Source organism: Micromonospora sp. SYSU B005 (assembly GCF_055362685.1).
In genome coordinates, this window is sequence record NZ_JAXCFU010000014.1 from 1 (window position 1) to 57,080 (window position 57,080).

Below are 57,080 nucleotides of genomic sequence, written 5' to 3' on the forward strand. Positions count from 1 at the left end.
ACGAAGAGTCACCCAAGTGATCATCGATGCCGAACCCTAACGGCAACCAACCGAACCGATCACCACACACATAGAAGCGTCTTGGAGTTGTGGCACCTCTGATACCAGCGTGAAGCCGGCATTCCGGGCGCCACAACTCCAAGACGACGGAGGCGGAGTGGGGCGTTTCGTCCTACCCGGGCGGCTGCGCTGCCCAGGATGGGGCCATGGGGGAAGACGTGGGCAAGCGGGTCGACCGGGTGGTGCTCGGGCCCGCGTGGCCGGCGTGCTGGCCGAGGTGGCCTGGGGCGTGTTCGCCCGGGGCTCGCTGGCCCGGTTCGGCGAGTCCGGCCTGGCCTGGACCGTGAGCACGTTCGGCTGGTTCTTCGTGGTCGCGGCGGACGCCTTCCTGGTGTTGGCGGTGGTCGTGGCCGCCTCCCGGTTCGGCCGGATCCGGCTCGGGGCCGACGACGACGAGCCGGAGTTCGACACGCTGGCCTGGATCGCCATGATGTTCAGCGCCGGCATGGGCATCGGCCTGGTGTTCTTCGCCGTCGCCGAACCGATCCAGCACTACGCGACGCCGCCGCCCGCGTCCGGCGTCGAGCCGCAGACCGGTGCTGCCGCGGCGACGGCCATGCAGTACACGCTCTTCCACTGGACGCTGCATCCGTGGGGCATCTACGCGATCGCGGCGCTGGCGCTGGCGTACTCGACGTTCCGCAAGGGGCGTGGTAACCGGATCTCGTCCGCGTTCGCGCCGCTGCTCGGGGACCGGACCGAGGGCCCGCTCGGTCGGGCGATCGACCTGCTCGCCGTCTTCGCCACCGTGTTCGGCTCCGCGACCAGCCTCGGTCTGGGCGCGCTCCAGGTGGCGGCCGGCCTGGATCTGGTGGCCGGCGGCCGGACAGCCGGGCCGTCGAGCTGACGATCATCGGCGCGCTCACACTCGCGTTCGTCGTCTCCGCGTTCTCCGGCCTGCACCGGGGCGTGAAGTGGCTGTCCACCACGAACGTGCTGATCGCGGTCGTGCTGATGCTGTTCGTGTTCGTGGTCGGTCCGACCGTCTACACGCTGGAGGTGCTGCCGGCCTCGGTCGGTGACTACCTGAGCGGCCTGGTGCGCATGTCCACGCGTACCGGGGCGTTCTCCGATCCTGCCTGGCTGGGCTCGTGGACGATCTTCTACTGGGCGTGGTGGATCTCCTGGGCGCCGTTCGTGGGCACGTTCATCGCCCGCATCTCGCGCGGCCGCACGGTCCGCCAGTTCCTGATCGGGGTGCTGCTGATACCCAGCGGCGCGAGCACCGTCTGGTTCGCGGTGATGGGCGGGACCGCCCTGCGTACGCAGACCACCGGCACCCGCGATCTGGTGGCGGACGTGGACGCCGGGTCCGAGCAGGCGCTGTTCGGGCTGCTCGACGCGCTGCCGCTGGCCACGCTGACGAGCGTGCTCGCCATGGTGCTGATCGGTCTCTACTTCGTCACCAGCGCGGACTCGGCGTCGCTGGTGCTCGGCTCGCTCAGCTCGCGGGGCGCGTTGCGGCCACATCGCGGGGTGGTGGTGCTCTGGGGCGTGCTGATCGGCGCGGTCGCGGCGGCGTTGCTGCTGGCCGGCGGCCTGGCCGCGCTGCAACAGGCGACCATCCTGGTCGCGTTGCCGTTCGTCGTGGTGATGTTGGGCCTGGCCGTCGCGGTGCTCCGGGAGATGGCCGCCGATCCGATGCTGCGCGCCGGGCCCCGGCCCCGCCGCTCCGGCCTGGCCGCCGCGGTGAACGCGGCCCGGTCGTACGAGGAGGAGGAACCGGCCCCCGTCACGCGCTGGTTCCACCGCCCACGCTCCTGAGTGGGGGTACCTCTGTTTGTAGTATGAGTGCTACATTCCGAGGCATGACTGCGGTCGAACTTCCCGGGGCCGTCGCGTCCCCCCGACCGCCCGACGAGGATCTCGTCCTCGACGTGCGGGATCTGCGTATGCGCTACGGCGCCGTCGACGTGCTGCACGGCGTCGACCTGACCGCCCGGCGGGGCGAGGTGGTGGCGCTGCTCGGGCCCAACGGCGCGGGCAAGACCACCACCATCGAGATCCTCGAAGGCTTCCGGCTGCCCTCGGCCGGCACGGTGCGCGTGCTCGGCACCGACCCGGCGCGCGGTGACGAGCGGTGGCGCGCACGACTGGGCGTGGTGCTGCAGTCCTGGCGCGACCACGGCAAGTGGCGGGTACGGGAGCTGCTCGCCCACCTCGGCGACTTCTACGCGCCGTACGCCACCGATCGGATCGCGCGCCCGTGGCCGGTGGACGAGCTGCTGGAGACGGTGGGCCTGGCCGCGCACGCCGGCAGCCGGGTGTCCCGGCTCTCCGGTGGTCAGCGTCGCCGGCTCGACGTCGCTGTCGGCATCGTGGGCCGGCCGGAACTGCTGTTCCTGGACGAGCCCACCGTCGGCTTCGACCCGGCCGCCCGGCGCGAGTTCCACGAGCTGGTGCACCGCCTGGCCGACCTGGACGAGACCACCATCGTGCTGACCACGCACGACCTGGCCGAGGCGGAGAAGCTGGCCGACCGCATCCTCATCCTGGCCGGCGGCCGGATCATCGCCGAGGGGTCGCCCGACCAGCTCGCCCGGCGTGTCGCGGGGGACGCCGAGGTGCGCTGGACCCGGGACGGCGAGCGGTACGTGCACGCCACCGCCGACGCCACCGCGTTCCTGCGCGACCTGCTCCGTGAGCACGGCGACCGGATACGCGAGCTGGAGGTGCGCCGGGCCAGCCTGGAGGACGCGTACCTGGCGCTGGTGCACGAGGAGGAGACCGGCATCCGTACCGGCCGGGCCGAGCGGGTGTGGCAGCAGGAGGCGAACCGATGAACCCGACCACCAACGCGCTACGGGCCGGTCTGCGGCGCGGCGTGATCGAGCTGCGCGCCACGTTCACCAACGGCCAGGATCTCTGGACCTACTTCTTCCCCACAGTGGTGCTGCTGATCGCCGTGTTCTGGATGCGCGGCTCGACGGTGCCCGGCACCGACTTCTCGCTCGGCGCCCGTACGCTGCCCAGCGCGCTCGGCATGGGCCTGCTCTTCGGCGGCCTGCTCGGGCTGGCCAACCAGCTCGTCATCGACCGGGAGGACGGCACGCTGCTGCGCGCCAAGGCGATCCCGGACGGCATGCTCGGCTACCTGGTCGGCAAGATCGTGCTGGTCTCGGCGGTCGCACTGATCGGCGTGGTCATCCAGCTCACGCCGGGGCTGTTCTTCCTCGACGGGCTGCGGCTCGGCGACCCCGGCGCCTGGCTCACGCTGGCCTGGGTGGTGCCGCTCGGGCTGGTGGCGACGCTGCCGCTGGGCGCGGTGATCGGCTCGCTGGTGGAGAACCCCCGCAACATGGGCCTGGTGGTGATGCCGATCTTCGGTCTCATCGCGCTGTCCGGCATCTTCTACCCGATCAACGGCCTGCCCGGCTGGCTCCAGGGCGTCGCCCAGGTGTTCCCGCTCTACTGGCTAGGCTTGGGCATGCGCTCGGCGCTGCTCCCCGGCGACCTCGCGGCCGTCGAACTCGGCGGCTCCTGGCGGCACCTGGAGACGGTCGGCGTGCTCGGCGCCTGGGCGGTGCTCGGGCTCGTGCTGGCCCCGGTGGTGCTGCGCCGGATGGCCCGCCGGGAGTCCGGCTCGCGGGTCGCGGCCCGGCGGGAGCGGGCCATGCAGCGGGTCGGATGAGAGGGCGTCGATGAGCGAGACCGTGCACAACCGCATCGCGGTGCTGCGCGCCGAACGGGGCATCTCCCGCCGGCAACTGGCCGACGCGCTCGGTGTGCACTACCAGACCGTCGGTTACCTGGAGCGCGGCGAGTTCCGGCCCAGCCTGCACCTGGCGCTGCGCATCGCCGCGTACTTCGAGGTGCCGGTCGAGGTGGTCTTCTCGATCGAGCCGTTCCCGCGTATCGGCGACCCCGCGGCGGCCCGCTCGGCCTGAGCCGGCGGGGACGGGCGTGGCCGGCCACACGCCCGTCCCCCCGGCCGCCGGAACGTCGGTCCGGCAGGGCAGGATGTACGCCGAGGGGGTGGCGGTCATGGCGGGGCGGATCCGGGACGAGGACATCGCGCTGGTCCGCGAGCGCACCGCCATCGCGGACGTCATCTCCGAGGTGGTGACGCTCAAGTCGGCCGGCGGCGGCAACCTCAAGGGGCTCTGCCCGTTCCACGACGAGAAGAGCCCGTCGTTCAACGTCTCGCCCGCCCGCAACGTGTTCTACTGCTTCGGCTGCGGGGTCGGCGGCGACGCGATCAAGTTCCTGATGGACGCCGAGCACCTCAGCTTCGTCGAGTCCGTCGAGCGGCTGGCCGCCCGCGCCGGCATCCAGTTGCGCTACGTCGAGGACGACAGGTCGGCGCCGCGTCCCCGCCCGCAGCAGGGGCAGCGGCAGCGCCTGGTGGCCGCGCACGCCGCCGCCGTCGACTTCTACCGGGCCCAGCTCACCACCGCCGGCGCGCGCCCGGCCCGCGAGTTCCTCGCCGGGCGCGGCTTCGACCGGGCCGCCGCCGAGCGGTACGGCTGCGGCTTCGCCCCCGACGGGTGGGACCTGCTCACCAAGCACCTGCGTCAGCAGGGCTTCACCCACGACGAGCTGGTCACCGCCGGGCTGTCCCGCCCGGCCCGCTCCGGTTCGCTGATCGACAGGTTCCGCCGCCGCCTGATGTGGCCGATCCGGGACATCACCGGCGACGTGATCGGCTTCGGCGCCCGCAAGCTGTTCGACGACGACGACGGCCCGAAATACCTGAACACCCCCGAGACGCCGATCTACAAGAAGTCGCACGTGCTCTACGGCATCGACCAGGCCAAGCGGGAGATCGCCAAGCAGGGCAAGGTGGTGGTGGTCGAGGGCTACACCGACGTGATGGCCTGCCACCTGGCCGACGTGCCGACGGCGGTGGCTACCTGCGGCACCGCGTTCGGCGGCGACCACATCTCGGTGCTGCGCCGGGTGCTGTTCGACAGCGACGAGCGGGCCGGTGAGATCATCTTCACCTTCGACGGCGACGCGGCCGGGCAGAAGGCCGCGCTGCGCGCCTTCGAGGACGACCAGCGCTTCGTCGGGCGTACCTTCATCGCGGTCAGCCCCGACAACATGGACCCGTGCGATCTGCGCCTGGCAAAGGGCGACCTGGCCGTACGCGACCTGGTGGCCCGCCGCGAGCCCCTGGTGGACTTCGCACTCCGGCACGTGATCAACCGGTTCGACCTGGACACCGTCGACGGCCGGGTCGAGGCCATGCGCCGCGCCGCGCCGCTGGTGGCGAAGATCAAGGACCGGGAGAAGCGCCCGGAGTACGTCCGCAAACTCGCCGGCGACCTCGGCATGGAGATCGAGCCGGTGCAGCGCGCGGTGCTGGCCGCCGCGAACGGGCAACCGGCCCCCGGTGGGCCCGCCGCGTCCGGGCGCCCCCGCCCGAACGCGCCCACTGTGGACAGCCCTCGCTCCATGGTGGAGCGGGAGGCGCTGAAGCTGGCGTTGCAGGAGCCGGTCCTGGCCGGCCCGATGTTCGACGCGGTCGAGGCGACCGACTACCAGCATCCGGTGCACCTCGCGGTACGCGCCGCCGTGGCAGCGGCAGGCGGGGCGTCCGGCGCCACCGGCGGCGCGGTCTGGATCGAGCGGGTCCGCGATGCCTGCGACGACCTGGCCGGGCAGGCGTTGATCGGCGAGCTGGCGGTGGAACCGCTGCGTATCGACGGCGAGCCCGACCCGCGGTACGTCTCGATCACCATGGCTCGGCTCCAGTGGAGTTCGGTCACCGGCCGCATCCGTGACCTGAAGTCGAAGATCCAGCGAGTCAACCCGGTGAGCAACAAGGACGAGTACTTCGCCCTGTTCGGGGAACTGCTCTCGCTGGAACAGCACGCACGGGCACTGCGCGAGCAGGCCGCCGGAGGTTTGTGATGGGTCTGTTCAACCGCCGGCCGAAACTGCCCTCGGCGGACCGGCCGCCGCTGGTCGCCGACGAGCGGGTGCTCGCCTGGGCCGCCGCCGGCACCGGCGAGGGCGGCAACGACGGCGTGCTGGTCGCCAGCAACCGCGGGCTCTGGCTGCCCGGCCGGGTGGACCGCCTCGGCTGGCACGACATCCTCAAGGCGGTCTGGTCCGGCCGGGAACTCACCGTCACGCCGGCCGAGCCGGTCGCCGAGCGCGACGGCTACCTGGTGGTCGCGGACGGCCTCCCCGAGACGTACCTGCTCGTCGACCCGGGTGACCTGCCGCACCAGGTCCGGGCCCGGGTCACCGGCTCGGTGGCGTACACCTCGCACCACGAGGTGCCCGGCGGCTCCGGGCGGATCGCGGCCCGGCGGGTGCCCGGGGTCGACGGCCTGACCTGGACGGTCCGCTACGACCCGGGGACGCCGACCGACGACGAGGCGGTGACCGACGAGACCGCCCGGCTGGTCGCGGCGGCGCGGGCCGCCACCACCCCCGCCGACGCCTGAGGCCTACACCTTGAGGACGTCGACGTCGTAGAGCGGGATGGAGGCGTCGCGGGTGGCCAGGGTCAGGTTCTCCGTGATCGCCTGCGCCACCAGCATCCGGTCGAAGGGATCCCGGTGATGCGGCGGCAGGCGGCCCGCGGTGATGGCGTGGTCGTGGGTCACCGGGAGTTCACGGAAACCCATGTCCCGCACCCGTTCCGCGAGGTCGGGAGGACCGGAGAGCTTCCCCGCCTGCTGCCTGACGGTGATCTCCCAGAGGCTGACCGGGGAGAGGAAGACATCGGGGTCGTGGCGTAGCCGGTCGAGGAACTCGACACCGAGAGTGGCGTCGCCGGTGATGGCCCAGAGCGCGACGTGGGTGTCCAGCAGCAGGGTCATGCGCCGATTCCGAAGTCGGCGGCGATCTCGGCGTTGGTCTGTGGCGAGTCCCAGTCACCGGAGAGGTCCACCTGCCCGGCGAGGGAGCCGACCGCCGTGCGGTCGGTTCGGCGCACGAGCGGCACGACCTTCGCCACGGGGGTGCCCGCCCGGTCGATGATGATCTCTTCGCCGCGTTCCACCCGCTCGATGATGCGCGACAGGTGGGTCTTGGCGTCATGCATGTTGTAGTGCGCAGCCTCAGCAGACACAGCGCGACCTCCTCAGTTAGCTAAGCACTTAGTTTTTAGGCGTGTGGGGCGCCCGGCGGCGGCCGGATAATCCGGTCGAGTGGCTGCGGCCCGGCTGTTAGCGTCGCGGGATGTTCGCCACCGACCGGGTCCGCCTGCGTACCCCCACCCCCGACGACGCACCGGACCTGTTCCGCCTGCACGCCGATCCGGAACTGCACCTGATCACCGACGACGGGCCGTTCCTGCCGCACCACGTGGGGCAGGTCCGGGCCCGGCTGGAGAAGCGCGCCGGCGAGCAGCCGGACGCGGGCGCCGCGGTGTCGCTGCTGGCCGAGACCGTCGCCGACGGCACGTTCCTCGGCACCGGCGTGCTGTGGGGGATCGACACGTTCAGCAGGCTCGCCCACCTCGGCATCACGCTGCTCCCCGAGGCGCGCGGCCAGGGCTACGGCACCGAGGTGATCCGGCTGCTCTGCCGGTACGGCTTCCGCAACCGCAACCTGCGCCGCCTGGAGATCGAGACGCTCGCCGCCAACACGGCCATGCGGCGTACCGCCGAGCGATGCGGTTTCGTCCACGAAGGCACCCAGCGGGAGCGCGGGTACGACGGCGACGGCTTCGGGGACATGGTGATCTACGGCCTGCTGCGGCGCGACTGGACGCCGTGAGCAGGCGCCTCCCCGCCCCGGCGCGGTCGAGGCGGCGCGGTCCCGCCCTCAGCCGGTGCGGTAGAACCGCTGCGCGCCGGGATGCAACGGGATCGGGCGGGTCGACGCGGCACTGGACCGGTTGAAGTTCGCCGCCTCCGGGTGCACCTGGATCAGTTCGCCCTGCCAGGTGAACAGCACCCGGGTCAGGTCGTACGCCAGCTGGTCCGGCATGTCCGCCCCCACCAGGATCACGTTCGCCACCGTGATGGTCGGCGTCGGCTCGGGTGTCCCGTACACCTCCTTCGGCAGCGTCGCCGTGGTGTAGACGGCGCCGAAGCGGGCGCTCAACGGCTCGATCAGCTCGTCGATCGGCAGCAGCCGGAACGTGCCCGGTGCGGACGAGAGCAGATCCTTGACACCGGGGGTGGGCAGACCGCCGGAGAAGAACATGGCGTCCAGGCCCTTCGCCCGCATCCGCTTGACCGTCTCCGGCAGCGACAGGTTGAACCGCTGGATGTCCCGGTTCGGGTCCATGCCACCGGCGGTGAGCAGGCGCCCGGCGATGATGTCGGTGCCGGACTTCGGCGAACCGGTGGAGATGCGCTTGCCGCGCAGGTCGGCGAAGCTGCGGATCTTGCCGTCGGCGCGGACGATCACGTGCGTGTAGTTGCTGTAGACCCGGGCCAGCGCGCGTACCGGCTGCGGCTGCTTGTCGAACGCCCCGCGCCCGTCGACCGCGTCCGCCGCCGTGTCGGCCAGGCTGAACGCGATCTCCATGTCGCCGCTCGCCACCCGGGTGATGTTCTCCACCGACGCGCCGGTCGGCTCGGCCCGCGCCTCGTACCCGGGCAGGTGGCGGGTGATCAGGTCGGCGTACCCGCCGCCGAGCTGGTAGTAGACGCCTGTGGTGTTGCCGGTGGCCAGGAAGATCCGCCCGCCGTGCCACGCCTCGGGCGCGGAGTCCTCGGCCGCGCACCCGGCCACCAGCACCGCCGACATCAGCGCGGCGGTCAGCCGCAGCACGCGGCCGGTCATCGGCGGACCGCCGGTTCCAGCGCCTCCGCCACCCGCTGCACCAGCGTCGCCGTCTCGTAGCCGATCTGGCCCAGGTCGCAGCCGGGCGCGGCCAGCACGCCGAGCAGCGCCCGCTCACCCACCGCCATCACCAGCATCACCCCGCCGTCCATGTCCACGATCTGCTGGCGTACCCGGCCGGCCGACATCAGCCGGGCCGCGCCCACGGTCAGGCTCGCCAGCCCGCTGATCACCGCCGCGAGCTGGTCGACCTGGTCGGGGGAGAGGTCCGGCGAGGACGCCAGCCGCAACCCGTCCTCGGAGACCGCGAGCGCGTGCGAGACGTCCGGCACCTGCTCGGCGAAGTTCGCCAGCAGCCAGTCCAGTCCGGTGGTGGACGGTGAGGTCATGGTCTTCTCCCGTTGGGTGTGGTGTTCGGGGCACGGCGGGTCGCGCTGGCCACCCCCTCGGCGAGGGCGGACAGCCGGGCACGTACCACTTCGGGGTCGAGCAGGTCGGTGGCCGGCGGCGGCGCGGTGGTGTCCGGCATCGGCTCGGGCAGGTGGCCGCCCACCTGCCGCCGGGGCAGCCCGGCGGCGGTGGTCGGGACGGGCGTCGGCGGCACGCTCACCGGGCGGATCCGGGCGGTGCTCGGCGCCAGCAACGCGCCACCCGGCGTGCGGACCGCGGCGACGCCGCGCGCCGGCCCGACGGTCGTGGCGCTGGTGACGAGGCTGCGGCCGGCGGCCGGCCCGGACTTGAACCAGGCCGCGGCGCGCGGCCGCCGCTCGGCGGCAGGCCGGGACGCCACCGACTCGACCCGGGTCAGGACCGATTCCGGTACGTCGACCTGCGCCACAGTGCCGGTACCGGGGTTGTGCAACTGCACCCGGATCCCGTGCCGGGCGGCCAGGTGGGCCACCACGTGCAGGCCCATGCTGCCCGCCGCCGCGCTGGACAGCGTGGCCGGCGCGGCCAGCCGCTCGTTGATCTCGGTCAGCCGGCTCTCGCTGACGCCGATGCCCTGGTCGCGGACGCGCAGCACCAGCCCGTCGACCGTGCGCCGGCCGTCGACGAGCACCCGGGCCTCCGGTGGCGAGTAGACGGTGGCGTTCTCCAGCAGCTCGGCCAGCAGGTGCACTAGGTTGCCGGCCGCCGTGCCGTGCACCGCGGCGGTCGGCACGTCGATCTCCACCCGCGGGTAGTCCTCGATCTCGGACGCCGCCGCCCGCACCACGTCGTCCAGCAGCAACGCGCCCTCGTGCCCCCGGCCGGGCTCACCACCGGCGAGCACCAGCAGGTTCTCCCCGTTGCGGCGCAACCGGGCGGCGAGGTGGTCCAGCGCGAACAGCCGGGCCAGCGCGTCCGGGTCGGTCTCCTCGCGCTCGAAGTCGTCGAGCAGCCGCAGCTGCCGGGTGATGAGCGTCCGGATGCGCCGGGCCAGCGCCTCCGCCATCCGGGTCACGTCCAGCCGCAACTCGGCCTGCTGACCGGCCAGCCGCAACGCGGCCCGGTTCACCGTGTCGAACGCCTCGGCGACCTGCGCCACCTCGTCCCGGCCGCGTCTGATCCCGTCGGTCATCCGGGTCGCCGGGCCCTCCGCCGGGGTCCGCTCGCCCGCCGCGATCGCGGTGATCCGTTCCGGCAGTTCCCGGTTCGCCATGGTCAGCGCGGCCACCCGCAGCCGGCGCAACCGGCGGCTCGTACGGACCGCCAGCAGCACGGCGGTGAGGAGCGAGCCGAGCGCGACCGTGCTCGTCGCGCCGGCGGTCAGCACCGCACGCAACCGGGCCGCCCCGGCCAGGTCCGCCGCGTCCCGGTCCAGCCCGTCGGACAGGTCCCGGCCGAGCAGGTTGTACCGGCGGATCGCGCCGCTCTGCGCCACGTACCAGGCGTCGCCGTCGCTCTTCAGCGCGTCCGGCGCGCCGTCGGTGTCGAGCACCGTGTCGCGCATCCGCCGGGCCGCTGTCACGTCCGTGCCGTCGACCTTGCGGTACCAGGCGGTTCTCGACGAGTCGGAGGCGATCCGCAGGAACTCGGCCTGCCGCTGCTCCCGGGCACCCCGCAACCGGCCCAGCCGGGCCAGCTCACCGCGTTCCAGCCCGCCCCGGACGAACACCGCCCGCAGCAGGTCGCGCTCCAGCGAGGACAGGTGCTCCTGGGCGGCCACCGCGGCCACCTCACGGGCCTGGTTGGCCAGATCGGCGTCGCGGAGCTGGCTCGGCAGCGCGTCCGCGACCGCGAGCAGCGACTCCACGAGCGACACGTACGCCGGGTCGGCGTCCTCGCCGGCCACCGCCTGCTCCCGGGTGGGCGCGAGCTTGTCCAGGCGCCGGCTGGCGTCGTTGAGCACGGGTGCCAGGTCGGGGGCGGCCCGGCGGGCGTCACCCTGCGCCGCGCGGTAGCGATCGACAGCGGTGTCCACCCGGCGTCGCTGCGCGTCCACGAGCGGGCGACCCGACGTACCGCCGCGCTGGCGCAACGCGGCCGTCTCGCCCAGCTCGCGTTCCAGCTCGTGCACCAGCCGTACGGTCGCGGTGGCGGTGCCGGCCAGCACGCGGGCCCGGTCGGCGTCGGCGGACGCGTCGAGCGCCGCGCCGGTCTGCGCCGCCCCCAGCACGACCAGGCCGGCGGTGGCCACCAGGATCGGGGCCAGCAGTTGGACGCGAACCGAGCGGAGGCGTCCGGTGCGGTCCGCGGAGCGGTGATGCCGGCGTACGCGAGCCGGGTGGGGCAGCGGCACGGGGGTCTCCGGGTCGGGTCGGTGGGCCGGGCCCGGACGCGACGTCCGGGCCCGGCCCGTTCAGGTCAGCTCGCGCCGAGGTCGCTCAGCGCCCGCTCCGCGCCACGGTGCAGCGGCACCGGGTCGGTCTTGCGGGCGTTGCCCAGCTCGATGCCCTTCGCCGCCGGGTTCGCCTGGGCCAGGGCGTCCTTGGAGTCGAACACCGTCCGGGTGATCGCGCAGGCCACGTCGGCGTCCAGGTCGTCCCGCACCAGCAGCACGTTCGGCACCACGATGGTGGGCACGTCGGCCGGGGTCCGGTAGATGTCCTTGCCGATGGTGCCCGCCTGGTACGCCGGGTTCAGCTCGGCCATCTTCGGCAGCAGCGGGCTGATGTCGACGAACTTCACCTTGTCGCCGGACGTGGTGAACAGGTCGGTGACCCCGCCGGTCGGTACGCCGCCGGACCAGAAGAAGCCGTCGATGCTGCCGTCCTTCATGCCGTCGACGGTCTTGGTGAGGTCCAGCCGCTGCGCCTGGATGTCCTTGGCCGGATCCAGCCCGGCGGCGGTGAGCAGGCGGTTGGCGATGACCTCGGTGCCGGACTTCGGCGACCCGGTGGAGATCTTCTTGCCCTTCATGTCGGCCACCGACGTGATCCCCGCGTCGGCGCGGACCACCACCTGCGTGTAGTTGTCGTAGATCCGGGCCAGCGCCTTCACCGGCTGCGGCGCGGTGAAGCTCCCCTTGCCCTGCACCGCGTTGACGGCGGTGTCGAACAGGGAGAACGCCACGTCGTACTGGCCGGCGACGAGCTGCTCCACGTTCTGCACCGAGGCGCCGGTCTCGGCGGCCGTCCCGGTGAGCTTCCCGTCGGTGGTCTTGCTCAGCTCACCGGCGAGCGCGTTGCCGACCACGTAGTAGACGCCCGTGGCGTTGCCGGTGGCGATGCCGACCCGGGTGTCCTTGGTGACCTTGCAGCTGACCTCGCGGGCGGCGTCGTCCTTCGCCGCGCCGTCCTGACGGCCCCCGCAGCCGGCGGCACCGGCGGCGACCAGGACAAGTGCCCCGACACCCGCCACTATCCTCGCGTCGATCCGTCCCACTCTCTCTCCTCCCCAAGGTCCACGGATTCTTCGACCGCCGGGCGGCCGGCGTGCCCGGCGGCGCCACGTCGGACGTACACGCCCGCGACCGCCAGCGCGGCGAGCGCCGCGCCGATCGCCATGGGCAGCGGTTCCAGCCAGAGCAGCACCAGCCCGGCGATCGCGCCGACGATCCGCTCCGGCACGCCGGCCGGGCCCACACCGGGTAGCCAGCCGCCGGCCGCGACCGCCAGCACCGCGACGCCGAGCGCCGACACCAGGCCGGCCGTCACGATCCGCCCGGGCCCGCCGATGCCGAGCAGCCCGAGGCCGGTCGGCGTGATGACGAAGGCCAGCGGGATCAGGTATGCCGGCAGCGCGTACCGCAGGGTCTGCCACATGGTCGGCACCAGCCGGCCGCCGGTGACCGCGGCGGCGGCGACAGCGGCGAGCGCGGTCGGCGGCGAGACCTCGGACAGCACCGCGAAGTAGAAGACGAACATGGCCGCTGCGGGCGCCTCGACGCCCAGGTTCAGCAGCGCCGGGCCGATGATCACCCAGCCGATGACGAACGACGCGGTGACCGGCACGGCGAGGCCGAGCAGGCTGAGCGCGACGGCGGCGAGCACCGCGGTCAGCGCCAGCACCACCGCCGGCTCCGAGCTGACCGCCTGCGCGCCGTCGATCAGCAGCGCGGCGGCCTGCGGCCCGAGACCGGTCTTCGTGGTGGTGGCGGTGATGATGCCGGCCGCGGCGCAGACGGCGCTCACCGCGAGCACCCCGCGTACGCCGTCGCGCAGCGCCGCCACCAGCCGGGCGGGCGTGAGCCGGTGCCGGCGGTCCAGGAAGGACAGCGCCGCCGCGATCACGGTGGCGATGACGACCGCCCGCATCGCCGACGCGCCGAGCGCCAGCACCACGATGATCACGAGAAGCGAGAGGAAGTGGTAGCCGAAGCGGGCCAGCAACCGCCACGCCGAGCCGGTGTCGATGACCACCGGGCGCACGCCGGAGCGCCGGGCGTCGATCTCCACGGAGAGCAGGATGCCCAGGTAGTAGAGGATCGTCGGCACCGTGGCCCAGCCGAGCACCTGGAGGTAGGACACGCCCAGGTACTCGGCGATGATGAACGCGGCGGCGCCCAGCGTCGGCGGCGACAGGATCGCCCCCACGCCGGCCGCGGCGAGCATGCCGCCCGCCCGCTCGGCCGGGTAGCCGGCGCGACGCAGGATCGGCCAGGTCACCGCGCCGATGCTGACTGTGGTGGCGGCGCCGGAGCCGGAGACCGTGCCGAGCAGGAAACCCGAGGCGACTGCGGTACGCCCGGCGGCCGTCCGCGAGCGGCGGAACGCGGCGGCGGACAGCTCCACGAAGAACCGGCCCGCGCCGGACAGGTCGAGCACCGCGCCGTAGATCGTGAACAGCACGATGTACGAGGCGGCCACGTCCAGCGGGGTGCCGTAGAAGCCGCTGTCGGAGTTGTAGAACGCGTCGACGAGCTGCCCGAAGTCGAGCCCCGCGTGCGCCACCGGCCAGGACTGCGGCAGCAGGCCGCCGTAGTAGCCGTACCCCAGGAACAGCACGCACACCGCGGGCAGGATCCATCCGGTGGTACGCCGGCACGCCTCCAGCAGCAGGAGCAGCAGCCCGGTGCCGAACGCCACGTCCAGCGGATCCAGCAGGCCCTGCCGGTCGAGGAAGGCGTCGTACCCGCCGCCACCGGCACCGATGGTGACCGGCAGCACCGGGTAGAGGCAGACGACGAGCGCCGCGAGGGCCAGCAGCCAGTCCGCGGGCGTGGGCCCGCGCCGGTCGTCCGCGTCGGCCTCGGCGCGTCGCAGCCGCACTCCCGAGGGGTACGCGAGGAACACCACCGGCAGGACGCCGGCCAGGAAGAAGATGAGGTAGTACTTGCTGCCCTGGGCCAGCGGGAAGAACACCTGCCAGAGCGTCAGCAGTCCGACCGCGACGGTGACGCCGGTGAAGAGGACCCCGACCGGGCCGGCGAGCACCCGTCCCGGTTTCTCCTCCTCGAACCGGGCCGCCAGCTCACGGGCGTCCCGGGTCTGGTCCGGGCTCTCGCCCTTGTCGCGGGCTTCGTTCTCGTCCCGGGTGTGGTGCTCGTCCGCGGTGTGCTCGCCTGCGGTGTGGTGCGCTGCTCGGCTGTGGTGGTGCGTCTCGCCCGGCCCGTCGTCGGCCCACTCGGGCCCGGCGACGCTTCCGTCGTCCGGCGGCAGCGACACCACCTCGGCGTCCACGTCGGACCCCGGTCGTCCGCCGGACGGCGGCCGGGGTTTGGGGGGAGTCGCGTCGGAGGGGCGAACGGACGGCACGAGGGGGCACGATACGCGAATAGCGCGCATGTTGGGAACGTTGCCGATCGTGATTGCAATGAGTGACGGAATGGAGGTTCGCTCACTCGCGTCGCATATTTCTTGAAACTGTCTCGCAATGGCGGGAGGCGGTCTCTCGCGGCTCTCTCCCGATATCGCTTACAACGATGAAAAGCGGGCGTGCCCGTGATGCTTGTCGTCACGCAATGTGTCCACTCAGGTGGGTGCGTCTCCCGTGTCGGCTCGCGCGGGCGGCACCCGTCGCGCCGGGGCGTGCGCGCTCGTGCCCGCCGCGTTCACCCGGTGGGGAAATAGCCGGAGAGCGTGTTCGCCGGCTCGCGTTTCCAGGATCATCCCCACTTCCCCGAGGTGGTGGCATCGGAGGACGGATCACGCGTCACTTCGGCGCCCCGGCCGTCGCCGTCCGTACGCCGCCGCTCTCGCTTTCGCGCACGCCGGTGGCCGACCTCGGTGAGTGGAACGTCATGGGTGCTTCCGGTCCCGTTTGACACCCATGACGTTCCACTCGTCGTGACGGTCGTCGAGATGGTGGCGATTGGTGGTCGCGGGGGAGCGGCCGCCCGCCCGGATTTCGGGCGGGGAGTGGCGGGGTGCCGGTGGGAGCGCCGCCCCCGCCTCCTTTGCTCTGCACCCATCGGCGCACATGGTTACGGAGCGTGTCCGCCGCGCGCATGGCTGCAGAGCAAACGGCGGCGAGAGGGGTGGAGGCGGCGGCAGGGTGCGAGCAGTGGGGCGCGGGTGGGGGCGCGGGCGGAAGTCGAGGGCAGAGCTCGGCCGGGGACCGGGCCGGCAGGGAAGGGGCAGGGAAGGGGCGGGGACCGGTCGCCGGCGGTCGAGTGGCCGGTTTGCGGGTGCGGTGGTTATCGCTGCCCTCGTCAGGGCATGTCGTGCGGGACGACATGACGACGAGGAGGTGCCATGGCCGCCCGCGACGACGCCCACGACGTCCACGACGACACCCGCGACGACGCCCCCGCTGCGCGCGACGACGTCCCCGCTGGGCAGGACCGGCCCGGCGGGCGGAAGCGCACCGGGCCGGTGGGGCCGGACGACGGGCCGGACAGCCCGGCCGACCTGTCGGCCACCGGCTGGATGGCGACCCTCAAGCGGACCGTCCGGGAGTTCCAGGACGACAGCCTCACCGACTGGGCCGCAGCGCTCACCTACTACGGCGTCCTCTCCATCTTCCCGGGCGTACTGGTGCTGATCTCGGTCCTCGGCCTGCTCGGCGACCGGGCCACCGAGGGGGTACGGGACACCGTCGGGCAGGCGGTGCCGGAGGAGAACATCCGCCGCATCATCGAGAGCGCGATCGACCAGGCTGGCCAGTCCGGCGGGCTGGCGAGCATCGCGGCGATCATCGGTCTGGTGGCGGCGTTCTGGTCGGCGTCGGGCTACGTCGCCGCGTTCATGCGCGCCTCGAACAGCATCTACGACGTGCCGGAGGGGCGGCCGATCTGGAAGACGCTGCCGGTACGCCTCGGTGTGACCGCGGTGATCGGCGTGATGCTGCTGATCAGCGCCGTGATCGTGGTGTTCACCGGCGGGCTGGCCGAGCAGGCCGGCAACGCGATCGGCCTGGGCGAGACCGCCGTGACGGTGTGGAACATCGCCAAGTGGCCGGTGCTGCTGGTGCTGGTGAGCCTGATGTTCGCGATCCTCTACTGGGCCTCGCCGAACGCCCGGCACGGCGGCTTCCGCTGGGTCAGCCCCGGCGGCGTGCTCGCGGTGGTGCTCTGGCTGGTCGTGTCCGGCCTGTTCGCGCTCTACGTGAGCAACTTCGGGTCGTACAACAAGACGTACGGCGCGGTGGCCGGCGTGATCATCTTCCTGGTGTGGTTGTGGCTGAGCAACGTCGCGATCCTGCTGGGCGCGGAGTTCGACGCCGAGCTGGAGCGCAGCCGCGCCATCGCGGCGGGGCACCCGGCCGACGAGGAGCCCTACGTGGAGCTGCGCGACGACCGCAAGCTGCGCAAGAAGGGCCGCACGCCCTCCCGCTGACCCGAGAACGCACCCGACCCGAGATCGCGTCGCCCCGCCCGGAAGTCACACGGGCGGGGCGGCGCGTTTTCATGATCCGGAACTCGCTTTTGTTCGTATGGACAAAAGTTTGCATCAGGCGTGCCGAAGCTATGGACATGCGGCCCGGAAGGCTCCTACTGTGTCGGACACGACACACAACGCCGATGCGGAGGTGACTGCCGGTGCGGACGGTCGACCCCCTGCACGTACGGCTTCTGCGACTGCTCCGGGACGAGGGCGCGGTGTCCCGCGCCGAACTCGGCGACCGGCTCCAGATGCCCCGTCCGCGCCTGCTCGCCGAGCTGGAACGCCTGGTCTCCCTCGGATACGTGGCCGAGGCCGGGCTGGCCGCCTCCCGGGGCGGGCGCCGTTCCACGCTCGTCGAGCTGAGCCCGCACCTGCGCTTCGCCGCCGTCGACCTGGGCGCCAGCTCGATCGACGTGGAGGTGGTGAACGGCAGGCTGGAGACGGTGGCCGCCTACACCGAGGCCGCCGACATCCGCTCCGGCCCGAAGGTGACGCTCCAGCGGGTGAACGAGCTGCTGCACAAGGCCAAGGTGGACGGCGCGTACGAGCGGCTCGACGCGGTGGGCATCGGCGTACCGGGGCCGGTCAGCTTCCGTGACGGCGTGCCGGTCTCCCCGCCGATCATGCCGGGGTGGGACCGGTTCCCGGTCCGCGAACTGCTCACCCGCGAGCACGGCTGCCCGGCGGTGGTCGACAACGACGTCAACATCATGGCGATCGGCGAGCGGCACGGCGGCGTGGCCCACTCCGTCGACGACTTCCTGTTCATCAAGATCGGTACCGGCATCGGCTGCGGCATCTACCTGCACGGCGAGGTCTACCGGGGCACCGACGGCTGCGCCGGGGACATCGGCCACATCCAGGTCGACCCGAACGGTCCGATGTGCAGCTGCGGGAACCTCGGCTGCCTGGAGGCGGTGTTCAGCGGCGCCGCGCTGGCCCGGGAGGCGACTGTGGCGGCCCGCACCGAGGTGTCCCCGGCGCTGGCCGAGCGGCTGGCCGCCCGGGGCGTGGTGACCGCGCTGGACGTGGCGCAGGGGGCGATCGAGGGGGACGTCACCTGCATCCAGCTCATCCGCGACGGCGGCCGGCGGGTCGGCAGCGTACTGGCCGGGCTGGTCAGCTTCACCAACCCGTCGATGATCGTCATCGGCGGCGGGCTCGCCCAGCTCGGCCACATCCTGCTCGCCGAGATCCGCAGCGTCGTCTACCGCCGCTCGCTGCCGCTCGCCACCGGCAACCTGCCCGTCGTCCTGTCCGAGCTGGGCCCGCGCGCCGGCGTCGCCGGCGCCGCGGTGCTGGCCAGCGACCTCGCGTTCGGAGAAGCAGCATGAGCGAGATCGGACAGCCCGAGGCCCGGCCGCTCGTCGAGGCGCCCGCCGACGCCGTCGCGGGCGAGGTGGTCCTGCGCCTCACCGACGTCGTCAAGACGTTCCCGGGGGTACGCGCGCTCGACGGCGTGCAACTGGAGGTGCGGGCCGGTGAGGTGCACTGCCTGCTGGGGCAGAACGGCGCCGGCAAGTCCACGCTCATCAAGGTGCTGGCCGGGGTGCACCGACCGGACTCCGGCGAGGTGCGCTGGCGCGGCGAGCCGGCCTCGTTCGCCAACCCGCAGGCCGCCATGCGCGCCGGCATCGCCACCATCTACCAGGAACTCGACCTGGTCGACGACCTGTCGGTGGCGGAGAACGCGTTCCTCGGCCACGAGCCGCGCCGGTTCGGTTTCGTCCGGCGGGGGCACATGGCCCGGCGTACCCGGCAGATCCTGGCCCGGCTCGGCCACCCGGAGATCCCGCCGGGACGGCTGGTGCGGCACCTGCCCGCCGCGGGCAAGCAGATCGTCAGCATGGCCCGGGCGCTGTCCCACGAGGCTCGGCTGATCATCATGGACGAGCCGAGCGCGGTGCTTGCCCACGACGAGGTGGCGAACCTGTTCCGGATCATCCGGGAACTCACCGCGCAGGGCATCGCGGTCATCTACATCTCGCACCGGCTGGAGGAGATCCGCGAGATCGGCGACCGGGTCACCGTACTCAAGGACGGCCGGACCACGGCGGCGAGCCTGCCGGCCCGCGAGACACCGACCCGCGACCTGGTCGCCCGGATGACCGGGCGGACCATCGAGTACGTCTTCCCGCAGCGCCCGGCCGACCACGGGGGCGGCGCGGAGCTGTTGCGGGTGGACGGGCTGACCCGGCCCGGCGAGTTCGCCGACGTCTCGCTCGGGGTCCGGGCGGGAGAGATCGTCGGCATCGCCGGGCTGGTCGGCTCGGGCCGGTCGGAGCTGCTGGAGACCATCTTCGGCGCGCGCCGGGCGCACGCCGGGACGGTCCGGGTGAACGGCCGCGCGCTGCGCCCCGGGAGCGTGGGCGCGGCGGTACGGGCCGGGATGGGCATGGCACCGGAGGAACGCAAGAGCCAGGCGCTGCTGCTCGGCGAACCGATCTACCGCAACGTCACGCTCGCCACGTTCAGCCGGTACGCCCGCCTCGGCTTCACCGACACCGGGCGGGAACGCGCCGAGGCGGACCGGATCGCCGCGTCGCTGGAGCTGCGGCCCCGGGACGTACGCCGGCCGGTGCGCACGCTGTCCGGCGGCAACCAGCAGAAGGTGGTGGTCGGGCGGTGGCTGCTCGGTGACACCCGGCTGTTGCTGCTCGACGAGCCGACCCGGGGCGTGGACGTGGGCGCTCGCGCCGAGCTGTACCAGGTGATCCGCGATCTGGCCGCCCGCGGCGTCGGGGTGCTGCTGGTCTCCAGCGAGGTGCCCGAGGTGCTGGGCCTGGCCGACCGGGTGCTGGTGATGCGGGAGGGCCGGGTGGTCCGCGAGGCCCCGGCCGGCGAACTGGACGAGAACACCGTGCTCGACCTCGTCATGGCGGGGTCCCTCATGGAAGGCGCACCGGCATGAGCGAAGCCACTGACACCTCGCTGCCCGCGCAGTCGCCGCCGGTGGAGCGGGCGGAGACCGCGAAGGTCGGCGCGCCGGCGAAGCTCTCCTGGTGGCGCGGCGACGGCGGGGAGGGCGCCAAGCGCAACCTGGGCCTGCTCGCCACGCTGGTCGTGCTGGTGGTCATCGGCATCCTGACCCGCCCCGACCTCTACGGCGACCCGAACTGGGTGTGGGGCAACACGCTCACCATCGGAAAGCTCGCCTCGGTGGTGGGCGTGGTCACCGTCGGCATGACGTTCGTGATCATCGGCGGCGGCATCGACCTGTCGGTCGGCGCGATCGTCGCGCTCGCCGGGGTCTGGTGCACCACAGTCGCGACGCAGAGCTACGGCGCGGGCGGCATGATCTTCACCGCGCTCACCGTCGGGCTCGCCGTCGGCGTGGTGAACGGGCTGCTCGTGTCGTACGGGCGGCTGGTGCCGTTCATCGCCACGCTCGCCATGCTCGTGGCAGCGCGAGGGCTGGCGGCGGAGATCTCCGACAAGCAGACCCAGGTGTCGGGCAACACGTTCATCAACGGCATCGCCAGCACGAACGTGCTCGGCATCCCGCTGCTGGTCTACATCCTGGTGGCGGTGGTGGCGGCCGGGTGGGTGCTGTTGAACCGGACCACGTTCGGCCGCCGTACGGTGGCGGTCGGCGGCAATCCGGAGGCGGCCCGGCTGGCCGGCATCAACGTCCGCCGGCACACCGTGATGCTCTACGCGCTGTCCGGCCTGTGCTGCGGCATCGCCGCGGTCATGCTGACCGCGCAGGCCACCTCCGCGCAGGCGGCGATGGCCAACCTCTACGAGCTGGACGCGATCGCCGCCGCGATCATCGGCGGCACGCTGCTCAGCGGCGGGCGGGGAACGATCATCGGCTCCCTGCTCGGAGTGATCATCTTCTCCACGATCACCAACCTGTTCGCCATCAACAACCTCTCCGCCGAGGCCCAGAACATGGTCAAGGGCGGCATCATCGTCGCCGCCGTCCTGGTCCAGCAGGTGCAGTTCGGCAGCCTCACCCAGTTCTTCGCCCGGAACCGGGCCACCACCACCTGACCCCACGCGCACATCCCGGCTGCCGTCGTACCGACGGTGGTCCGGCCCGCCACACCCGAAACCACCCCACCACCTCATCCCAGGAGGCGTCATGAGAACACCGCGCCATGACCTGTCCCGCCGCCGGCTGCTCTTCGGCGGGGCCGCCGTCTCCGCCGGGGTGCTGCTCGCCGGCTGCACCAGCAACGAGCAGAACCCGACCGAGGCGCAGACCAAGGCGGCCGGTTCCGGCGCCAACACCGAGACGGGCAAGAAGGTGAGCATCGGCTTCTCCGCCCCCGCCGCCGACCACGGCTGGATCGCCGCCATCACCAACAACGCCAAGGCGCAGGCCGGGGCGTACCAGGACGTGGAGCTGAAGTCGGTCGAGGCCGGCGCGGACGCGGCGGCCCAGCGGGCGGCGCTGTCCACGCTGATCTCGCAGAAGCCCGACGTGATCGTGCTGCTGCCGCACGACGGCAAGGAACTCAACGCGTTCGGCCTGGAGGCGATGAAGGCCGGCATCCCGGTGGTCAACCTGGACCGGGCCTTCCCGGACGCGCGGGCCTACCGGCTGCAGATCAAGGGCGACAACTACGGCATGGGGGTGGCCGCCGCCACCTACATCGCCGAGCAGCTCAAGGCCAAGGGCGTCAGCAACCCGGTGATCGGCGAGATCCCCGGCATCGAGTCGCTGGAGCTGACCCAGGAACGGTCGAAGGGGTTCGCCGACACGCTCGCCTCGTACGGGTTCAAGGTCGCCAACCGGCGGCCTGCGGAGTTCACCGTGGACTCCGGTCAGCAGGCCGCCACCGGCCTGTTCCAGGCGCTGCCGAAGATCGACGCGGTCTGGAACCACGACGACGACCAGGGCATCGGCGTGCTCGCGGCGGTCAACCAGGCCAACCGCAAGGAATTCATCATGGTCGGCGGCGCCGGCTCCAAGAAGGCCATGGAGGACATCGCCGCCGACAACACCGTTCTCAAGGCCACAGTCACCTACAGCCCGTCGATGGCTTCCTCGGCCATCTCCCTGGCCCGCCTGATCGGCCAGGGCAAGGGCATGTCCGACCTGGTCGAACTCCAGGTACCGAAGGAGATCGTGCTCGCCTCCGAGACGATCACCAAGGAGAACGCGAGCGACTACCTGAAGCTCGGGTTCTGACACACGGGGGGAGACCCACCTTGTCCAGTCACGACAGCATCCTGCGGGTCGGCATGGTCGGCTACGCGTTCATGGGCGCCGCGCACTCCCAGGCGTGGCGCACCGTGAACCGGGTGTTCGACCTGCCGGCGCGGGTGCGGATGGCGCTCGTCTGCGGCCGCGACGAGCCGAAGGTGGCCGAGGCCGCCGACCGGCTCGGCTGGGACGGCTACACCACCGACTGGCGGCGGCTCGTCGAGTCCGACGAGATCGACGTGGTCGACATCTGCACACCGGGGGACAGCCACCGCGAGATCGCCCTCGCCGCGCTCGCCGCGGGCAAGCACGTGCTGTGCGAGAAGCCGCTCGCGAACAGCGTCGCCGAGGCCCGCGAGATGACCGGGGCCGCGGCCCGGGCACGCGAGTCCGGCGTACGCGCGATGTGCGGCTTCAACTACCGGCGGGTGCCCGCTGTCGCCCTGATGCGGCAGCTGGTGGCCGACGGGCGGATCGGCGAGATCCGGCACGTCCGGGCGACCTACCTCCAGGACTGGATCGTCGACCCGCAGTTCCCGCTGGTGTGGCGGTTGCAGAAGGACAGGGCGGGCTCCGGCGCGCTCGGTGACATCGGCGCGCACATCATCGACCTGACCCAGTACGTCACGGGTCAGCTCGTCAGCGGGGTCAGCGCGCTCACCGAGACGTTCGTGCGTCAGCGGCCGCTCGTGGCCGGGTCGAGCGGCCTGGCCGCGCAGGCCGACGGCAACGGCAGCGCCATGGGGCAGGTGACAGTGGACGACGCGGCGGTGTTCGTGGCCCGGCTCGACGGGGGAGCACTCGCCACGTACGAGGCGACCCGGTTCGCCACCGGCCGCAAGAACGCCCTGCGGGTCGAGATCAACGGCTCGCGCGGCAGCGTCGTGTTCGACCTGGAACGCCTCAACGAACTGGAGTTCCTGGACGCCACCCGGCCCACTGCCGAGCAGGGCTTCAGCCGGATCCTGGTGACCGAGCCGGACCACCCGTACCTGGGTGCGTGGTGGCCGCCCGGCCACATCATCGGCTACGAGCACTCCTTCACCCACCAGGCACGCGACTTCGTCGAGGCGGTCGCCACCGGCGCCGACCCGGCCCCGTCGTTCGCCGACGCGTTGCAGGTCCAGCTCGTGCTCGACGCGGTGACCCGCTCGGCCGAGCGGGCCGCCTGGACGGAGGTGGAGCCCGCTCTGGCCGAAGCTTCCGCCTGACCCGAGGCGGGCCAGGCCCGCCCGACACTCACCGGCGCCGGCCGGCGAGGGCCCGCCCGCGGTTGCGCCCCGCGGCGGGGACGAGGCCGGCTCCGGGGAGCGTGCCGCCGGTGTCCGCCGGCACGACCAGCACGGCCCTCCGGTGCGGCCGGACCGGGATTCCCCGGCCGCACCGGCGGACCGGCCTTACCTGGGGAGGTAGCGCGAATGCGTACGGGTGTGTGGCTGGTGGGTGCGCGCGGCTCGGTCGCCACCACCGCCGTGGTCGGGGGACTGGCCCTGCGGGCCGGGCTCACCGCGCCGACCGGTTGCGTGACCGAGCTGCCCGACCTGCGCGGGCCCGCCCTGCCGGGCTTCGCCGATCTCGTCTTCGGCGGCCACGACGTGGTCGCCACCCCGCTGACCAAACGCGCCGAGGCGCTCGCCGCCGCAGGGGTGCTGCCCGCCCGGCTGGCCGACGCCGTGGCACCCGACCTGGCCGCCGTCGAGGCGGCGCTGCGGCCCACGCCCACCGACGGCGACCAGGGCGAACGGATCGCCGCAGTGGTGCGCGACCTGACCGACTTCCGGACCCGGCACGGGCTGGATCGGGTGGTGGTGGTCAACGTCGCCGCCACCGAACCGGCGCCCGTACCGCATCCGGCCCACAGCGACCCGGCCGCGCTGCGCGACGCGCTGACCGGCCCGGCCGACGTGCTGCCGCCCAGCTCGGGATACGCGTACGCGGCGTTCACCGCCGGCTGCCCGTACGTGGACTTCACCCCGTCCACCGGTGCCCGCCTGCCGGCCCTGGCCGCGCTCGCCGCCGAACGCGGACTGCCGTACGCCGGGCACGACGGCAAGACCGGCGAGACGCTGCTCAAGTCGGTGCTCGCGCCGATGTTCGCGATGCGGCACCTGGCCGTGCGCTCCTGGTCCGGCACGAACCTGCTCGGCGGCGGCGACGGCGCCACGCTCGCCGACCCGGCCGCCAACGCCGCGAAGGTGGGCAGCAAACAGCGGGTGCTCGCCGAGACGCTCGGCTACCTGCCGCAGGGCCACACCCGGATCGAGTACGTCGAGGAACTCGGCGACTTCAAGACCGCCTGGGACCTGGTCACGTTCGCCGGTTTCCTCGGCACCGGCATGCGGATGGAGTTCACCTGGCACGGCTGCGACTCGGCGCTGGCCGCGCCGCTCGTGCTGGACCTGGCCCGGCTCACCGCCGCCGCCCACGCCGCCGGGCGCGAGGGCCCGCTGACCGAGCTGGCGTTCTTCTTCAAGGACCCGCTCGGCGCGACCGGCCACGCGCTCGGCGACCAGTGGACGGTGTTGCGGGACTTCGTCGCCGGCCTGCACGCCCGGGTGACGCCGTGACCCGCCTGGCCGACCTGGCCGAGCTGGTGCGGGCGCCCGCCGCGCTCTCCGTACCCGGGGACGTGCTGTCCGGCGCGGCGGCCGCCGGTGCGCTCGGCCCGCGGACACCGGCGCTGGCCGGCGCGTCGGTGCTGCTCTACTGGGCCGGGATGGCCGCGAACGACTGGGCGGACCGGCGGCTGGACGCGGTCGAGCGGCCGGAACGCCCGATCCCGTCCGGCCGGGTGCGCCCGGCCGTCGCGCTCGGCGTCGCGTCCGGCCTGACCGCCGCCGGGCTCGCGGTCGCCACCGCCGCCGGGGGCCGTCGCGCGGCAGCTGTCGCGCTCCCACTCGCGGCCACCATTTGGGGGTACGACCTGCGCGCGAAGAACACCGCCGCCGGCCCGGCGGTGATGGCCGCCTGCCGCGGGCTGGACGTGCTGCTCGGCGCGTCCGGCGGCCGGGTGGTACGGGCGCTTCCGGCGGCGTTCACGGTCGCCGCGCACACCTGGACCGTGACCGCGCTGTCCCGCCGCGAGGTGACCGGCGCGGACCGGCGTCTGCCGGGCCTCACGCTCGCCGGCACCGCGCTGATCGCGGCAGCCGTCCCGGCCCGGCCGACGTCGCCCGTCACCGGCCGCCGCGGCTCCAGCCTCGCCGCCCGGTTCGGTGACCTCGTGCCGGCGGTGCTCGCCGCCGGGTACGCCACCCGGTACGGCCGGGCGCAGGCCCGGGTGCTCGCCGACCCGTCACCGGCCCGGGTGCGGGCCGCCGTGGGCACCGGGATCACCGGGCTGCCCGCGTTGCAGGGCGCGCTGACCGCCCGCGCCGGGGCCCGGCTGCTCGGCCTCGCCGTGGCCGGCGCCGCCCCGCTCGGCCGCCGCCTGGCCCGACTGATCTCACCGACATGACCGCCGCGCCGGCCACCCGGGCCGCCGCCGGCCCGCTGCCCGGAGCGGACGCGCTGCGCTTCGGGTACGGCACCAACGGCTTCGCCAACCACCGGCTCGGCGACGCACTGGCGGTGCTGGCCGACCTCGGGTACGTGGGCGTCGCGCTCACCCTCGACCACGACCACCTGGACCCGTTCGCCCCCGGCCTGGCCCGCCGGGTCGCCGCCGTACGCCGCCGGCTGGACGCGCTCGGGCTCGCGGTGGTGGTCGAGACCGGCGCCCGGTACCTGCTCGACCCGTGGCACAAGCACGCGTCGACGCTGCTGCACGACGACCCGGGCCGGCGGGTGGAGTTCCTGCGCCGGGCCGTCCGGATCGGCGCCGACCTGTGCGCGGAGGCGGTCTCCTTCTGGGCCGGCGTACGCCCGCCCGGCGTACCACCTGCCGTCGCCGCCGACCGCCTGGTGGCGGGCTGTGCGACGGTGTGCGCCGAGGCGGCGGAGGCGGGCGTGCCGCTGGGCTTCGAACCCGAGCCGGGCATGTTCGTCGAGGACATCGCCGGGTGGTGGCGGCTGCGCGAGGCGCTCGGCGCGCCACCAGGCTTCGGCATCACGCTCGACGTCGGACACTGCCGCTGCCTGGAGCCGCTGCCGGTGCCGCGGTGCGTGTCGGCGGTCGCCGATCATCTGGTCAACGTGCAGATCGACGACATGCGCCGGGGTGTGCACGAGCACCTGGAGTTCGGCACCGGCGAGATCGACTTCCCGCCGGTGCTGCGCGCCCTGGCCGACGCCGGCTACCGCGGGCTGGTGGCCGTGGAACTGCCCCGCCACTCGCACGCCGCCCCGGCCGTCGCCGCCCGCTCACTGGACTTCCTGCGCGCCGCCGCCTCGCGCGGCGAGGGGCGGTGACCCACCACCTTCCACCCGGCAGAGGGGAGACGGCATGACACCCGACCGACTGCGCGCCGCGCTTCGGGGCGTACCCGATCCGCAGTGGCTGGACGCGGCGCTGCGCCGCGTCGCCACCGAACCCACGGCGATCGGGCGGTTCTTCGCCGCCGCAGCCCGGCGGTGCGGTCGCCTGCCGCTGCCCGACCTGCCGGGCTGGACGGCGGACGAGGCGGCCCGGGCGCTGCTGCTGACCGCGTTGCCGCACGGCCACGCCGCCGCCGCGGAGACGCTGTACCGGCAGGGCGACGCCGCCGAGAAACGCGCGGTGCTGCGCGCGCTGCCGCTGCTGCCGATCGGCGCGGAGTGCGTGCCGCTGCTGCACGACGCGACCCGCACCAACGACACCCGGCTGGTCGCCGCCGCGCTCGGCCCGTACGCCCGGCACCTGGAGCAGGCGACCTGGCGGCAGGCGGTGCTCAAGTGCGTGTTCACCGGTGTGCCGCTGGCGGTGGTCGACGGCCTGCCGGAGCGGGCCGACGGCGAGCTGGCCCGGATGCTCGCCGCGTTCGCCGCCGAGCGGCACGCCGCCGGCCGCGACATGCCCGCCGACGCGGCCGACCTGCTGCGCCGGCTGACCATCCCCACCACGGAGGCGTGACATGCGCATCTTCGACCCGCACATCCACATGACGTCCCGCACCACAGACGACTACGAGCGGATGGCCGCCGCCGGGGTCCGCGCGGTGGTCGAGCCGGCGTTCTGGCTGGGCCAGCCGCGTACCAGCGTGGAGAGCTTCGTGGACTACTTCGACTCGCTGATCGGGTGGGAGCCGTTCCGGGCCGGCCAGTTCGGCATCCGGCACCACGCGACTGTGGCGCTGAACCCGAAGGAGGCGAACGACCCGCGCTGCCGCCCGGTCCTCGACCTGCTGCCCCGCTACCTGGACAAGGACGGCGTGGTGGCGGTCGGCGAGATCGGCTACGACGCGATGACGCCGGCCGAGGACGCCGCGCTGGCCGGGCAGCTCGCCCTGGCCGTCGCGCACGACCTGCCCGCGCTGGTGCACACGCCGCACCGGGACAAGGCGCGCGGCGTCGAGCGGACGCTCGCGGTGGTCGCCGAGTCGGGCATCGCGCCCGGACGGGTGCTCGTCGACCACCTCAACGAGGTGACAGTGGAGCTGGTCCGCGACACCGGCTGCTGGCTGGGCTTCTCGATCTACCCGGAGACGAAGATGTCGCCGCCGCGGATGGTGGAGCTGCTGAAGCGGTACGGCACCGAGCGGATGCTGGTGAACTCGGCGGCCGACTGGGGCCGGTCGGATCCGCTGCTGACCCGGGCCACCGGGGAGGCGATGCTGCTGGCCGGGTTCGACGCCGACGACGTCGACCGGGTGCTGTGGCGCAACCCGGTGGAGTTCTACGGCCAGTCCGGCCGGCTCGACCTGACCGACCTGGAGGCGGGCGACCCCACCTTCGCCGGCAACTCGATCGCGCGCGGGGGGCAGTGATGCGGCTGCGCCACGCCGACGGCACGACAGTCCACCTCGGTTACTGCACGAACGTGCACCCGGCCGAGGACCTGCCGGGCATCGTCGCCCAGCTCGACACGTACGCGGTCGCGGTCCGCCGGGCACTCGGCGCCGACCGGCTCGGGCTCGGCCTCTGGCTGGCCGCGCCGGTGGCCGCCGCGCTCGCCGCCGACCCGCCGGCCCGCCGCCGGCTGCGCCATGAGCTGACCGTACGCGGGCTGGAGGTGGTCACGCTCAACGGCTTCCCGTACGCCGCGTTCCAGGCCCCTGTGGTCAAGGGCGCGGTGTACCACCCGGACTGGACCACGCCGCAACGGTCGGCGTACACGCTGGACCTGGCCCGGGTGCTCGCCGACCTGCTGCCCGACGACGCCGTCCGGGGCTCGATCTCGACGCTGCCGATCGCCTGGCGCAGCCCGTGGGACGCCGGGCGGGCCGCCACCGCCCGGCGTCGCCTGGACGCGCTGGCCGAGGGCCTGGCCGCCGTGCAGCGGGAGACCGGCCGGGTGATCCGGGTCGGCTTCGAACCGGAACCGGGCTGTCTGGTGGAGTCGACGGGACAAGCACGCGAGGTATTCTCAGACATGGATACCGACCGGCTCGGGATCTGCCTGGATCTCGCGCACCTGGCGTGTGCCTGGGAGCAGCCGGCGGATGCCCTGGCCGGGCTGCGTGCCGCCGGTCTCCCCGTGGTGAAGGTCCAGGTGTCCGCAGCGATCGAGGCGCCCGACCCGGCCGCCGCGAGCGCGGCGCTGCGCCGGTTCGTCGAGCCGCGGTTCCTGCACCAGACGCGGGCTGCCGGTTGCGCCGTCGCCACCGATCCGGCCGATCCGGCGTACGCGGCCGACGACCTCGACGCCGCACTCGACGCGCGGCTACCAGGGGCGTGGCGGGTGCACTACCACGTGCCGCTGCACGCCCCGCCCGAGCCGCCGCTGCGCTCCACGGTCCCGGTGCTGCGCGAGGCGCTGGCCGCGTTGTACGCCGGTCCGGTCGCCGGCTGCGACCACCTCGACGTCGAGACGTACACCTGGGGGGTGCTGCCGGAGGCGCGGCGGCCGCGCGGCGACGCGGAGCTGGCCGCCGGCATCGCCGCCGAGCTGGCGTTCGCCCGCGACGAACTGACCACCGTGGGGCTGGCCGACGGCGGCGCGCAGGGCGCTCCGGGTCCGCGGGCGGCGGAAGGCGTGCCCTCGTGAGCCGGCGGCTGGTGGTGCTCGACGTGGTCGGGCTGACGCCGCGGCTGCTGGCGCACATGCCCCGGCTGCGCGCGGTGGCCGAGACCGGGTTCGCCGCCGAGCTGGGCACCGTGCTGCCGGCGGTGACCTGCTCGGCGCAGTCCACGTTCCTCACCGGCGAGCTGCCCGCCGGGCACGGCGTGGTGGGCAACGGCTGGTACTTCCGCGACCTGGGCGAGGTGCTGCTCTGGCGGCAGCACAATGCTCTCGTCGGCGGCGAGAAGGTGTGGCAGGCGGCCCGCCGCGTCGAGCCGGGCTACCGGGTCGCCAACGTCTGCTGGTGGTACGCGATGGGCGCGGACGTGGACTGGACGGTCACGCCGCGCCCGGTCTACCACGCCGACGGGCGCAAGGAGCCGGACTGCTGGACCGACCCGCCCGAGCTGCGGGACACGCTCACCGACGCGCTCGGCACCTTCCCGCTGTTCAGCTACTGGGGTCCGGGTGCCGGGCTGCCGTCCTCGGCGTGGATCAGCCGGGCCGCCCAGCGCATCCTCACCGACCACGCCCCCGACCTGACGCTGGTCTACCTGCCGCACCTGGACTACGACCTGCAACGCTTCGGCCCGTCCGACCCGCAGGCGGCCGCCGCGGCGGCGGAGCTGGACGGGGTGCTCGGTCCGCTGCTCGACGCCGCGCGCGAGCAGGGAGCCACAGTGGTGGCGCTGTCCGAGTACGGCATCACCGACGTGTCCCGACCGGTGGACGTGAACCGGATGCTGCGCGCCGAAGGGCTGTTGCGGGTCTACACCCAGGCCGGGATGGAATACCTCGACCCGTGGACCTCACGGGCGTTCGCGGTGGCCGACCACCAGGTGGCGCACGTCTACGTCAGGGATCCGGCGGACGTGCCGGCGGTGGCGAAGCTCTGCGCGTCGCTACCGGGCGTGGCTGAGGTGCTCGACGCCGCCGGGCAGGCCGGGCACGGGCTCGATCATCCCCGCTCGGGTGAGCTGGTGCTGGTGGCCGAGCCGGATGCCTGGTTCACGTACTACTACTGGCTCGACGACGCGCGGGCACCCGACTTCGCCCGGCTGGTGGAGATCCACCGCAAGCCCGGCTACGACCCGGCGGAACTGTTCTTCGACCCGGCCGCGCCGGGCGCGGCGAAGCGCCGGGCGGCGGTGGCGCTGGCCCGCAAGAAGCTCGGGCTGCGCTACCTGATGACAGTGGTGGGGCTGGACGCGGGCGCACGGGCGGTGCGTGGTTCACACGGGCGCCTGCCCGCCGACCCGGCGGACGGCCCGATGCTGATCTGCTCCGACCGGGCCGCGATCCGGCCCCGGGTGGAGGCCACCGATGTGAAGGCGTTGCTGCTCGAACTCGCCGGACTGGCCAGGGAGGCACCATGACCGTAACCGTCGCACCGACCGATCCGGCCCTGCTGCGGGGCCGCTTCGACGCCGCGCTAGCCGCGTTCCTGGACGCGAGAGAGCCGGATCGGCCGGACGACGGTACGGGGGCCGTCCACACCGCTGTGCGCTGGTTCGTCCTGGCCGGCGGTAAGCGGATGCGGCCGCTGTTCTGCTACTGGGGCTGGCGGGGGTTCGGCGGCCCGGACGCCGGGCCGATCGTGACCGCCGCTGCGTCGCTGGAGCTGTTCCACGCGTTCGCGCTGATCCACGACGACATCGTGGACCGCAGCGACCGCCGCCGGGGCGCGCCGACGCTGCACCGGTTCTTCACCGACCTGCACGCCCGGTCCGGCCGGCCGGGCGACCCGGCGGCGTTCGGGCGGCAGGCGGCGCTGCTCTGCGGCGACCTCTGCGCCACCTGGTCGGCGCAGATGTTCCACGGATGCGGGCTGCCGCCCGAGCGGCTGCGCCGGGGACACGTGCTGCTGGCCCGGATGCGCTCGGAGGTGATCGCGGGGGAGTACCTGGACGTGGTCGGGGCGGCCGGGGACGGCTCGGTGGCGAGCGCGCTCACAGTGGTACGGCTGAAGACGGCTCGCTACACGGTTACCCGCCCGGTGCAGATCGGCGCCGCGCTCGCCGGTGCCCCACCGGAGGAGGTGGCCGCGCTGGCCGGCTTCGGCGACCCGCTCGGGGACGCGTTCCAGCTGCGCGACGACCTGCTCGGCGTGTTCGGCGACCCGGCGGTGACCGGCAAGTCCAACCTGGACGACCTGCGGGAGGGCAAGCCGACGGTGCTGCTGGCGCTGGCCCGGGCGTCCGCCTCCCCTGCCGGTGCGGCCCGGCTGGGGGAGCTGGTCGGCGATCCCGGCCTCGATCAGGCGGGCGCGGCCGAGGTGCGGGGCATCGTCGAGGAGTCCGGCGCCCGGGAGGCGGTGGAGCGGATGATCCGCACCCGTGCCGACGCGGCGCTTGTCGCGCTGGAGGCGCTGCCACTGGCGGAACCGGCGCGACGGGTGCTGGCCGGGCTCGCGGAGCGGGCGGTCGACCGCCACGAGTGACACCCACTTTTGTCGCTGAGCGGCGAAAGTCAAAGCCGATCGATCAGAAGCTATGGACAGGCTGATCGAAAGGTCTTAATGTCGTGCACAGCACAACGCTGTTTCGCCGAGGTGATCGCCCGCACCAGATCGCCCCGCACCGCCCGCCTCGGCGAGGTGACCTCCGGTCCTGACCGGAGGTCGCGGCCCGCCGACCTCCCGGCGGGCCGGCGCAGCATCCCCTGCTCGGCATCCGGCGCGACGCGCGCCCGGTCCTGGCTGCGCGCGTCAGGAAGGGACAGCACAGCATGTCCAGCCACCACCACCCCCGTGCCCGACGACCGTTCGCCGCTGCCGCAGCGCTGCTGCTCGCAGCCACCGCCGGCACCGTCACAGTGGCCGCGGCGTCCGTCCCGGCGTCCGCCCACCCGATCTCGGCGAGCGACTTCCAGCAGGTCGAACTCGCCCGCGGTGTCGCCGAGACCGGCGAACCGATGTCGCTCGCGGTGCTGCCCGACCGGTCGGTCCTGCACACCGCCCGCAACGGCACGCTGCGCCGCACCGACGCGGCCGGCGCCACCACAGTCATCGGCACGCTGCCGGTCTACACCCACGACGAGGAAGGGCTCCAGGGCGTCGGCGTCGACCCCGGCTTCGCCTCCAACCGGCACATCTACCTCTACTACGCCCCGCCGCTGTCCACCCCGGCCGGCGACGCGCCCGCCACCGGCACCGACTTCTCCGCCTGGCAGGGCGTCAACCGGCTGTCCCGGTTCACGCTCAACGCCGACTTCACGCTCAACCAGGCCAGCAAGGTCGACGTGCTCGACGTACCGGCCGACAGAGGGCTGTGCTGCCACGTCGGCGGCGACATCGACTTCGACGCCACGGGCAACCTCTACCTGTCCACCGGCGACGACACCAACCCGTTCGACTCGGCCGGCTACGCGCCGATCGACGAGCGCACCAACCGCAACCCCGGATACGACGCGCAGCGCAGCGCCGGCAACACCAACGACCTGCGGGGCAAGATCCTGCGGATCAAGGTGAACGCCAACGGCACGTACTCGATCCCGGCCGGCAACCTCTTCGCGCCCGGCACCGCGCGGACCCGCCCGGAGATCTACGCGATGGGCTTCCGCAACCCGTTCCGGATCAGCGTCGACAAGGCCACCGGCGTCGTCTACGTGGGCGACTACGGGCCGGACGCCGGCACCACCACGGCCCGCGGCCCGTCCGGGCAGGTCGAGTTCAACCGGGTGACAGGGCCCGGCAACTACGGCTGGCCGTACTGCACCGGCACCAACACGGCGGCCGAGACGTACGCCGAGTGGGACTTCGCCACCGGCACCGCCGGCCCGAAGTACAACTGCACCGGCGGGCCGACGAACAACTCGTTCCGCAACACCGGCCTGGCCACGCTGCCGGCGGCGAAGCCGTCCTGGATCCGCTACGCCGGTGACGCGGGCAGCCCGCCGGAGTTCGGCGGCGGCTCCGAGTCGCCGATGGGCGGCCCGGTCTACCGGTACGACGCGGCGAACCCGTCCACCACGAAGTTCCCGCAGTCGTTCGACGGGCAGTTCTTCGCCACCGAGTTCGGCCGGGGCTGGATCAAGCCGATCCACGTCGGCGCGGACGGCTCACCCGGCACCATCGACACGTTCCCGTGGACCGGCAAGCAGGTGATGGACTCGGCGTTCGGCCCGGACGGCGCGTACTACGTGCTCGACTACGGCACCGGCTACTTCAACGGCGACGCCAACTCGGCGCTGTACCGCTTCGACTACCTGGGCGGCGCCAACCGCGCCCCGGTGGCCCGCGTCGCCGCCGACCGGACCTCCGGCGCCGCGCCGCTCGCCGTGACCTTCTCCTCGGCCGGCTCGTCCGACCCGGAGGGCGGCGCGCTGACGTACGCCTGGACGTTCGGCGACGGCGGCACCTCCACCGCCGCGAACCCCTCGCACACCTACACCGCCAACGGCAGGTACACCGCCACGCTCACGGTGCGCGACCCGCAGGGCGCCACCGGCACCGCCAGCGTGACGATCACAGTGGGCAACACCGCGCCGACAGTGGTCATCGAGACGCCCGGCAACGGCAAGCTGTTCTCCTTCGGCGACACCGTGCCGTTCCGGATCACCGTCACCGACCCGGAGGACGCCACCATCGACTGCACGAAGGTCAAGATGACCTACGTGCTCGGCCACGACCAGCACGGCCACCAGATCACCTCGGCGACCGGCTGCACCGGCTCGATCGCCGTACCCGTCGACGGTGAGCACGACGACGCGGCGAACATCTTCGCCGTCTTCGACGCCGAGTACACCGACTCGGGCGGCCTCACCACGCACACCCAGCACACGCTCCAGCCCCGGCACCGGCAGGCCGAGCACTTCAAGACCTCGTCCGGGATCAACACGTTCGACAAGGCCACCGCCGAGGGCGGCAAGACCGTCGGCGACATCCACGACGGGGACTGGATCGCGTTCCAGCCGTACCTGCTCGCCGACGCCACCGGGTTCACCGCCCGGGTCTCGTCGGCCGGGGCCGGCGGCACGCTCCAGGTGCGGGCCGGCTCGGCCACCGGCACCGTGCTCGGCTCGGCCACCGTCCCGGTCACCGGCGCCTGGGACACGTTCACCACAGTGACCGGCACGATCGCCGGTCCGCCGGCCGGCACCACCACGCTCTACCTGACGTTCGCCGGTGGCACCGGGGCGCTCTACGACCTGGACGCGTTCACGCTCACCACGTCGGCCGTCCGCACCGGCCCGGTGAAGGGCCTGGCCGGCAAGTGCCTGGACGTGCGCAACGCCGCCACCGCCGACGGCACCCAGATCCAGCTCTACACCTGCAACGGCACGACGGCGCAGTCGTGGACCGTGACGCCGAACGCCACGGTGAAGGCGCTCGGCAAGTGCCTGGACGTGTCCGGTGGCGGCAGCGCCGACGGCACCAAGATCCAGCTCTACACGTGCAACGGCACCGGCGCGCAGAACTGGTCCGCGCAGGCCGACGGGACGCTGCGTAACCCGCAGTCGGGCAAGTGCCTGGACGTGTCCGGCAACAACTCGGCCGACGGCACTGCGGTGCACCTGTGGACCTGCACGGGCGCGGCGAACCAGCGCTGGACCCTGCCGTGAGGATGAAGGAGAACCAGATGAAACTCGTGCGCACCGCACTGGCGGCGGTGACCGCCGTCCTCGCCGTCGTCGCCTGCACCGTCCCCGCGAGCCCGGCGGCCGCCGCCGACGCCCCCTACGACGTGCTCGTCTTCTCCAAGACCGCCGGTTTCCGGCACGACTCCATCGCGGTCGGCACGCAGGCCGTACGCGAGCTGGGCGCGGCGAACAACTTCACCGTGACCGCGACCGAGGACGCCGCCCAGTTCACCACCGCCAACCTGGCCCGCTTCGAGGCGGTGATCTTCCTCAACACCACCGGGGACGTCCTCAACGCCACCCAGCAGTCGGCGTTCGAGGCGTACATCGGCGCCGGCGGCGGGTACGTCGGCGTGCACTCCGCCGCCGACACCGAGTACGACTGGCCGTTCTACGGCAACCTCGTCGGCGCCTGGTTCGCGTCCCACCCGGCCATCCAGCCGGCCACCGTGAAGGTGGAGGACCGGGCGCACGCCGCGACCGCGCACCTGCCGCAGCGGTGGAACCGCACCGACGAGTGGTACGACTACCGCACCAACGCCCGCTCCACCGCACACGTGCTGGCCAGCCTCGACGAGTCCTCGTACTCCGGTGGCTCGATGGGCGGCGACCACCCGCACGCCTGGTGCAAGACGTACAGCGGCGGCCGGTCCTTCTACACCGGCGGCGGCCACACCCAGGCGTCGTACGCCGACACGGCGTTCCGGGCGCACCTGCTCGGCGGCATCCGCTACGCCGCCGGGCGCACGAAGGCCGACTGCCGGCCGGAGACCGGCTACACCGCGCTCTACAACGGCGGCACCACCGGCTGGTCGCAGGCCGGGCCGGGCAGCTTCACAAACGCCGACGCCACGCTCACCTCGGTCGGCGGCATGGGCCTGTACTGGTACAGCGCGAAGCAGTTCACCGACTACTCGCTGAAGCTGGACTGGCGGCTGGCCGGTGACGACAACTCGGGCGTGTTCGTCGGCTTCCCGCCGTCGAGCGACCCGAACTCGGCGGTGGACAACGGCTACGAGATCCAGATCGACCCCACCGACGCCGCCGACCGGACCACCGGCGCGATCTACGGCTTCAAGTCGGCCGACCTGGCGGCCCGGGACGCGGCGCTGAACCCGGCGGGGGAGTGGAACACCTACGAGATCCTGGTCGAGTCCGAGCGGCTCCAGGTCTTCCTCAACGGCGTACGCATAAACGACTTCACGAACACCGACCCGGTGCGGTCGCTCGCCGGGCACGTCGGCATCCAGAACCACGGCACCGGCGACGACGTGTCGTTCCGCAACATCCGGATCAAGGAACTCGGCGGCACACCGCCGCCGACCGGCAACACCACAGTCCAGGCCGAGGCGTTCGGTTCGGCCAGCGGCGTCAGCGCGTACCCCAAGGCCGGCGCCAACGGCGGCCAGACCCTGGGGTACGTGGACCCGGGCGACTGGGCCGCGTACCCGGGGCTGGACCTGACCGGTGTGACGTCGCTGCGCGCCCGGGTGGTCTCCGGCGGCCCGGGCGGCACGCTCCAGGTGCGGACCGGATCGCCGACCGGCCCGCTGCTCGGCCAGGTGGCGGTGCCGAACACCGGTAGCTGGACCACGTTCGCCGACGTGAGTACCGCGCTCACCGGCGTGCCGTCCGGTACGCAGACCGTGCACCTGACGTTCACCGGCAGCGGCTCCGGGCTGTTCGACGTCGACGACTTCACGCTGGTCCGCTCGACCGGCACCGGCGGCGCGGGCCCGATCAAGGGCCTGGCCGGCAAGTGCCTGGACGTGCGGAGCGGGTCGTCGGCCGACGGCACCCAGATCCAGCTCTACACCTGCAACGGCTCGTCGGCGCAGTCGTGGACGGTCACGCCGAACGGGCCGGTGAAGGCGCTCGGCAAGTGCCTGGACGTGTCCGGTGGCGGCAGCGCGGACGGCACGAAGATCCAGCTCTACACGTGCAACGGCACCGGCGCGCAGAACTGGTCCGCGCAGGCCGACGGCACGGTGCGTAACCCGCAGTCGGGCAAGTGCCTGGACGTGTCCGGCAACAACTCGGCCGACGGCACGGCGGTGCACCTGTGGACGTGCACGGGCGCGGCGAACCAGCGCTGGACCCTGCCCTGACGGAGGCCATAGAGTGGAGGCGGCGACCGCGAGGTGGCCGGTGACCCGGCGGGAGGCGCAACCCGCCCGGGAGCAGACGCTGCGGCGTCCACCGGTTCCCACGCGTCGCCGCCTCCGGTCGTCCTCGCCCCGGTCCGCGACGGAATCCCCCATCACCACAGGGGAGAAGGACAATGGCGCGACCCATCACGCTCTTTACCGGCCAGTGGGCCGATCTGCCGTTCGACGAGGTCTGCCGGCTCGCCGCCGAGTGGGGCTACGACGGGCTGGAGATCGCCTGCTGGGGCGACCACTTCGAGGTGGACAAGGCGCTCGCCGACGACTCGTACGTGGAGCGCAAGCGGGCCACCCTCGCCAAGCACAACCTCCAGGTGTTCGCCGTCTCCAACCACCTGGTCGGCCAGGCGGTCTGCGACCACCCGATCGACGAGCGGCACCAGGACATCCTGCCGGCCCGGATCTGGGGCGACGGCGAGCCGGAGGGGGTGCGGCAGCGGGCCGCCGAGGAGATCAAGGACACCGCGCGGGCGGCGGCGAAACTCGGCGTACGCACCGTCGTGGGCTTCACCGGCTCGTCGATCTGGCACACCGTGGCCATGTTCCCGCCGGTGCCGCCGGCCATGATCGAGCGCGGTTACCAGGACTTCGCCGACAGGTGGAACCCGATCCTCGACGTGTTCGACGAGGTGGGCGTGCGGTTCGCGCACGAGGTGCACCCCAGCGAGATCGCCTACGACTACTGGACCACGAAGCGCACGCTGGAGGCGATCGGGCACCGGGAGGCGTTCGGGCTCAACTGGGATCCGTCGCACTTCGTCTGGCAGGAGCTGGACCCGGTGAACTTCATCTTCGACTTCGCCGACCGGATCTACCACGTCGACTGCAAGGACGCGAAGGTCCGTACCGGCGACGGGCGGCGCGGCCGGCTCTCCTCCCACCTGCCCTGGGCCGACCTGCGGCGCGGCTGGGACTTCGTCTCCACCGGTCACGGCGACGTGCCGTGGGAGGACTGCTTCCGGGCGCTCAACGCGATCGGCTACGACGGCCCGATCTCGATCGAGTGGGAGGACGCCGGCATGGACCGCCTGGTCGGCGCGCCGGAGGCGCTCCAGTTCGTCCGCCGCCTGGCCTTCGACGCCCCCACGGCAGCCTTCGACGCCGCCTTCAGCAGCCGCGACTGACCCCCCTCACCCCACCCCACCCCACCCCGCCCTCCCTGCCCCCCGCGATCTTGCAGTTGCGGCCCTCGCAAAACGGGTGTAACCGACATCCCGGGGGCCGCAAATGCAAGATCGGCGGCGCGGAGGGCGGAGGCAGGGGCGGGGGTGGGGGCGGGGGACTAGCGGGCGGCGTAGGTCTGGGTGCTGACCAGGTGGGCCGCGCCGATCAGGCCGGCGGTGTCGCCGAGGTCGGACAGGACGATCGGCATGCTGCCGGTGGCCAGCGGCGTGGACCGCCGGTAGACGACGCCCCGGATCTCGGCGAGCAGCACCGGCCCGATCCCGGCCGGTGCGCCGCCGATGATCACGATGGCCGGGTTGACGAAGCTGACCAGCCCGACCAGCACCCGCCCGAGCCGGCGGGCGGCGTCGCGCACCAGCGTCTGCGCCGCCGGGTCGCCCTCGGTGGCCGCCGCCGCCACGTCGGCCACCGACAGCGTCCCGGCCGTGGCCAGCCGGTCCGCCAGCGCCGTCGAGCGTCCGGCCCGCGCGGCGCTCACCGCCTCGCGCACCAGTGCGACATCCCCGCAGTACGCCTCGACGCACCCGTTGTTGCCGCAGCCGCAGAGCGGCCCGTCCTCGGTGAGCTGGAAGTGGCCGATGTCGCCGGCCCCGCTGGCCGCGCCCCGGTAGAGCGAGCCGGCGAGCACCAGCCCGCAGCCGATCGCCTCACCCAGCTTGACGTAGAGGAAGTCGTCGAACGGCCGGCCGGTGCCGGCGTGCCGCTCGCCGAGGGCCATCGCGTTGGCGTCGTTGTCCACCTGTACGGGGCAGCCCAGTTCGGCGGCGAGCGTGTCGCGTACCGGGAAGCGGTGCCAGCCGGGCAGGGCCGGCGCGGACACCGGCGTGCCGTCGCGGACCTCGACCGGCGCGGGCAGCGCCACGCCGACGCCGGTGAGCGACGTCAGTCCCGCCTCGACGCGCAGCTTGCCGAGCAACTCGACGATGCGCCCGACCACCACGTCCGGGCCGAGCCGGACGTCCACCGGCTCGTCGTGCCGGGCGAGCGGGTTCAGTTCGCCGTCGGTGAGCGCGACCCGCAGGATGCCGTCGCCGACGAGCACCGCGCCGAACCGGACCTGCGCGCCGATGCGCAGCAGCGACGAGCGGCGTCCGCCCCGGGACGCGGCCGGCCCGGCGGTCTCCACCAGGCCGAGCGTGGTCAGCCGGTCCACCTCGGCGGCGAACCGGGCCCGGGGCAGGCCGAGGAGGTCGGCCAGTTCGACCCGGGAGCGTGGGCCGTCGTCGCGCAGCAGGCGCAGCAGTCGCGCCTGATCCGCCGTCTCCGGTCCGACCATCGGCATGTGGTCACCTCCCCACGGAGAATGTGCCACACCGCCGCCCGCGCACACGGGAGCGGGCCGGTCACCCGGAGGTGACCGGCCCGCTGTCCGCTTGCGTCAGAGCGTGTTGCCGGTGCTGGACGGCTTGGTGCTCGTGCCGGTGGTGGTCGAGCCGGACGCGCTGGTCGAGCCCGTCCCGTTGGCGCTGCGGCTGCCGACCGCGGCCGGCGTGCCGGCGAACGGCTTGTCGGCGTCGGTCATGCCCGGCTTGCCGCCGTTGGTGGCGAGCTTCTCACCGAGCTTGGTCTGCCCCAGCTTGTCCTTGCCCTCCGAGTAGAGCCGGTTCGCCTGGGCCTGCGCGACCCCGGCCGCCTCCTGGACGGTCGGGTGGTCGAGCACCTTGCGCCCGCGGACCACCAGCTCCTCGTACTTCTCCCGGCCGGCACGGGCGCCCAGGACGAATCCCGCAGCCAGCCCGCCAAGAAACATGATCTTTCCGCGCATGGCGGCTCCTTCCGTACCTGACGCTCTCGCCGGTTTCCCGCCAGCTCGGCGGAACGACCGTCTCGCGCCTGCGTTCTCTGTCGACGGCTAACTACCCATCCTGCTCTCCGCTCATGCCTCCCTGTGCCGAGATGACGATTTGTCCGGAATCCTGGCGCGTCAGCCGGTGCGGTCCTCCTCCGGTAACCCCCTGGCGCACCACCCCCCGATGTCCTGTACTCTTGTCCCCGTCGCACGGAGCGGAGAGATCCGAACCGAGCGGTGCACGGTCCCCTGTAGCTCAATTGGCAGAGCAGCCGGCTGTTAACCGGCAGGTTATTGGTTCGAGTCCAATCGGGGGAGCTTCGCTCCACGTCACGCCCGTCGGCATCGCCGGCGGGCGTTCGTCGTTCCGGCAGCGCCCCTGCGGTGCCCGGCTGCCCGGTTTCCGCCCCCGAGTCCTCGTTCGCCCGGCAGGATGGTCGGCGTCGACTTAGACTCCCGCTGCGTCGATTGATGCGTCGATTCGAGGACGGTGGAGATGGCCGCAGGACGCAGCCGCTGGACCGCGACGCTGATCGCGGTGGCGGTGGTGCTGGGCTGGCTGATCGTCGGCGGCATCGCCGGCCCGTACTCCGGCAAGCTCGGCGAGGTCTCCACAAACGACAACGCCTCCTTCCTGCCGGCCGACGCCGAGGCCACCCGGGCGCAGGACCTGGCCGGCGGATTCGTCGACCGGGAGACCACCCCGGCACTCGTGGTCTACGAACGACCCGGCGGCCTCACCCCCGCCGACCAGCAGCGCATCCAGGCCGACGCGGCCCGCTTCGCCGAGGTGCCGGGCGTGGTCGGCCCGCTGCCGCCACCTGTCGTCAGCCAGGACGAGCAGGCCGCCCAGGTGATCGTGCCGATCGACAGCGCCGAGGGCGAACAGATCCGGTCCGTGGTGCAACGCCTGCGCGACATCGCCGGCCCGGACCGCGACGGGCTCACCGTCGACGTGGCCGGACCCGCCGGGCTGCTCGGCGACCTGATCGAGGTGTTCAGCGCGATCGACGGGCCGCTGCTGCTGGTCACGCTGACAGTGGTGCTGGTCATCCTGCTCGTCGTCTACCGCAGCCCGGTCCTCTGGATCTTCCCGCTGCTGGCCGCCGGGATGTCGTACTCGCTCGCCGCCGTCTTCGTCTACCTGCTCGCCGACCACGACATCGTCAAGCTCAACGGGCAGGCGCAGGGCATCCTCACCGTGCTCGTCTTCGGTGCCGGCACCGACTACGCGCTGCTGCTCATCGCCCGCTACCGGGAGGAACTACACCGGCACGAGCGCCCCTGGGACGCCATGCTGACCGCCTGGAAGGGCGCCGCCCCGGCCATCATCGCCTCCGGCGCCACAGTCATCGTCAGCCTGCTCTGCCTGCTGCTGTCCAGCCTCAACTCCAACCGCGCGCTCGGCCCGGTCAGCGCCGTCGGCATCGCCGCCACGCTGCTGGTCATGCTCACGTTCCTGCCCGCCCTGCTGGTCCTCGGCGGGCGCTGGGCGTTCTGGCCCCGGCGACCCCGGTACGACCAGGCCGACCCGCGCACCGAGCACGGCATCTGGGCGCGGATCGCCGGCTTCGTGGCGCGCCGCGCGCGTACCGTCTGGGTCGTCACCGCCGTGGTGCTCGCCGCCCTCGCGATCGGGGTGACCCAGCTCGGCGCCACCACGCTCGGCCAGTCCCAGCTGTTCACCCAGCGCACCGACTCGGTCGCCGGGCAGGAGGTCATCGACAGGCACTTCCCGGCCGGCACCGGCAGCCCCGCCACCGTCTTCACCACCCAGGCCACCGCCCGGCAGGTCGCCCAGGTGGCGCAGGGCGTACCGGGGGTCGCCTCGGTGCTGCCGCTCGGCCAGCGGGGCGAGAACGCGCCGCCCGATCCGGACGCGCCCCCCAAGGTGGTCGACGGGCGGGTGCAGCTCAACGTCACGCTCGCCGACCCGCCGGACAGCAACGGCGCCGAACGCACCATCCGCGACCTGCGCGAGGCGGTGCACCGGGTACCCGGTGCCGACGCCGTGGTCGGCGGCTTCACCGCGATCAACGTGGACACCGCCGACGCCTCGGTACGCGACCGCGACGTCATCATCCCGGTGGTGCTGCTGGTCATCGCGGTCATCCTGGCCCTGCTGCTGCGGGCCCTGGTCGCCCCGGTGCTGCTGATCGCCACAGTGGTGCTGTCGTTCCTGGCCACGCTGGGCCTGTGCGCGCTGCTGTTCCGGTACGTCTTCGACTTCCCCGGCGTCGACCAGTCGTTCCCGCTGTTCGCGTTCGTGTTCCTGGTCGCGCTCGGCATCGACTACAACATCTTCCTGATGAGCCGGGTCCGCGAGGAGTCGGTGCGGCGCGGCACCCGCGCCGGAGTGCTCGCCGGGCTGGCCGTCACCGGCGGCGTCATCACCTCCGCCGGCATCGTGCTCGCCGCCACGTTCTCCGCGCTCGCCGTCCTGCCGCTCGTGGTGCTCGTCGAGCTGGGCGTGGCGGTCGCCGTCGGCGTACTGCTCGACACCATCGTGGTCCGCTCGCTGCTGGTGCCCGCGCTCGCGTACGACATCGGGCCGAAGGTCTGGTGGCCGGGCCGCTTGTCGCGGTCGCACCGCGAGGGCGACCGAGCCGGGGCGGGGGTGGACCGTGCCTGACACGGACGTGGTGGTCGTCGGCGGCGGCCTGGCCGGTCTCGCCGCCGCCCGGCGGCTGCACCGCGCCGGCGTGCCGTGGCGGCTGCTGGAGGCGGGCGACCGGCTCGGCGGGCGGGTCGCCACCGACCGCGTCGACGGGTTCCTGCTGGACCGGGGCTTCCAGGTGCTCAACACCGCGTACCCGCGGCTCACCGGCCTGGTCGACGTCGGCACTCTGACGATGGGCTGGTTCACCTCCGGCGTGCTGGTACGCCGCGGCGACCGGCTGGAACGCCTGGTCAACCCGCTGCGCGAACCGACCGGCGCACCCGGCACGCTCACCGCCGGCATCGGATCACTGACCGACAGGTTGCGGTTCGCCACGCTCGCCGCCGGCTACGCCACAGTGCCGGTCGGGCGGCTGCTCGGCACACCCGAGACCAGCGCCGAGACGGCGCTGCGCCGGGCCGGCCTCTCCGACGCGATCATCGAGGAACTGCTCCGGCCGTTCCTGTCCGGCGTGCTGCTCGACCGCGAGCTGGCCACCTCCAGCCACGTCCTCGCGGTCGTCATGCGCTCCTTCGCCCGGGGGAGGATCGGCCTGCCGGCGGACGGCATGGCGGCGCTGCCGAGGGCGCTCGCCGCGCCGCTGCCCGCCGAGCTGATCGAGCTGAACACCCCGGTCACCGAGGTCGCGCCCGGCCGGGTCCGCACCCCGTCCGGCGAGATCACCTGCCGCGCCGTCGTGGTCGCTGTCGACCCGCCCGCGGCGGCCACGCTGCTGCCAGGGCTGCCGAGGGTACGCATGCACGCCTACACCACCTACTACCACCGCACCGGCACGGCACCACTGGACGAGCCGATCCTGCTGCTCGACGGCGACCGCCGGGAACTGATCGCCAACACGGTGGTGGTGAGCCGGGCCGCGCCCACCTATGCCCCCGACGGCCAGCACCTGGTCGCCACCTCGGTGGTCGGCCCGCAGGCCCCGCCCGAACCGGTGATCCGGCGCGAACTGGACCGCCTCTACGGCCGCTCCACCGCCGACTGGACCCACCTCACCACAGTCACCGTGCCGGACGCGCTCCCGGCCGCACCGCCACCGCAGGGCCGGCTGCGCAAGCCGGTGGCGCTCGGCGACGGCCTGTACGTGGCAGGCGACCACCGCGACAGCCCGTCCATCCAGGGGGCGCTCGCCAGCGGGTGGCGAGCGGTCGGCGCGGTCCTCGCGGAGTTGCGGCGCGGGTGAGCCGTCGACGGGTTGCGCGTTGTTATCCTCGCGTTGCCCATCGTGCTGTCGCGGCCGTGTTTCCGCCCGGTAGGTGGTGGTCCGCGCAGCGATCGGCGGGTTACGATCCGGCGCGGTCACGGGGCGGTAGCTCAGCCGGTTAGAGCAGGGGACTCATAATCCCTCGGTCGCGGGTTCGAACCCCGCCCGCCCCACCATTTGTTTCCCCTGGTCAGCGATGCTGGCGGCGATCCGGACGGACCGCGACGAGGTTCGGTCCGACGCTCTCGGTCCGCACTGAGTTCGCAGCAGCGCGACCCGCCGCCCGGTCCAGGTCGTGCTCGAACAGGTCCGCGTTCACGTCCAACGTCAGGGTCGCCGAGGCGTGCCCGAGCATCCGCTGCACCGCCTTCACGGTGGCGTCCCCAGCCACGGCAAGACTGGCCGCCGTGTGCCGCAGCTCGTGTGGCGTCAGGCCCGCGAGTCCGACCCACAAGGACAGCGGCGACGGCAGGGTCAGCGATGAGAGCCGAGCACGGACTAACCTGACGCGGTGTCGATCAAGGGCAGCGAGTTCGAGGCGTGCCGGCGGCTTTTCCCCTACCGCGCGGGGATCTGGATCTACCGTTTGGCGATCGTCTTGGCTGTTTTTCCGTGGCCGTTCCGGGCGGCGGGTGTGCGGCTGATGTCCCCACAGGGGGCGGCGACGATGGCTGCCGTTGGCTTCATCCTGGTGTTCGCCGGCCATCGTCTCGTCCTCCGCGCTCATCAGCGAGCGGAGTACTTCGGTGACGGCTACGACCCGTTGCGGCCGCCGGGCGGCCTGGTTGCCCGAGACGTGTTCCGCCTGACGTACTGGTAGCCGCATCGGCTCGGCCAGCCTGTGGCGGTTGTGCTGTTCAGCCATCCGTGATCTTCTTCGAATCCCAAGGCCGCAGGTTCGGCTCCTGGCCAGGCAAACAGGTACTTCCCTTCGGACATCATGGGCGGTTGATGCACTCCGCGCCCATGGAGAAGCGCTACGCCGTAGCCGCCCTGTCCCTCGCAACGCTTCTCACCGGCTGCACCAGCGATGCGTCACATGAAGTCCCTGCCGACTCACAAGGAGCTTCACGTGAGCGCCGGTGACAGACCGTCAGGACGGCACCTGGGCGAGCCTGAGCACGTGTTCGAAGCCGCGTTTCTGCGCGGGTGAATCCACCATCGGCAGGATCAGCGCCGGTATGCCGGCGGCAACCGATCCGCCGTCGCCGGCAGGATGATCACCGACCATCAGGGTCTGGCCCGGTACGGCATGGAGGGCTTCGAGGGCGGTGCCCCAGATCCGAGGGTCCGGTTTGACGAAGCCGACCTCGTAGGACAGGACGAACGCATCGACATGGCCGTCGAGTCCGTGCCGCGCAAAGCATTTGCGGATGTCCCAGCCGACGTTGCTGACGACGCCGATGCGAACACCGTCGTCACGCAGTGCGGACAGGGTGGCGACGGTGTCGGCGTACGGCTCGATCGCTTCGGCGTGTGTTCCGTGCAGGACCGATGCCAGCGCCTGGTCCACCCCAGGAATCTGCTCCAACACGGTGAGGATCGCCCGATCCCAGACTCGCGGATCCAGATCCCGGGCGATGTGGGCCGGATCCGTGGCCGTCTTCCGCAACAGTTCCGCGAAGTCGCCGGCAATGCGGTGTGCCTCGCCGACAGCCAATGTCCGGCCGATCGATGCCGCCGCGTTGCCCACCCAGCGCTCCGAGTCCCTGGCGAACAGAGTCCAGGCGAAGTCGAACAGTACCGTCGTCACGGGCTTGGCGGTCATCGCATCACCCTAGATAAATACGATGAGTTCTGTGGGCCGCGACGCATTGCGTCCGCCAGCCCTGCCGCCCCACCACGCGAAATGCCCTGCTCAGCCGATCTACCAGTACCTGCCGCAGGTCGGCTCGAGCTTGTTGACGGCGCTCTCCAGGTCGCCCGTGTCGCTCGCCACCTTCACGATCGCTTCCGCATATTCGAGCTTGGGCTTGATCGAGCGGACTTCGACGCCCTTCAGGCCTGCGGCCACGGTGAGCGCCCTGAAGTTGCTCCGCAGCGTGCGATCCGACTGCTCACCGGCCACCCTGTTCGCCACCGCCTCCAGGTTGACCAACCGGGTGGACGCCTCCGCCCGGGCGTTTACGAGTTCGGCCTCCACCGTCGAACCGGCGGCGACCCCGACCAGGATGATCAGGCCGGCGATGGCCTTCTCCAACGGGCCCTTGACGGTGGTGCAGGCCGCCTTGTTGCTGGCGGTGGCCACTTGCGTGGCCTTCTTGGTCGTGGTCGGAGCTGCGGGGGCCGTCGAGGATCGCGGGGTGCCCGAGTACCGGGGGGTCGGCGAGGTTTCGGGTGCACGGGTCTGTGTGGCCGTCGGTGCCGTGGGCGTGGGGACGGGTGACTCCGTGGCGCTGGGTGACTCCGTGGAAGCGCCCGCCGCCACGGCCGTGGGCGTGCTCGGCATCTCGTCGGCGCGGCCACACGCCGAGGCGGTGAGCAGCATCGCAGCGACCGCTGCACAGAGCCCGAACCGTCGTACCGTCACGTCGTATCCCATCTCGCGATCTTGCGGGAGCGTGACGATACATGGCGGAGGCAGTGGCGGCCATCAACCGGCTGGATCGGCCGTCCAAGGCAATCACTTGCCGACGAACAGCCGGGGAGCGCTACGAGGTGTCGAGAGGTGTCTCGCTGTACGGCTTCGCTGACGGGCCGTCGCCAGTCTTCCCGATCGCAACTCGCGTCGGCATGCTTGCCCGATGGAGAATCCGCACGCGTCGGTGCCGCTTGCCCTGCACCTGTATTGCAGGGTCGACGTCCTGGTGACCGACGCTGAGGCTCTTGCCGATCACGCAGTCGCCGAGCTGCGAGAGGCGAAGATCGACTGGTCTGCGGAAGACGACGACCTCGAATCGGCGGTGGGAGAGCTGCGCGGCAGCATCGCCGACTCGCTCGGGGCGGTAGCGGACATCAGCCGCCTGATCGAGGGCGTCCCGGGAGTCGAGTTCCGAGGCGGTTGGTGCCGGGCCGAGCCGGGGCCGCCTCGGGAGATCCCCGTTCCCGGAAGCCGGTAAGCGCCGGGGTCTGCCGGCGTGCGGTCCGCAGCCGGTCCGGCAAGAACCTGGCGGACGAGCGGTGGTAGCAGATGAGTGGTTCTCCGGGGATCAGGGCTTGGGCGCGACCTGGATGATGCTGCTACCACTGGTGGTCGTGTTGCCGTCGCCGACCACTGACGTGACCAGGTCGTAGAAGCCCGGCTCGGCGTCGGGACCGATCACGATCGTGCTGACGGGACGCTCGCCGGGAGTGCCCGCCGGCCGGACCGGTGTGGCCGTGAAGGTGACCAGTCCGGCCACCGCCGAAGCGGCCTTCAGGTCGTCCACCGTGCCGTACGGGCCCGTCAGGTGTGCGGTCAACTCGACCTGCGGCGAGGTGGAGCCGGGCTCGTCCGGGGACTCGACGGTCCACCGCACGGTCAGGGTCTGGCCCGCTTGGTACGGCCTGTCGACGTCCAGGTCCTCGCAGCAGGTGTACGCCGAGGGCGGCACCTCCGCCACCATCTCGGACGGTTCGGCGCCGCAGGCTGCCAGCAACGGCACGACGAGGCAGCTGAGGAGGCGCAGGCGCGGCGAGTTCATGCGCAGGATCGTAGGCAGGGTCCACCGCTGTCAGGGGGCGGCGGACAGATGTACCGCGGCCTATGGTTGCCGCGTGAACAGACGCCTGTGGGTGGTGTCGGCGCTGGCCGTGACCGCGCTGCTCGCCGTTCCGGTGACCGTTGTCGGCGTCCACGTGACCCACCCTCGGAACGAGGACGGCTACCTGGCGCACCTCCAGCAGTACGGCGACCGGCAGAACGACAGGCCGCTGGCAGTGTTGCCGCCGACCGCGGATCTGGTCGCCGAGGGCGACGCGGCGTGCGACTGGTTGCGCGAACAGCCGTACGCGCTGTGGCGGCACGATCCGGAGTACCGCGAGCTTGTCGTCTACGAGCGCTACGTCCGGCAGGTCGAGAACCGCCTACCGGCCTGGGGCGACGAGCTGCCCGACCGGCGATCGGTGACGGGAGCCGCGTGGACCCACCTCTGCCCGGCCGAGTGGGAACTACGCCAGCCCCGCCGTAACCCCTTCGCTCCCAAGCCGGACTGAACGCGCGGCCCGTCGTACCCGGTGCCCTCGCAGCATCGATCTTGGAGTTGTGGCACCTCGCAAAAGCCGCGTGCGGGACATCCGAGGCGCCAAAACTCCAAGATCGACGAAGAATCCGCGCGCGACGGGCGGTCAGCGCCCGCGATTCGTGGCCATCCAGGCGGTGGCGAAGTCGACCAGGGTGCGCTGGCGCATCAGCCGGGCCGTCGCGCTGCCGACCCGGCCGATCGTCGCGCCGCCTGTCGCCTCGAAGTCGGCGCCCAGCCGGTCGAAGTCGTCCTCGTCCGTGACGACGTCTGTCCACGTGGTCCACCGGCTCGTGCCGTCCGGCAGCCGTACCGCCGAGCCCGTCATCGCCCGCGGCGGTGACGCCTGCCGCCACTCCGCCAGGTGCAGCGAGGTGTTGGAGCTGTGGTCGCAGCCGAGCAGCAGCACCTTGCCGTCGAGCCGGTACACCGCACCGAGCGGGGAGTGCTCGCCCAGCGCGTCGTCGAGGCGGTGCCCCTCCACGATGTCGGCGGCGTGCGCGCCGAGCGCGGCGAAGGACACCTGCGGGTGGTCGCTGCGGCGGGCGCCCGGCCAGGTGCGTACCGTCTCGGCGACGGCGCCCATCCACCGGCTCGGCGTGCGCGCGGGGTCGAAGCCGGGGGTGTGCCCGCGGATGACGGGCCACCACGCCTCCGGTACGGGCGGATGCCGCCACCCGGCCGGGTCCGTGTTGTCCGGCGTGTGGGTCGGCACGACGAGGGTGCCGCCCGGTCCGAGCGCCGCCAGCAGCGCCCGCACCACCGCCTCCGTGCCGCCGGCGACGAACCCGAGACTCCGGTACGACGAATGCAGCAGCAGAACGTCACCCGGGACGATACCGAGCGCGCACAGGCCGTACGCGAGTGAGCTGACGGTGTGCGGTGCGGCCTGGTCCACGCGGCGCAGTGTAGGCGGAACCGCCGCACAGCGATCTCGCCGATCCCGGGATAGCGGCGGTGCCCTCCGGCGTCTGTCACTGGTGAACGAGAAAACGAGGGTGGTGCGGTGGACGAGGACGAACGGGCGGTGCTGGCCGAGTTCGTGGCGAGCCGTGCGCCGGCGCTGATACGGGTCGCCTACCTGCTCACCGGTGACCGCAGCAGTGCCGAGGATCTGTTCCAGTCGGCGCTGTCGAAGGTCATCCCGAAGTGGCGGAGCATCCGGCACGCCGACCCGGAGGGCTACCTCCGTGCCGTCATGTACCGGGAGCAGGTGAGCTGGTGGCGGCGGTTGCGTCGTCGCCGGGAGTCACCGGTCGGGGTGCACGAGCCGGTGGTGGCCGACCCGGCCGGCGGTACGGATCTGCGGCTGGCGTTGCGGGCGGCGCTGTGGCAGTTGCCGCCGGCGCAGCGCACCGTCGTGGTCCTGCGCTACTACGAGGACCTGCCGGAGGCCCAGGTCGCCGAACTGCTCGGCTGCTCGGTCGGGACGGTGCGCAGCCGGACCCACCGGGCGGTCAGCCGACTGCGTCAGATCCTGCCGGACAGCGAGCTTCTGGAGATGCGGCGATGAGTGATCCGTTCGAAGGTCTGCTCCGCTCCACCCTCACCGACATCGCCGAGGAGGCACCGACTGTGCAGGACTCATTGACCAGGGCGGAACGGCGGGTGCGTAACCGTCGACGCAACACGGTGGCGGCAGGTGCGGCGGGCATCCTGGCGGTGCTGGTGATCGGGGCGCCGTTCGCCTACGCCAGCCGCGGCGACGATCCGGTGATCTCGCCGCAGCCGGGCACGAGCGCCCCGCAGCCGGACCGGACCGAGCCCGTTCCGGTGTCGCCGGTTCCGGTGTCGCCGGTCCCGGCCGGCCCGGAGGACCCGCGCATGCCGGTCAGTCCGCTCCCGGCTTCGCCGGGCGTGCGGTCGGACAACCCCGTCGGCCCGTCGCCGAGCCCGGTCAGGCGCTGATCGACGCGCGCCGGCAGGCGGTACGAGGGCTGGGCTCGCCCTCACGGTGAGCCCAGCCCTCCTGCGCACATCGCGGTCCGGTCACCCCGTACCGATGCCGAGCCAATCGAGACGGCCGACCGCGAGGACGGTGTCACTCCCACGGTGGGGCGTGCCGGTTCACGTAGTCGCGGGCGCGGGGGAGCGGATCACCCCAGTACTGGTGCGGCATGCGGTGATGCTGGGCCCGGCAGAACGTGGCGAGGTCGTCGACGATCGCGATCCGGTCCAGTGGACGCCGTTCGAACTCCCGGTTGGCCGCGAGCAGATCCGCCTCCGGGTTCCAGCCGGCGTGGTCGAACGCCCGGTCCGCCCAGGTCGCGTACACGTGGAAGACCTGGCTCTGACCCGCGAACCGCAACCCCGCGAGACCGATCGGCCGGTCGGGGTAGGTGTCCCGGCACACCCAGGCCAGGATGTGGCAAGCCCCGGCGGCGAAGAACGGCTGGTCGGCGCGTTCCCAGGCGAGTCGCTGGTCGGCCCGTTCCTGCGGCGTGCGCCGGAAGACACCCGCTGCCGTCACTGCCACCTGCGCACCCTAGCCGAGCGGCCACGTCGCACGTGGACCCGAGCATGTGCCGATCCGAACCGGATTGACACGCGGGGCGGGCCGCGGGGGAGAGTCGGGCATGAGTTTTCCGCTGTCGACGCCATCCGCCGTTCCCGCCGGCACGCTCACCAGCGGCCCGCAACCCACGCTGTTCGCGGCCGAGGGCCTGGTCCTGCGCCCCTGGGAGGACGGGGACGCGCCCCGCCGTCCTGGCCGCGTACCAGGATCCGGAGATCCGCCGCTGGCACACCCGCCGGCCCGCGTCCCCGGAGCAGGTCTTGCAGTGGTTCGCCCACTTCCGTCGTTCCTGGCAGGAGGAGACGGGCGCGAGCTGGGCGGTGACGCGCGACGGCGCGGTGGTGGGCCGCATGACGTTGGGCGGCGTCAACCTCGACGACGGCGAGGCCGGATGCGCGTACTGGGTGGTCCCGGCCGCCCGCGGCACTGGCGTGGCCTCCGGCGCGTTGCGGGCGGTGAGCGCGTGGGCGCTCGGAGACGGTCGGCTGCACCGGCTCTGGCTCGACCACTCGACCGGCAACGTCGCGTCGTGCCGGGTGGCGGTCAAGGCCGGGTTCCGGCTGGAGGGCACCAAGCGCAGCGCGGCCGTGCACGACGACGGCCGGCACGACATGCACCTGCACGCCCGCGTCCGCGGGGACGACTGACCGGTCACGACTGCGCGGCGGCCACCTCCCGGATACGCCGCAGCGCCTCCGCGCCGATCAACAGGTCCGACACGATGATGCCGAGCGTCACCCCGGCGAGCAGCTCGACGGTGTTGGAGAGGCGCCGCCCGAACGACGAGGTGATCACCGCGACCGCGGCGGCCGGGGCGAAGGTCGGGCTCGGCATGCCGGTGAGCCAGCGCGCGGCGGCCCAGGCCAGCGCCGCCGCCAGTCCGGCCTGCACGGCGAGTACGGACTTGATCCGCAACTGCTGCATCCGGTCCCGCCCGGCGGCCCGGCCGCGCTCGTTCGCGCGCTCCCACGCCTCGTCGAACCGTTCCGCGTCCAGGCCGGCGCGCCGCGACGACCCCCGCCCGCCGCCGCGCCCCGCCCGCCGCCGCGCCCCGCCCGCCGCCGCGCCCCGCCCGCTGCCCGGTCACCGCCGGCGGCTACCCGCAAGAGCCGCCGCCAATCCCGGCGTCCGTCGTGGTCAGGCGCCCGGTTCGAGGTACGCGGCCAGGTGCGCCAGCGAGGACGCGATGCCCTCCTCGTGCACCGCCTGGTCGATGCCGGGCGGTACGCCGGTGGCGGTGACCGTCACAGCGGTGCCGTCGCCTGCGGCTGCGAGGTGCCAGGTCATGGTCATGGTGCCCGCGTACGCCGGGTCGTCGGCCTGGAACACGGCCGTCTGCACGACCCGGCGCGCCGGTACGAGTTCGGCGAACCCGACGTCGACCACGTCCGTCGCGTCCGACGTCTTACCAGGGCTGCCGGCCGGGTCGAGATAGGTGAGCACCATCCGGAACCCGCCGCCCGGCCGCGGATCCCAGCGCTCGATCCGCCCGCGCATCCCGTCCGGCGGCAACCACGCCTCCAGGGCTGCCCGGTCCACGAGCGCGCCGTACACCGCCCCCGGATCGGCGGCGATCGTCCTGCTGCCCCGATCGACCCTGCTCACCCCCCAACCCTAGGCCCCGCGCCCTCCCGCCCGCGGGTGCGCTCGTGGACCTTGGAGTTGTGGCACCTCGCGTAAGCCGCGAAGCGGGCATCTGAGGCGCCACAACTCCAAGATCGGCGGGGAGCGGGGGCGGGGCGCGCCCGGTACGCTGCCGCGCATGCCGGTACGACCGCACCTCGACGACTCGCTGCTGGTCGGGGACGACGACACTCCGCTGGCCCGGATGCGGGTGCGGGACGACGACGGCACGGCGGTCGCGGCCGACGTCCGGCCGCTGCCCGAGGCGCCGCTCACCCGGCTCGTCGCGCAGGTGCGGCGCGACCTGGCCGGGCACCGGCTGGAGACGCCGGACGAGGCGCTGGCGGCGGCACTGGTGGCAGACGGGCTGACGCTGGACCGGGCCGCCACCGACATGCGGCACGATCTCATCGACGTACCCGAACCGGTGGCGCTGCCGGACGGCTGGTCGCTCGGCGCCCCCGGCTGGGACGACGACCTCGCCGAAGGGCTGGACGCGGCGTACGGCCCGGACCACCCGGACGGCCGCTGGCAGCCGAGCGACACCGACGAGGTACGGGCGATGTTCGACACCGGCGAACCGGTGCCGCCCCTGGTGCCCGCCTCGGCCCGGCTGGTCGACCCGGACGGCCGCAGCGCCGGGCACGTGCTGTGCGCCGGGCCGGTGCCGTGGACCGACGACGACTGCGTCTGGATCCTCAACCTGGGTGTGGCGCCCCGCGCGCAGCGGCGCGGGTTCGGCCGGGCGCTGCTCGTGCACGCGCTGCGCGGCGCGCGTGAGGTCGGGCTGCCGTCAGTCGGCCTGTCGGTGGTCGACGGCAACCCGGCCCGCCGCATGTACGACGCGGCCGGCTTCCGCGTCCTCACCCGGGTGCTCACGGTCCGGATCCCCGAGGCGTAGGCCGCTGGCGTCAACGCGGCGTAGTTCGCGGTCGCCGCGCCGTTCCACTGCGGTTCCTTCCATGCACTAGCGTCGGCTGGGTGGGGAAGCATGCTGCGAGCTACGAGCCGTTGACTGTGGCGCGGCTGGGCGAGTTGCTCGTCGAGGTGGACGACAGCCGTCGCTGGCGGTTGGTTGCGGAGTTTCTGGAGGAGTTCCGCTGGGAGCCGCGCGAGACCCGCATACGGTTGCTGCAGGGGGAGCCGGCACCCACCGGAGACGAACATTGGGACGTGTTTCTCGCGGCGCTGGTCGAGCACCTGAGCGCGAAGGACGGGCACGGCCCGCCGCCGTGGGTCGAGACGCGGTCGCTGCGGCGGTTCTGGTTCCCGTTCAACACCAAAGCTGCTCGAGTGGATGCAGTGGTTCACGCACCGGCCGCGTTCCGTCGCCGTGGTGTCTACGTGTCCGCACATGAGCTGGATGTGGCATGAGGCCTGAAGATCCCCTCCTGGACCGTACCGCGATCGTCGACGCGGGACATCGACGCCGTTTTCCAGCCGCACGGGGTGGTTCTCGACGAGGCCCGAGCGGTGGCGGACGAACTCGGCCTGCCGCACTGGTGGCTCAACGAGCAGGCGAGCGCCTATGTGGCTCCTGGCGGTGACGCGTCCGCTCCACGTGTCTTCGACCACCCGGGCCTTCGAGTCGCCGCTGCGTCTCCAGAGCATCTGCTGGCCATGAAGGTGCTTGCCGCCCGGCGGCGGGATGCCGAAGACATCCGCTTCCTCATCGATCACCTCGGGCTGACGAGTGCCGAGCAGGTGCTGGATCTGTGCGCCGAGATCTTTCCCGAGGAGGAGGTGCCGGGCCGGGCAAGGCTTGTGCTCGACGACGTGTTCGGCGCCGATTGAGGCCAGGAGTAGCTGCGCGGTGAACCTTCAGACGCCGGTGAGCAGAGGGCGGTGCTCGGACCAGAGCCAGCGCAGGTAGTCGCGCAACCGTTCCGGGGTGGCGATCCAGCCCTGGCCGGGATAGCGGAGCAGCCGGCTGACCTCGCCGGCCACCAGGTCGTACCCGGCCGCGCCGGTCTCCGGCACCGGGGCGTCCGGTGCGACAGCCACCGGCAGCGGGACCATCGGGATCCGCAGGCCGGCGTCGTCGCAGGCCCGCAGCACGGTGAGATAGACCCGGACCAGGTGGTACGGCGAGACGACGAGCGCGACGCTGCCGACGCCCAGCGCCCGTACCTGCTCCACGACCCAGGTGGCCTGCCGGCCGGTGCCGGTGACCGGCTCGGGCTGGAGCACGACCCCGTCGGTCCGGCGCAGACCGAGCCCGCGTAGCCGGCCCGGTGTGAGCGGGCGGTACGTCCGCTCGGCCGAATCGGTGTTCGCCACCAGCAGGTGCCGCAGTGCGGGGCTGGTCTCCCAGGCGCGGATCGCGTCGGTGAGACGCCAGTCCTCGCCCTGGCCGGTGGCCACCACCAGCGCGTCCACCCGCTCGGCGGCGCGGTGGGGAAGCGTGAGGACCATCGTGACCGCCTCCAGCACCGCCAGGAGCCGGTCGGCCGGGACGTCAGCGAATGCCTCCGGCCCCACGAGCCGTGGCAGCGGGCGGGACACACTCGTCACCCCCGCGATCTTGCCACCATCGGTTCGACGGCGGGTGAGAGAGTGGCATGGTGCGGGTGGGGATCCTCGGGCCGCTTGAGGTCCACGACGGCGATCGGCCGGTCGACGTCGCCGGGGCGCGGCTGCGGGCGCTGCTGATCCGCCTCGCCCTGGACCCGGGCCGGCCGGTGAGCGTGCCCGCGCTGGCCGAGGCGCTCTGGGGTGACGAGCCGCCCACCGACACCGCCAACGCGGTGCAGACGCTCGTGTCCCGGCTGCGCCGGGCGGTGCCCGGGCTCGTGGTACGCAGCAGCCCGGCGGGTTACCGGCTCGACCTCGCCCCGGACGACGTGGACGCCGGGCGGTTCGAGCGGCTGACCCGGCAGGGGAGGGCGGCGCTTCGTGACGGGGACGCGGCGACGGCGCGGACGACGTTGCGCGACGCGCTGGCGCTGTGGCGGGGGCCGGCGCTGGCCGAGGTCGCCGACGCGCCGTACGCGGCGGCAGCGGTGGCGCGGCTGGCGGAACTGCAGCTCACCGCGCAGGAGGACCGGATCGACGCGGAGCTGCGCACCGGGCGGCCGGAGCTGCTGGTCGCCGAACTGGAGGGGCTGACCGCCGCGCATCCGCTGCGGGAACGGCTGGGCGAACTGCACCTGCGGACGCTCGCCGCCGCCGGGCGGCCCGCCGAGGCGCTCGCCGCGTACGAGCGGATCCGGCAGCGGCTCGCCGACGAGCTGGGCGTGGACCCGTCGCCGCAGTTGCGGGCCGCGCACCTGGAGCTGCTGCGCGGCGAGGCGGCCCCGGCGCAGCCGTCGGCCGTGACGCGGGGCAACCTGCGGGCCGCGCTCACCACGTTCGTCGGGCGCGACGAGGACCTGCGGCGGCTCACCGGGCTGCTCGCCGGCAACCGCCTGGTCACCCTGCTCGGGCCGGGCGGGGCGGGCAAGACGCGGCTGGCGAGCGTGGCGGCGGGCCGGCTCGCCGACGGCGTACCCGGCGGGGCCTGGCTCGTCGAGCTGGCACCGATCACCGACCCGGCGGACGTACCACGGGCGGTGCTCGACACGCTCGGCCGCCGGGACCGGACGCTGGAACCGGTACGCCCGCCGGCCCGCGACCCGCTCGGCCGTCTGGTGGAGACGATCGCCACCGACGAGACGCTGATCGTGCTGGACAACTGCGAACACGTCGTCGAGGCCGCCGCCCGGCTCGCCGAGGAACTGCTCGGCCGCTGCCCGGGACTGCGCGTGCTGGCCACCTCGCGGGAGCCGCTGGGCATCGTCGGTGAGGCGCTGGACCCCGTACCCCCGTTGCGCCTGCCACCGGCGGACGCGACGCCGGACGACGCGCTCGCGTACCCGTCGGTTCAGTTGCTGCGCGACCGGGCCGCCGCCGTGCGGCCCGGGTTCGCGGTGACCGGCGACAACGTGGCGGCAGTGGTGGAGATCTGCCGGCGGCTCGACGGCCTGCCGCTGGCCATCGAACTCGCGGCGGCGCGGCTGCGGACGCTGTCGCCGCGGCAGGTCGCGGCCGGTCTGGACGACCGGTTCCGGCTGCTGACCGGCGGCAGCCGCACCGCGTTGCCCCGGCACCGCACGCTGCGGGCGGTGGTGGACTGGAGCTGGGGGCTGCTCACCGACGACGAACGGCGGCTCGCCGAACGGCTCGCGGTCTTCCCGGCGTCGGTCACCGCCGACTCGGCGGCCGGCGTCGCCGGCCCGGCCGCCGCCGCGCTGCTCGACGCGCTCGTCGACAAGTCGCTGCTCCAGGTCGTCGGCGACGGGCGGTTCCGGATGCTGGAGACCATCCGGGAGTACGGGCTGGAACGGCTCGCCGCCGCCGGGGCGACGGCCGGGGCGCGTGCCGCGCACGCGGCGTACTTCCGGGAGCTGGTCCGGACCGCGGAGCCGCACCTGCGCACGGCCGGTCAGCTGCCGTGGCTGCGGCTGCTGGAGGCGGAACGGGAGAACATCGTCGGCGCGCTGCACCACGCGTGCGACGCCGGTGACGCCGACACCGCGCTGCGCATCGGTGCCGGGCTGGTGTTGCCGCTGGTGATCTGGGGCGACGACGGCGGCATCGGCGGTGACGTGCTGGCCCGCGCGCTGGCGCTGCCCGGCCCGGCACCGGCGGAGGAGCGGGCGGTGGTGCTCGCCATCCGCATCGGTTCCGAGCTGGCACGCGGCGAGCAGGTGCCGCCGCCGGAGCAGCTCGCCGAGCTGACCACGGCCCTGCGGGCGGCGGAGGGGACCAAGCATCCGATCGTCGGGCTGCTCGCACCGATGCTGTCGATCTTCGACGACGACACGGCGGCCGGGATCGCGGCGATCGACCGGGCGCGCGGGCATCCCGACCCGTGGACCGACGGCACGTTGCTGGGGATGCGCGGCAAGTTCAAGGAGAACGACGGCGACGCCGAGGGCATGCTGCGTGACCTGACCGCCGCCGCCGCCGAGCTGCGCGCCGTGGGCGAGCGGATGAGCCTGTCGCACGTGCTCAGTGAGTACGCG

Annotated in this window: 53 protein-coding genes, 2 tRNA genes and 1 pseudogene (1 of these 56 running past the window's edge); 38 read left to right on the forward strand and 18 right to left on the reverse strand. The window is 73.0% G+C overall.

The window, feature by feature from the left end; all coding sequences use genetic code 11:
• Positions 1–256 precede the first annotated feature (256 nt).
• From SM452_RS25120 to SM452_RS25145, 6 genes and pseudogenes are all read left to right on the forward strand, one after another.
• Positions 257–1,824: pseudogene (locus SM452_RS25120) on the forward strand (BCCT family transporter).
• A gap of 44 nt (positions 1,825–1,868) precedes the next feature.
• Positions 1,869–2,843, forward strand: coding sequence for an ABC transporter ATP-binding protein (locus SM452_RS25125; RefSeq protein ID WP_262015179.1), 975 nt, complete (start codon positions 1,869–1,871; stop codon positions 2,841–2,843).
• Entirely contained in the window at positions 2,840–3,691 is an 852-nt protein-coding gene (locus tag SM452_RS25130) for an ABC transporter permease (RefSeq protein ID WP_120568541.1), read from the forward strand. The genes SM452_RS25125 and SM452_RS25130 overlap by 4 nt, the downstream gene beginning before the upstream one ends.
• Positions 3,692–3,701: 10 nt before the next feature.
• The gene (locus SM452_RS25135; protein WP_013287928.1) at positions 3,702–3,947 is read left to right on the forward strand and encodes a helix-turn-helix transcriptional regulator; all 246 of its coding nucleotides are present in this window, start codon (positions 3,702–3,704) and stop codon (positions 3,945–3,947) included.
• A gap of 73 nt (positions 3,948–4,020) precedes the next feature.
• Positions 4,021–5,916: a DNA primase gene (gene dnaG, locus SM452_RS25140; RefSeq protein ID WP_262015181.1), complete on the forward strand. Its 1,896-nt coding sequence runs from the start codon at positions 4,021–4,023 to the stop codon at positions 5,914–5,916.
• A complete protein-coding gene (locus SM452_RS25145) occupies positions 5,916–6,458 on the forward strand; it encodes a hypothetical protein (RefSeq protein WP_262015182.1) in 543 nt (180 codons plus the stop codon). The genes dnaG and SM452_RS25145 overlap by 1 nt, the downstream gene beginning before the upstream one ends.
• 3 nt (positions 6,459–6,461) lie before the next feature.
• Here SM452_RS25145 and SM452_RS25150 read toward each other — a convergent pair whose 3' ends face one another.
• Complete coding sequence (locus SM452_RS25150) at positions 6,462–6,836, reverse strand: type II toxin-antitoxin system VapC family toxin (RefSeq protein WP_463840823.1); 375 nt, start codon at positions 6,834–6,836, stop codon at positions 6,462–6,464.
• Positions 6,833–7,087, reverse strand: coding sequence for a type II toxin-antitoxin system Phd/YefM family antitoxin (locus SM452_RS25155; RefSeq protein ID WP_194802314.1), 255 nt, complete (start codon positions 7,085–7,087; stop codon positions 6,833–6,835). The genes SM452_RS25150 and SM452_RS25155 overlap by 4 nt, the downstream gene beginning before the upstream one ends.
• Positions 7,088–7,197: 110 nt before the next feature.
• Between SM452_RS25155 and SM452_RS25160 the strand changes: the two genes are divergently transcribed.
• Entirely contained in the window at positions 7,198–7,737 is a 540-nt protein-coding gene (locus SM452_RS25160; protein WP_463840824.1) for a GNAT family N-acetyltransferase, read from the forward strand.
• Positions 7,738–7,785: 48 nt separating this feature from the next.
• Here the strand turns inward: SM452_RS25160 and SM452_RS25165 are convergent, their stop codons facing one another.
• The 5 genes from SM452_RS25165 to SM452_RS25185 form a co-directional block, all read right to left on the reverse strand.
• Positions 7,786–8,754: a TAXI family TRAP transporter solute-binding subunit gene (locus tag SM452_RS25165; protein ID WP_463840825.1), complete on the reverse strand. Its 969-nt coding sequence runs from the start codon at positions 8,752–8,754 to the stop codon at positions 7,786–7,788.
• Positions 8,751–9,143: a roadblock/LC7 domain-containing protein gene (locus SM452_RS25170; RefSeq protein WP_194802308.1), complete on the reverse strand. Its 393-nt coding sequence runs from the start codon at positions 9,141–9,143 to the stop codon at positions 8,751–8,753. Before SM452_RS25170 ends, SM452_RS25165 begins: the two co-directional genes overlap by 4 nt.
• Positions 9,140–11,476 (reverse strand): sensor histidine kinase, encoded by a 2,337-nt coding sequence (locus SM452_RS25175; protein WP_463840826.1) that lies wholly within the window; start codon positions 11,474–11,476, stop codon positions 9,140–9,142. The genes SM452_RS25170 and SM452_RS25175 overlap by 4 nt, the downstream gene beginning before the upstream one ends.
• Before the next feature lie 65 nt (positions 11,477–11,541).
• A complete protein-coding gene (locus SM452_RS25180; protein ID WP_262015186.1) occupies positions 11,542–12,561 on the reverse strand; it encodes a TAXI family TRAP transporter solute-binding subunit in 1,020 nt (339 codons plus the stop codon).
• A complete protein-coding gene (locus tag SM452_RS25185; protein ID WP_463840827.1) occupies positions 12,537–14,798 on the reverse strand; it encodes a TRAP transporter permease in 2,262 nt (753 codons plus the stop codon). Before SM452_RS25185 ends, SM452_RS25180 begins: the two co-directional genes overlap by 25 nt.
• 1,014 nt (positions 14,799–15,812) lie before the next feature.
• Between SM452_RS25185 and SM452_RS25190 the strand changes: the two genes are divergently transcribed.
• From SM452_RS25190 to SM452_RS25270, 17 genes are all read left to right on the forward strand, one after another.
• Positions 15,813–16,895 (forward strand): YihY/virulence factor BrkB family protein, encoded by a 1,083-nt coding sequence (locus SM452_RS25190; protein ID WP_463840828.1) that lies wholly within the window; start codon positions 15,813–15,815, stop codon positions 16,893–16,895.
• A 203-nt stretch (positions 16,896–17,098) separates the two neighbouring features.
• Positions 17,099–18,277, forward strand: coding sequence for an ROK family protein (locus tag SM452_RS25195; RefSeq protein WP_128137267.1), 1,179 nt, complete (start codon positions 17,099–17,101; stop codon positions 18,275–18,277).
• Positions 18,274–19,854: a sugar ABC transporter ATP-binding protein gene (locus SM452_RS25200; RefSeq protein ID WP_262015189.1), complete on the forward strand. Its 1,581-nt coding sequence runs from the start codon at positions 18,274–18,276 to the stop codon at positions 19,852–19,854. The genes SM452_RS25195 and SM452_RS25200 overlap by 4 nt, the downstream gene beginning before the upstream one ends.
• Positions 19,851–20,939, forward strand: a complete 1,089-nt coding sequence (locus tag SM452_RS25205) for an ABC transporter permease (RefSeq protein WP_355508427.1) — start codon at positions 19,851–19,853, stop codon at positions 20,937–20,939. Before SM452_RS25200 ends, SM452_RS25205 begins: the two co-directional genes overlap by 4 nt.
• A gap of 91 nt (positions 20,940–21,030) precedes the next feature.
• Positions 21,031–22,083, forward strand: a complete 1,053-nt coding sequence (locus SM452_RS25210; protein ID WP_121684095.1) for a substrate-binding domain-containing protein — start codon at positions 21,031–21,033, stop codon at positions 22,081–22,083.
• 53 nt (positions 22,084–22,136) lie between these two features.
• Entirely contained in the window at positions 22,137–23,309 is a 1,173-nt protein-coding gene (locus SM452_RS25215; RefSeq protein ID WP_402813963.1) for a Gfo/Idh/MocA family protein, read from the forward strand.
• A 207-nt stretch (positions 23,310–23,516) separates the two neighbouring features.
• Entirely contained in the window at positions 23,517–24,665 is a 1,149-nt protein-coding gene (locus SM452_RS25220) for an inositol-3-phosphate synthase (protein WP_355508423.1), read from the forward strand.
• Positions 24,662–25,555, forward strand: coding sequence for an SCO3242 family prenyltransferase (locus SM452_RS25225; RefSeq protein ID WP_355508421.1), 894 nt, complete (start codon positions 24,662–24,664; stop codon positions 25,553–25,555). Before SM452_RS25220 ends, SM452_RS25225 begins: the two co-directional genes overlap by 4 nt.
• Positions 25,552–26,448 (forward strand): sugar phosphate isomerase/epimerase family protein, encoded by an 897-nt coding sequence (locus SM452_RS25230; RefSeq protein WP_463840829.1) that lies wholly within the window; start codon positions 25,552–25,554, stop codon positions 26,446–26,448. The genes SM452_RS25225 and SM452_RS25230 overlap by 4 nt, the downstream gene beginning before the upstream one ends.
• 34 nt (positions 26,449–26,482) lie before the next feature.
• Positions 26,483–27,088: an EboA domain-containing protein gene (locus SM452_RS25235; RefSeq protein ID WP_355508416.1), complete on the forward strand. Its 606-nt coding sequence runs from the start codon at positions 26,483–26,485 to the stop codon at positions 27,086–27,088.
• A gap of 1 nt (position 27,089) precedes the next feature.
• Positions 27,090–27,941, forward strand: coding sequence for a TatD family hydrolase (locus SM452_RS25240; protein WP_355508414.1), 852 nt, complete (start codon positions 27,090–27,092; stop codon positions 27,939–27,941).
• Positions 27,941–29,161, forward strand: coding sequence for a metabolite traffic protein EboE (eboE, locus tag SM452_RS25245; RefSeq protein WP_463840830.1), 1,221 nt, complete (start codon positions 27,941–27,943; stop codon positions 29,159–29,161). The genes SM452_RS25240 and eboE overlap by 1 nt, the downstream gene beginning before the upstream one ends.
• Entirely contained in the window at positions 29,158–30,552 is a 1,395-nt protein-coding gene (locus tag SM452_RS25250) for an alkaline phosphatase family protein (protein ID WP_355508408.1), read from the forward strand. The genes eboE and SM452_RS25250 overlap by 4 nt, the downstream gene beginning before the upstream one ends.
• Complete coding sequence (locus tag SM452_RS25255) at positions 30,549–31,616, forward strand: polyprenyl synthetase family protein (RefSeq protein ID WP_463840831.1); 1,068 nt, start codon at positions 30,549–30,551, stop codon at positions 31,614–31,616. Before SM452_RS25250 ends, SM452_RS25255 begins: the two co-directional genes overlap by 4 nt.
• Positions 31,617–31,903: 287 nt before the next feature.
• Entirely contained in the window at positions 31,904–34,738 is a 2,835-nt protein-coding gene (locus tag SM452_RS25260; protein ID WP_463840832.1) for an RICIN domain-containing protein, read from the forward strand.
• Between the two features lie 17 nt (positions 34,739–34,755).
• A complete protein-coding gene (locus tag SM452_RS25265) occupies positions 34,756–36,864 on the forward strand; it encodes a ThuA domain-containing protein (protein WP_463840833.1) in 2,109 nt (702 codons plus the stop codon).
• A 173-nt stretch (positions 36,865–37,037) separates the two neighbouring features.
• The gene (locus SM452_RS25270) at positions 37,038–38,045 is read left to right on the forward strand and encodes a sugar phosphate isomerase/epimerase family protein (protein ID WP_355508399.1); all 1,008 of its coding nucleotides are present in this window, start codon (positions 37,038–37,040) and stop codon (positions 38,043–38,045) included.
• A gap of 158 nt (positions 38,046–38,203) precedes the next feature.
• Here SM452_RS25270 and SM452_RS25275 read toward each other — a convergent pair whose 3' ends face one another.
• Both SM452_RS25275 and SM452_RS25280 read right to left on the reverse strand, forming a co-directional pair.
• Positions 38,204–39,388, reverse strand: a complete 1,185-nt coding sequence (locus SM452_RS25275; protein WP_355508397.1) for an ROK family transcriptional regulator — start codon at positions 39,386–39,388, stop codon at positions 38,204–38,206.
• Positions 39,389–39,484: 96 nt separating this feature from the next.
• A complete protein-coding gene (locus tag SM452_RS25280; RefSeq protein WP_135241524.1) occupies positions 39,485–39,871 on the reverse strand; it encodes a hypothetical protein in 387 nt (128 codons plus the stop codon).
• Between the two features lie 269 nt (positions 39,872–40,140).
• Between SM452_RS25280 and SM452_RS25285 the strand changes: the two genes are divergently transcribed.
• The 4 genes from SM452_RS25285 to SM452_RS25300 all read left to right on the forward strand — a co-directional run bounded on the left by SM452_RS25285 (position 40,141) and on the right by SM452_RS25300 (position 43,952).
• A tRNA-Asn gene (locus SM452_RS25285) sits at positions 40,141–40,213 on the forward strand.
• Positions 40,214–40,391: 178 nt separating this feature from the next.
• Complete coding sequence (locus SM452_RS25290) at positions 40,392–42,527, forward strand: MMPL family transporter (RefSeq protein ID WP_355508394.1); 2,136 nt, start codon at positions 40,392–40,394, stop codon at positions 42,525–42,527.
• Complete coding sequence (locus tag SM452_RS25295; protein ID WP_355508391.1) at positions 42,520–43,755, forward strand: NAD(P)/FAD-dependent oxidoreductase; 1,236 nt, start codon at positions 42,520–42,522, stop codon at positions 43,753–43,755. The genes SM452_RS25290 and SM452_RS25295 overlap by 8 nt, the downstream gene beginning before the upstream one ends.
• Positions 43,756–43,875: 120 nt before the next feature.
• Positions 43,876–43,952, forward strand: a tRNA-Ile gene (locus SM452_RS25300).
• Positions 43,953–43,966: 14 nt separating this feature from the next.
• Here the strand turns inward: SM452_RS25300 and SM452_RS25305 are convergent.
• Positions 43,967–44,149, reverse strand: a complete 183-nt coding sequence (locus SM452_RS25305) for a hypothetical protein (protein WP_463840834.1) — start codon at positions 44,147–44,149, stop codon at positions 43,967–43,969.
• Positions 44,150–44,287: 138 nt separating this feature from the next.
• Here SM452_RS25305 and SM452_RS25310 point away from each other — a divergent pair, with 138 nt between their 5' ends.
• Entirely contained in the window at positions 44,288–44,596 is a 309-nt protein-coding gene (locus SM452_RS25310) for a hypothetical protein (RefSeq protein WP_355508387.1), read from the forward strand.
• 273 nt (positions 44,597–44,869) lie between these two features.
• On the opposite strand, the gene SM452_RS25315 is transcribed toward SM452_RS25310, so the two are convergent.
• Entirely contained in the window at positions 44,870–45,544 is a 675-nt protein-coding gene (locus tag SM452_RS25315; RefSeq protein ID WP_355508385.1) for an HAD family hydrolase, read from the reverse strand.
• Between the two features lie 99 nt (positions 45,545–45,643).
• Positions 45,644–46,024 (reverse strand): hypothetical protein, encoded by a 381-nt coding sequence (locus tag SM452_RS25320; protein WP_355508382.1) that lies wholly within the window; start codon positions 46,022–46,024, stop codon positions 45,644–45,646.
• A gap of 496 nt (positions 46,025–46,520) precedes the next feature.
• Between SM452_RS25320 and SM452_RS25325 the strand changes: the two genes are divergently transcribed.
• A complete protein-coding gene (locus SM452_RS25325) occupies positions 46,521–46,835 on the forward strand; it encodes a hypothetical protein (protein WP_463840835.1) in 315 nt (104 codons plus the stop codon).
• Positions 46,836–46,925: 90 nt separating this feature from the next.
• Here the strand turns inward: SM452_RS25325 and SM452_RS25330 are convergent, their stop codons facing one another.
• Positions 46,926–47,399: a hypothetical protein gene (locus SM452_RS25330; protein WP_463840836.1), complete on the reverse strand. Its 474-nt coding sequence runs from the start codon at positions 47,397–47,399 to the stop codon at positions 46,926–46,928.
• A gap of 73 nt (positions 47,400–47,472) precedes the next feature.
• Here SM452_RS25330 and SM452_RS25335 point away from each other — a divergent pair, with 73 nt between their 5' ends.
• Positions 47,473–47,910 (forward strand): hypothetical protein, encoded by a 438-nt coding sequence (locus SM452_RS25335; protein WP_355508376.1) that lies wholly within the window; start codon positions 47,473–47,475, stop codon positions 47,908–47,910.
• A gap of 132 nt (positions 47,911–48,042) precedes the next feature.
• On the opposite strand, the gene SM452_RS25340 is transcribed toward SM452_RS25335, so the two are convergent.
• Positions 48,043–48,834, reverse strand: a complete 792-nt coding sequence (locus SM452_RS25340) for an AAC(3) family N-acetyltransferase (RefSeq protein ID WP_463840837.1) — start codon at positions 48,832–48,834, stop codon at positions 48,043–48,045.
• 108 nt (positions 48,835–48,942) lie between these two features.
• On the opposite strand from SM452_RS25340, the gene SM452_RS25345 reads away from it, so the two are divergent.
• Positions 48,943–49,449: a SigE family RNA polymerase sigma factor gene (locus SM452_RS25345; protein WP_357209419.1), complete on the forward strand. Its 507-nt coding sequence runs from the start codon at positions 48,943–48,945 to the stop codon at positions 49,447–49,449.
• Positions 49,446–49,844: a hypothetical protein gene (locus SM452_RS25350; RefSeq protein WP_355508370.1), complete on the forward strand. Its 399-nt coding sequence runs from the start codon at positions 49,446–49,448 to the stop codon at positions 49,842–49,844. Before SM452_RS25345 ends, SM452_RS25350 begins: the two co-directional genes overlap by 4 nt.
• A gap of 133 nt (positions 49,845–49,977) precedes the next feature.
• Here SM452_RS25350 and SM452_RS25355 read toward each other — a convergent pair whose 3' ends face one another.
• Positions 49,978–50,412, reverse strand: coding sequence for a hypothetical protein (locus tag SM452_RS25355; RefSeq protein ID WP_355508367.1), 435 nt, complete (start codon positions 50,410–50,412; stop codon positions 49,978–49,980).
• Positions 50,413–50,666: 254 nt separating this feature from the next.
• On the opposite strand from SM452_RS25355, the gene SM452_RS25360 reads away from it, so the two are divergent.
• Entirely contained in the window at positions 50,667–51,098 is a 432-nt protein-coding gene (locus SM452_RS25360; protein WP_463840874.1) for a GNAT family N-acetyltransferase, read from the forward strand.
• Positions 51,099–51,102: 4 nt separating this feature from the next.
• On the opposite strand, the gene SM452_RS25365 is transcribed toward SM452_RS25360, so the two are convergent.
• Together SM452_RS25365 and SM452_RS25370 are read right to left on the reverse strand one after the other, a co-directional pair.
• Positions 51,103–51,375, reverse strand: a complete 273-nt coding sequence (locus SM452_RS25365) for an FUSC family protein (RefSeq protein WP_402814383.1) — start codon at positions 51,373–51,375, stop codon at positions 51,103–51,105.
• A gap of 213 nt (positions 51,376–51,588) precedes the next feature.
• Complete coding sequence (locus tag SM452_RS25370) at positions 51,589–52,056, reverse strand: SRPBCC family protein (protein ID WP_463840838.1); 468 nt, start codon at positions 52,054–52,056, stop codon at positions 51,589–51,591.
• A 157-nt stretch (positions 52,057–52,213) separates the two neighbouring features.
• Here SM452_RS25370 and SM452_RS25375 point away from each other — a divergent pair, with 157 nt between their 5' ends.
• The 3 genes from SM452_RS25375 to SM452_RS25385 all read left to right on the forward strand — a co-directional run bounded on the left by SM452_RS25375 (position 52,214) and on the right by SM452_RS25385 (position 53,868).
• Positions 52,214–52,975 (forward strand): GNAT family N-acetyltransferase, encoded by a 762-nt coding sequence (locus SM452_RS25375; protein WP_355508360.1) that lies wholly within the window; start codon positions 52,214–52,216, stop codon positions 52,973–52,975.
• Between the two features lie 80 nt (positions 52,976–53,055).
• Positions 53,056–53,448 carry a hypothetical protein gene (locus SM452_RS25380; protein WP_194802274.1) on the forward strand — a complete coding sequence of 131 codons (393 nt, stop codon included), beginning with the start codon at positions 53,056–53,058 and terminating at the stop codon, positions 53,446–53,448.
• Between the two features lie 75 nt (positions 53,449–53,523).
• The gene (locus tag SM452_RS25385; RefSeq protein WP_357209425.1) at positions 53,524–53,868 is read left to right on the forward strand and encodes a hypothetical protein; all 345 of its coding nucleotides are present in this window, start codon (positions 53,524–53,526) and stop codon (positions 53,866–53,868) included.
• Positions 53,869–53,895: 27 nt separating this feature from the next.
• Here SM452_RS25385 and SM452_RS25390 read toward each other — a convergent pair whose 3' ends face one another.
• The gene (locus tag SM452_RS25390; protein ID WP_463840839.1) at positions 53,896–54,588 is read right to left on the reverse strand and encodes a hypothetical protein; all 693 of its coding nucleotides are present in this window, start codon (positions 54,586–54,588) and stop codon (positions 53,896–53,898) included.
• 50 nt (positions 54,589–54,638) lie between these two features.
• Here SM452_RS25390 and SM452_RS25395 point away from each other — a divergent pair, with 50 nt between their 5' ends.
• On the forward strand, positions 54,639–57,080 hold the 5' portion of the coding sequence (locus tag SM452_RS25395) for an AfsR/SARP family transcriptional regulator (protein ID WP_463840840.1). The gene runs 699 nt beyond the window's last position; the window shows 2,442 of its 3,141 coding nt (coding positions 1–2,442); it begins with the start codon at positions 54,639–54,641; its stop codon lies beyond the right edge, outside the window.

Excerpts from the sequence above, each read along its gene's own strand:
- SM452_RS25170 (WP_194802308.1), bottom strand. The coding sequence starts at position 9,143 with ATGACCTCACCGTCCACCACCGGACTGGACTGGCTGCTGGCGAACTTC.
- SM452_RS25235 (WP_355508416.1), top strand. The coding sequence starts at position 26,483 with ATGACACCCGACCGACTGCGCGCCGCGCTTCGGGGCGTACCCGATCCG.
- SM452_RS25220 (WP_355508423.1), top strand. The coding sequence starts at position 23,517 with ATGCGTACGGGTGTGTGGCTGGTGGGTGCGCGCGGCTCGGTCGCCACC.
- SM452_RS25215 (WP_402813963.1), top strand. The coding sequence starts at position 22,137 with ATGGTCGGCTACGCGTTCATGGGCGCCGCGCACTCCCAGGCGTGGCGC.
- dnaG (WP_262015181.1), top strand. The coding sequence starts at position 4,021 with ATGTACGCCGAGGGGGTGGCGGTCATGGCGGGGCGGATCCGGGACGAG.
- SM452_RS25275 (WP_355508397.1), bottom strand. The coding sequence starts at position 39,388 with ATGCCGATGGTCGGACCGGAGACGGCGGATCAGGCGCGACTGCTGCGC.
- SM452_RS25240 (WP_355508414.1), top strand. The coding sequence starts at position 27,090 with ATGCGCATCTTCGACCCGCACATCCACATGACGTCCCGCACCACAGAC.
- SM452_RS25350 (WP_355508370.1), top strand. The coding sequence starts at position 49,446 with ATGAGTGATCCGTTCGAAGGTCTGCTCCGCTCCACCCTCACCGACATC.
- SM452_RS25330 (WP_463840836.1), bottom strand. The coding sequence starts at position 47,399 with ATGAACTCGCCGCGCCTGCGCCTCCTCAGCTGCCTCGTCGTGCCGTTG.
- SM452_RS25280 (WP_135241524.1), bottom strand. The coding sequence starts at position 39,871 with ATGCGCGGAAAGATCATGTTTCTTGGCGGGCTGGCTGCGGGATTCGTC.
- SM452_RS25375 (WP_355508360.1), top strand. The coding sequence starts at position 52,214 with ATGCCGGTACGACCGCACCTCGACGACTCGCTGCTGGTCGGGGACGAC.
- SM452_RS25270 (WP_355508399.1), top strand. The coding sequence starts at position 37,038 with ATGGCGCGACCCATCACGCTCTTTACCGGCCAGTGGGCCGATCTGCCG.
- SM452_RS25260 (WP_463840832.1), top strand. The coding sequence starts at position 31,904 with ATGTCCAGCCACCACCACCCCCGTGCCCGACGACCGTTCGCCGCTGCC.
- SM452_RS25255 (WP_463840831.1), top strand. The coding sequence starts at position 30,549 with ATGACCGTAACCGTCGCACCGACCGATCCGGCCCTGCTGCGGGGCCGC.
- SM452_RS25365 (WP_402814383.1), bottom strand. The coding sequence starts at position 51,375 with ATGCAGCAGTTGCGGATCAAGTCCGTACTCGCCGTGCAGGCCGGACTG.
- SM452_RS25135 (WP_013287928.1), top strand. The coding sequence starts at position 3,702 with ATGAGCGAGACCGTGCACAACCGCATCGCGGTGCTGCGCGCCGAACGG.
- SM452_RS25145 (WP_262015182.1), top strand. The coding sequence starts at position 5,916 with ATGGGTCTGTTCAACCGCCGGCCGAAACTGCCCTCGGCGGACCGGCCG.
- eboE (WP_463840830.1), top strand. The coding sequence starts at position 27,941 with ATGCGGCTGCGCCACGCCGACGGCACGACAGTCCACCTCGGTTACTGC.
- SM452_RS25230 (WP_463840829.1), top strand. The coding sequence starts at position 25,552 with ATGACCGCCGCGCCGGCCACCCGGGCCGCCGCCGGCCCGCTGCCCGGA.
- SM452_RS25210 (WP_121684095.1), top strand. The coding sequence starts at position 21,031 with ATGAGAACACCGCGCCATGACCTGTCCCGCCGCCGGCTGCTCTTCGGC.
- SM452_RS25315 (WP_355508385.1), bottom strand. The coding sequence starts at position 45,544 with ATGACCGCCAAGCCCGTGACGACGGTACTGTTCGACTTCGCCTGGACT.
- SM452_RS25265 (WP_463840833.1), top strand. The coding sequence starts at position 34,756 with ATGAAACTCGTGCGCACCGCACTGGCGGCGGTGACCGCCGTCCTCGCC.
- SM452_RS25130 (WP_120568541.1), top strand. The coding sequence starts at position 2,840 with ATGAACCCGACCACCAACGCGCTACGGGCCGGTCTGCGGCGCGGCGTG.
- SM452_RS25290 (WP_355508394.1), top strand. The coding sequence starts at position 40,392 with ATGGCCGCAGGACGCAGCCGCTGGACCGCGACGCTGATCGCGGTGGCG.
- SM452_RS25165 (WP_463840825.1), bottom strand. The coding sequence starts at position 8,754 with ATGACCGGCCGCGTGCTGCGGCTGACCGCCGCGCTGATGTCGGCGGTG.
- SM452_RS25325 (WP_463840835.1), top strand. The coding sequence starts at position 46,521 with ATGGAGAATCCGCACGCGTCGGTGCCGCTTGCCCTGCACCTGTATTGC.
- SM452_RS25160 (WP_463840824.1), top strand. The coding sequence starts at position 7,198 with ATGTTCGCCACCGACCGGGTCCGCCTGCGTACCCCCACCCCCGACGAC.
- SM452_RS25190 (WP_463840828.1), top strand. The coding sequence starts at position 15,813 with ATGGCCGCCCGCGACGACGCCCACGACGTCCACGACGACACCCGCGAC.
- SM452_RS25150 (WP_463840823.1), bottom strand. The coding sequence starts at position 6,836 with ATGACCCTGCTGCTGGACACCCACGTCGCGCTCTGGGCCATCACCGGC.
- SM452_RS25200 (WP_262015189.1), top strand. The coding sequence starts at position 18,274 with ATGAGCGAGATCGGACAGCCCGAGGCCCGGCCGCTCGTCGAGGCGCCC.
- SM452_RS25205 (WP_355508427.1), top strand. The coding sequence starts at position 19,851 with ATGAGCGAAGCCACTGACACCTCGCTGCCCGCGCAGTCGCCGCCGGTG.
- SM452_RS25125 (WP_262015179.1), top strand. The coding sequence starts at position 1,869 with ATGACTGCGGTCGAACTTCCCGGGGCCGTCGCGTCCCCCCGACCGCCC.